Here is a 57,671-nt window from a genome sequence, read left to right on the forward strand (position 1 = left end):
TTCATAGAAAAGAAAATAGTCTTCAGGAATAAGTCCTATCTTTGCGATTACACTTTTTTTAACTACCATACATGCGCCGCCAACATAGTCACAATTAATCACCTTATCAGAAAGAATCTCGGAATTTTTACCTTTATATAATTCCGTTGCGCGTCCAAAATTCATATTAACAATAGACCCAGCAGATTGAATAACATCTGGCTGATCAAAGTCACATATTTTGGGGCCTGCAATTCCGACTTCGTTGTTATTTTCCATAATAGCAATTAACTCATCTAAAAAAGTAGTAGCAACTTTTACATCATTGTTTAAAATGCAAAAATAATCACTATTATTTTCCATACCAAAACGAATGCCTATATTATTTCCAAAAGCATATCCGCCATTAATTGTTGATTTCAAAACCACTTCATTATCGATTACATTGGATTCAATTTTTGATAACGAATTATCTGTGGAATTATTATCAACTATGATTATTTGGTAATTATCATATGTAATCTTACGTAACTCTACCAGACAATTAATTGTATCTTCTGCATTATTATAATTTAACAAAATGATGCTAACTTTAGGACTCATACTAAATTTCCTATCTAATGTCTAATGACAATCTTTTTTGCTCGCTGAATCATTTCTAATAATATTGGAGCTTTAAACAATACTAATATTCCAAAATAAACTATAAATCCTATTCCTATTTCAATTATAAGATGTACTATCGAAAACGATATCTTATTACTTAAAGTAAATACTATTACAAACATGATTGCTCCAGCAATCAAATATCGATGTACTCCGTTAAATAATTTTATCACTGAAAAATCTTTATTTACATAATAGAGTTGAATTGCAGTTACAACTAGTTCAGCAATTATAGTAGAAATCGCCGCTCCAATAGGTCCTAAATAAATTATTAGTGGTATGTTTAAAATAAGATTAAAAATCCCACCCGCAACAACTGAATATGTGTATTCTCTAGTATGATTAGTAGGCAATAGATACTGATTCCCGGTTATGCTAGCCCAAGCAATTATTGGAATTACTAATGATTCAACAAATAATATACCACCTACAGCTGAAAATTCCTTTCCAAAAAATAAAACAGAGAATTCTTGTGATACTGCAGCAATCCCAAACATTAAAGGTAATGCTATAAAGGAAATATAGTCAAAACTTTTTGTAAGCAACCGATTAATCTGTTCTCGATCTCCTTTAATAAAACTATTTGCAACGCGGGGCATAACAACAGTTGCTAGCGCTGTTAGCAAAGCTATTAATAATTTAATAATTTTATCTGAACTGTCAAAAAAACCTGCACTCTCAACTGAACCAAAAATTTTCAACATCGGTTTATTCAGCAATGCATAAACGTTTATAGCAGCTTGGGGAATAAACAATGCTATTGACGGAGATAAATGTCTTAAGGGATTTAATTCTTTAAAAGGAACCATCATAACTTGTTTACGTAAATACGGCCACAATGTAATATTCCCAATTATTACTGATAAGGAATTAATTAGAATATAAATTAATAAATCATTTTTTGTTTTGACAAATGTAAAAATACAAACCAATGAAATTGTTTTTACCAATATATTTCGTGTCACTGTCACTTTGAAATTTTCCATCCCCATAAAAAACCAAGAGATGTCAAACATGACAGCTAGAACTGAGATACCCTGAGCTAAATAATACAATTGATATTCTTTAGAGAATGATACAAATATCAAAAAAGCAATTGTGGCAACTGTTACAGATAATATGAGTAAATACTCTATTTCCCAAAAGGCCTTGCTGACTTTTTTCTTATCACCACGTTTATAAGCTATTTCTCGATTTCCATAAAGATTAATACCAAGAGTTCCTAACAATATAAAATATTGAGTTATTGAGTATGTAAAAGTATTAATTCCCACGCCTGTAGGACCTACAGTTCTTGAAATGTATGGAATTGTTACAAGTGGTATTAATAATACAAACACTTGATAAATCATATTGTATAGATAATTGAAGATCAAAAGTGATTCCTCACATTCCTAATATAAATACATAAAAGCAATGCAATTAATTGCATTGCTTTATCTTTTTTATTGCCCGTTTTGCTTGTAGTTATTCTCAACGGCTTCTTTTTCACTCTTCCACCAGTCTTCATGAGCAGTATACCAAGCTATTGTATCTTTCATGCCATCTTCAAAATTAGTGAATTCTGGCTTCCAACCCAATTCTTCACGTAATTTAGTTGAATCAATGGCATAACGTAAATCGTGTCCAGGTCGATCTTTAACAACATCATATGCATCACTTGGTTGACCCATTTGTTCTAAGATTAACTCTAAAACATCTTTATTATTCTTTTCACCATCAGCACCTATTAAATAAGTTTCGCCAATCTTACCTTTGTTAAGGATGGTCCAAACAGCGCTTGAATGGTCATTAGTGTGAATCCAGTCACGAACATTCTTACCAGAACCATAAAGTTTTGGTCGAATACCACTGAGAATATTAGTGATTTGACGAGGAATGAATTTTTCAATGTGTTGGTAAGGTCCATAGTTATTTGAACAATTAGAAATCGTTGCTTCTAGTCCAAATGATCTAACCCACGCTCTAACTAGTAGGTCAGAACTTGCTTTTGAAGATGAGTATGGACTACTTGGATTGTAGCGAGTTTCTGGAGTGAATTTCTCACCAGCTCCTTCACCATGTCCTGGTAGATCTTCTCTTAATGGGAGGTCTCCATACACTTCGTCTGTTGAAACATGGTGGAAACGCACTTCATATTTACGGCATGCTTCAATCAAAGTGTAAGTTCCAATAATATTTGTTTGAATAAATGGGAATGGATTTTTTAAAGAATTGTCGTTATGGCTTTCAGCAGCATAATGAACAACCGCATCAGCTTGGCTAACTAGTTTATCAACTAATTGTGCGTCTGCAATATCACCAACCACAAGCTCTACTTGGCCTTCTGGCAATCCTGCAAGATTTTCTCTATTTCCAGCATAAGTTAATTTATCTAATACTGTAATATGAACTTCTGGATGATTGTTAGCTACGTAGTGAACAAAGTTAGATCCAATGAATCCTGCTCCACCAGTAACAATAATATTTTTATAAGCCATATTTTCTCTCCTATATTTCCCCATAAACAAATGGGTTGTCTTTTTCAAACTCTGTAAGTGTTGGTTGTTTAGCATCTTTTTCAGATGTAATAGCCTTATCAAGATCAATTGGCCAATTAATGTCTAATTCAGGTGTCTTAAATGAAATTCCACCGTCTGCTTCACCATCATAATAATTATCACACTTATAAAGGAAATTAACATTATCAGTCAAAGTAACAAATCCATGTGCAAATCCCTTAGGAACAAGCAATTGGCGGTGATTACTTTCAGAGAGGATATAACCTTCCCATTGTTTATATGTTGGTGAACCTTTACGTACATCAACAATCACGTCAAGAACAGCACCTGTAACTACACGGATTAGTTTTGTTTGAGCAGCTTTTCCACGTTGAAAATGTAATCCACGTAAAACTCCAGCTTGTGTTGATAGAGAGTGATTATCTTGGACAAAATCGAAGTCAATTCCAGCAGCTTTAAAATCTTCATCTGAATACGATTCTGTAAAGAATCCGCGATGATCACCAAATACAGCTGGTTCAACAATTTTTACATCTTGTAATTTTGTAGTTGTAACTTTCAATTTTCCCACGTTAATTCACCTAGTCCTTTTCAACTAATCTTAATAAATATTGTCCGTAATCGTTCTTCTTTAGTGGTTGTGCTAATCGTATTACATCGTCTTTAGTGATGTAATTCATGCGATATGCAATTTCTTCTAGACATGCCACTTTTAAGTTTTGATTCTTTTGAATGGTTGCAATGAAGCTACTTGCTTCTTGTAATGAATCATGTGTACCAGTATCAAGCCATGCAAAACCACGACGCATGATTTCAACATCAAGTTCACCTTTATCTAGATAAGCTTGGTTCAAATCAGAGATTTCTAATTCACCTCGAGGTGAAGGCTTGATACTTTTAGCAATATCCACAACTTGATTGTCATAGAAATAAAGACCTGTTACCGCATAATTGCTAGTTGGATGTTCTGGCTTTTCAACAATTGTTTTAGCACGCATGTTTTCATCAAAATCAACTACACCAAAACGTTCGGGATCATTAACATGATACCCAAATACTGTAGCACCTTTGGGTTTAGTAGCAGCTCTTTGTAACATTTCTGAAAGGCCACTTCCATAAAAGATATTATCTCCAAGAACCAAGCAGACAGAATCATCTCCAATGAATTCTTCACCAATAATAAAGGCTTCAGCTAGTCCGTTAGGTTCATCTTGTACTTCATATGAAAGATTAAGACCTAGATCGCTACCGTCACCAAATAATTGTTCAAAACGTGAAATATCTGTAGGAGTTGAAATAATCAATATATCTTGAATTCCTGCCAACATCAAAACTGACATTGGATAATAAATCATCGGTTTGTCATAGATGGGAATCAATTGTTTTGAAATTGCCTTAGTAATTGGATATAGTCTTGTACCTGAACCACCTGCTAAAATAATACCTTTCATAATTAAACAACTCCTAAATCTGTATTTTATGTAATTAAGTATAAGTTACCCCAAAATTATAGACAAGCCCATCTAAAGCTATCTTTAATTTTTTCTTCTGTATTGTAGTAATTCTTTCACTAAATTAATTCTATCCTTAAACATTATAAACTTACTACGCTTTTTCATTCCAGTAACATTACCTCCATGTCTAACATATTTCATAAGAGGCTCGCTAATAGTAGTAATCTTTAATTTTTCAATTTTTGCCACATCGAATATCCATTGATCATGCATCGGAATAGAATCGGGAAATGGTATAACTAATTTTGCCAATTTTAATGATATAGCCATCATAGCACCAGTATATCCATTACTAATAATATTCCCTATCAAGCTTTGATCTAACTTATTCTTATTATAGTGATTCCAAGAGTTATCAATTATCTTTAAATCACCATCCACAACAATCCCATCATGGATAACCAAATCAGCATTTTTATTAAACTCATTCATAACTTGTGTGATTTTATTTTCTAACCAAATATCATCTTGATCGGAAAAAAACAAATATTCACCGTTGGCTTTTTTTATAGCTTTTTCAAAGCTTTTAATTGGTCCAATATTTGTTTCATTGACAATTACAGAAATACTAATACTACTTTTATTTTTAATAGACTCAAGAATTTCTACAGTTTCATCAATTGATTTATCATCAACTATAATAACTTCATCATTTTCGTCTAATTGATTTAAAATTGATTCTAGTTGTCGCGTAATAGTTTTTGATCCATTATATGTAGCAATACAAACTGAAATCATTAAAACTTATCTCCGTCTCACTTCAAAATATTTTTTTAAAGTTTTTTTCCAAAACTTTCTATTTTTAACTAATAAGAACTGTTTACCAGCTCTCATGAAAAGTGTATTAATAAATTTAGATAATTGATCTGTATTGTAATTTGTATAATAAAGAACTTCTGAATTCAAAATACTCTCATATCTAGTTATGCTCATGGAATTAATATCTTGAACTGATAATTCATGATTAATTTTTTCAGAAGATATTATGTATTGAGACTCTTTTTCCCTATTTAAGCGCCAAAATATCCAATGATCTAAGAAATCTAATTTAAATTCTTCATTAAATCCACCAATACTAGATAGTATTCTCACTGATAGTGCACTTCCAGAATTAATAGCCATTATTGGTAATGATACATCTCCCACATTTGGGACCCTTTTATGTCTTAATGAAATGTATTTATCCGCCATTAATGGAGAAATGATATTTTCATTACTAATAATTCGTGGCAAGATAGCTTTAACATCTTTACTAGCAGTTGAAATTACTTCTTCTAAGAATGACTCTGTTAATACAGTATCATGATCAAGTAACAGTAACCATTCCGAATCATTTTTCTGTGCATATTTTAATGCCATATTGTAAGGCAATGATAAACCTTCATTACTAATAGATTGTATATTTACAATATTATTACCTTCAAGCACAGGTGCAACTTTTTCATTATCATATATAAATAAATTGATTTTTTCTTCATTGGAATACCGCATTAATATTTCATAACTCGGCGTTCTACGAAAATCTTTCTTATACGTCACAATAATTACAGTTACTTTTTTCATTAAAAACCTCATTTAAAGTAAACAACAAATAGGTTGGCATTCTTAATTTGTTTTATCTCATCGTATATTTCAGCGATTTGTTTTTTTGTGGTTTGCCCTTCATGTACATTTAAAACATGAATAATACCATTTTTAATATTAATCTCAATAGAGTTATCTACGAAACTAATCCCTGAAATTTTATCTTTACCAAAAGTATACAATTCATCTAAAGAATAATTTTTAATTTTTTCTTCATCTAAACTGGTTTCTGCATCACTAAACTTATTAACATCAACACTAATATTCATTTTATTTATTACTTCTAATACTTCTGGAATATAATCTGGTTCTTTTTCAAAATAAGATATTGCAACATCTAAATTTTCAATGTTTTCCATTACAATCGAACTTCTAAGAATTTTCATAAATGAATTTTTAAGTTGATTTTTGTCTCTAACGAGGTAAACATTACTGTCAGAGAAAGTATTGACAATAAGCTTATGATCATAAATTCTAGGATCATAGTAAGCTTTAATAAAAGCACTTATAATACTTAAAATAAATGCTATAAAAATGGCAAAAACATACAACATTTTATTGCTTTGTACAGTGTTTTCAACTACTTTTGATCCGTAGTCAATAATTTTTGCTTCACCGCCCTGTAAAACATCTAAACTATCATTTGCCACTAATTCAGCTATATATTTACTGATTTTAGATGCATTTTTTTCAGTAGTTGAAGTCGCAGTTATTTCAATAACTGCTGTCCCATTAGGGTTATTTATACTGTAATTCAAAAATTGATCTGAATTGATATGAATATCTTGTTTCATATTTTTAGATATATATTTATTGAATTTTTCCGATCCCAAAATTTCTTTTTCTGTATTTACATACACTTGTAAAGCAGGACCATCCACTGAATCTCCGTTACTATCAGGCATTATTATCACTTTTGATGTCACATCAAAAGTAGACATTCCAACTTTTTTTTGATTATGGAGATAAGTTAATCCTCCTAAAATAAATACTAAAGCAACGAATGTTGTAACAAATACCCACCAAGCCTTACTAAGACCTTTAAATAAACTTTTTATTGTATGAGAATGTATTGATAAATTCATTGACTCTCCTCCAGATTTTTATACGGTATTTTTTTTACAATAAACTCCATGATATAAATTAGTACAAATAAATAAAAAATTCTCTGTGGATCAACCAGGGAAAGTGTAGCTATCGTCATCAATAAATATAAAATAATAACTAACATAATATCTCGATTTTTGCTTATAATAAGTGCGGTTATTACTTTATATGCGAACCATAATAAACCAATAATTCCAAGGATTCCAAAAACCACAACAATTCCCATTGCTCCTACATCTTCAACAAAATACTTGCCATTACTCATGTAGACATAACTGTTATTGGGTCCGTGAAGTAGCTGATCATATTTTTTTGCATCTGGAAACCCAATGCCAAACCAATTATTATAGAAAATTTTACCAAAATAATATTTAATTTCATTTAATCGGATATCAAAACTAAGTTTTCTCTCACCGGATGTAAATAGATTAATAATAACAGGAACAACTATCGTACTTAAAACTAATGAGACTGACAATATACCATACATTAATGCTGGAAATCTCTTCTTTAAAAGTGTTAAAAAAAAGAAAACAATAATAACAAAATCTAATATCATATACATTCTAGTACCGGAAACAAAAACTATGTATAGAAAGTCTATTATAATACACAAAAAATTTATTAGCTGATGTTTATTTTTAAAATATATCTGTTTTATTACAGTTAATAGTAAAGCAAAAGAAATAAAGTCAGCCGGTCCCGCTATTCTAATAAGATGTAACATTGGCCCAAAACTATCAAAAATTGGGTTCAAACCATATATTCCAAAATCTAAAAATATAATATTTCTTTTTTCTAAAATAGCTTGAATTATTAAAATCACTGAATATATAGCACCAATAAAACTAAATGAACTCAAAATAAACTTAAAGTCTTTATTGCTATCAAAAAATAACACCAAAAGGAAATATAAAACTATCATTATATATATATAACTGTTCTTAATTGTAGTTAGAATACTTTGGTCATAGTAGAGAACTGATCCCCACATTGTAATTATATATATTACAATCCAACCAAAAATCATTATTAAAAAATGATATTTCCTTATTTGATTAGCCTTATTAAAATTAAAAATAAGATTAAATAATAATAAGCAGGTTATAAGAAAAATAGTTAATGTTTTATAGACATAAGAATTTATTAAAAAAAGAGATGAAGTAGTAGTCATCATCGAAAAAAATGATACTTGTAATATAACTATAAATAAAATAGCTATTCTATTAAATTTTGCCAATACTTACTCCTTTCTTTATTCACTTCAATTAATAATACTAAAAAAGGACGCTAAATTGAAATTTATCTTAAATAAATCATAAAAAAAAGAAATATCATAACATAATGATATTTCTTTTTTATTAGCTATATAGTGGTAGATTGATCAAACACAACATCAGCATTATCACCATTACCAGTAACACCCGATGAATAACGTATAAGATACTTATAATTGTGACCTTTCATATCTTTTGTAATTGGAATATTCAGGCTAAATCCACTATTTTTAGAATTATAAATAAATGGATAAGCATCTTCAACATCCTTACGCTCTATACGATTAATTTTAAATCTTTTGTATTCTCTTCCCGTTGCAGTATCTAACATAATAATATAACTATATGGTTTATTCTTACTTCTATTATCCGCTTGCCAGCCTTGAATATGAATGTTTTTATTTGTAACTGTTAAACTATCTAAGCTCGAAGCTTTTGTTGCTAAATCTGGAGTTGTAAGTGTCTTGCCATAAATATAATCAGTAGAGTTACCATTACCATTCACATCATCAGTATAACGTGACATTAAGACATATTTTTTCCCATACATGTTCTTATCAAGTTTTAAATTTGTCTCGAATCCAGATTTATCTGCATTAATAATGTTAGGGTAGGCATTAGCCACATCATCTCGGTTTTTTCGTTCTATCTTATATCGCTTAACTTCAGTTTTAGTTTCAGCATCCAAAAGGAATAGATAACTATATGGTTTTTTATAGCTCTCACTTGAAGCATGCCAACCGTATACATAGATATCTTTCCCAGTAACAGTTGAAGTAAATAAATCACCGTAGTTTCCTTGTTCCCAATCAGGCACATTAGCAATATTATCAAAGATAACATCAGTCGTATTCCAATCTCCGTTAGGATCTGAAGTATATCTTAGAAGAAATTTGTATGAATGTCCTCGCATAGAATTATCTACCGGTACATCTAAACTAAAACCACCATTCCCAGAATTGTATATTCCTGGGTAAGCTTTTTGAACATCAGGTCGTTTTGTTCTATTAATTTTAAATCGCTTAACTTCTTTTCCAGTTTTTTGATCAAGCATAATAGCAAAACTATATTTTTTACCTTGACTGTTATTATCTATTTGCCAACCATCTAGATGTATTTTTTTGTTTGTAACAGTAAAGTTGTCCATGCTAGATGCCTTTGTTTCGGCTTGCGGCGTACTGATTATGTTGTCAAATGTATAGTCGATATTACCTACATTTCCATTTGGATCTGATGAATAGCGAGACATTATAATATATTTCTTGCCATACATGCTTTTGTCCATTTCAAAGCTTGTTTCAAAGCCTGAATTTATGGACCCATCTATACCGTAAAACGCTTTTTGGACATCACTTCTTTGAGTACGATTTATTTTAATACGTTTTACTTCTTGATGAGTATTAGCATCTAATAGGAATAAGTAACTATATGGCTTTTTAGATGCACTATTTGAAACATGCCACCCTCTAGCCTTAATCTCCGTTTGTGAAGTCGAATTTGAATCTAAACTTCCGTTAGTAGGCACAGAAAATGTTGATTTTGAATATGTATAGTCTGACGTATCATTATCCCCTTTAGGATCTGATGAATAACGAGAAATAACTGAATAATTCTTACCATACATGTCATCAGTCAATTTAAAAGTTGCTTCAAATCCAGAATATTCAGAATTTGGAATATCGGGATATGCATTATATACGTCTTTTCTTTGAGTACGATTAATCTTAACCCTTTGGACTTCTCGTCCTGTACTATTATCTATTAAAATAATAAAACTATATGGTTTATTGGTGCTTGCTTGTGCCGTGTGCCAACCACTAAATTTAATCGTATCTCCTGTAAATATTGAACTATCCAGCGATCCATTAGAAGCGTTAATTGCCACATCATCATACTTAGTCAACCCATAAGTTTCAATAATGCTGTTCAATATTTCTGGATAATTCGGTGCTGTAGCATAACCATCTTGATGTAGTAATTTAGTTACAGTCTTATAATCTGTAACACCTAATAAATTACTATATCTTGGATTAGACACCAAGAAATTACCGTGATCATCAATACTTTCATTATTACTTGGATATTTTCTAAATTCCGCATTAATAGTGATCCATTCACCATTAATATATTCTTGAGTAGGCATAACAACATATTGTCCATTATATCTTCCCTTAATACCAAATAAGTTATGCGCTTTTACAGCTAACCCTGATTGTCCCCAAGCACTCTCAACAATTGCTTGCGCAATTGTTACTGATGGAAGAACTTTATACTTTTTCCAACCCTCTACTGCACCTGATGATACACTATTAATAAAAGCACTCGTATTAGCTCTTGGAATGATTGATGCTGTTCTAGCCATTAATGTTTGAATTTTTGCATCATAAAATCCTGGCCCCATACTACTATCCGTGGAAACTTTTTGATCACTATCTGCTTTTTCATCTGTTTTTGTGTCATCTATATTGGAAATCTCATCACCTGAAATATCCCCAGTTGTTTCGTTTACATTTGTATCTTTATTATTTCCTTGGTTTGTTACATCATCGGTTTTTTCAACTATATTTTCGTCCGCATTTGTATTGTTATCTTTTTTATCTGCCATTACAGTATTGGCTTTCGTTGCCAATAATACTGACTGTGTATTAAGTAATGATGCACTCAATATTCCAGTAAGCATCAAACTGTTCTTTAATTTATTTTTCATTTACTTTGACTCCCCTTGAGATAATTCCAAATTGAATACTATCATATTCGTTTCTTTCAATAATTGATTTAATCTATTCTTAACAAAAATAAAAAGAACTCTAAATATTTAGAGTTCTTTTTATATATTAGCCACATTATCAAAAACAACATCAGCGTTATCACCATTTCCAGTAACATCTGTAGAATATCTTACGAGTAGTTTAAAAGAATGTCCTCTCATTTCATCTGTAATAGGAATATCTAAATTAAAACCACTATTTAACGAATTATATAATTCAGGATAAGCAGCTTGCACATCAGGTCTTTGTACACGACTTATTTTAAATCTGCTATACTCTCTACCTGTTGCAGTATCAAGCAATATGACATAACTATAAGGCTTATTTATACTATTATTATCAGCCTGCCATCCATCCAAATGAATGTTATTTTTAGTAATTTCAAGATGATCTAAACTAGCCTCATTTGTTTTAGGAGCTTTAATTGTTAGTTGCTTAGAAGATATATAATCTATATTATCTCCATTACCATCTGGAGTTGAGGAATATCTTGACATAACAACGACATTTTTCCCATACATCGTATTATCAATTTTAAAATCATTTTCAAACCCTGATTGTTCAGAATTTATTATGTTTGGGTAGGCACTACCCACGTCAATTCTTTGAGTCCTATTTATTTTAACTCGCTTAATTTCTGAATATGTATTTGCATCAAGTAAAAATAAATAGCTATAAGGATGACTCTTACTATCACTACTTGCGTGCCATCCTCTAGCATGAATCGCATTATTATTTATATACAATTCATTTAAATCACCATAATTACCTGTCTCCCAATTAGGAATATTTACTGCACTGCCAAATGTCACATCCGCATTATCTCCGTTCCCACTAATATCCGACGAATAGCGAACCAAGAATTTATAAGTGTGGCCTCTCATTTCATCAATAATAGGAATATCTAATTTAAATCCACTGTTTAATGAATTATAAATTTCAGGATAAGCAGCCTGCACATCAGGCCTTTGTTCGCGATTAATCTTAAATCGCTTATATTCTCTACCGGATGCAGTATCAAGCAATATAACATAGCTATATGGCTTATTTAAAGACTTATTATCAGCTTGCCAACCATCGATGTGAATATTTGTCTTTGTAGATATTAAATGATCTAGACTCGAAGCCTTAGTTGGAGTTTCAGGAGTTTCTATTACTTTGTCAAATATGTAATCAACAACATCTGTATTCCCATTTGGATCTGAAGAATATCTCGACATCAATACATATTTTTTATCATACATATTCTCTTCTAGTTTAAAGCTATTATCAAAGCCAGAATTCAAAGAATTAAAAACATCTTTATATCCATTATAAACATCATTTCGTTGCGTTCGACTTATTTTGGATCTCTTCACTTCTGCGTGCGTTTTAGCATCGAGTAAAAATAGATAGCTATACGGTTTATTTCTAGAATCATTACTTATATGCCACCCTCCAACACTAAGTGAGTTTTTATTGGACTTAATTTCATCCAAACTTCCAATGTTTTTTTGAGTTGGCATAGTTAAAATATTTCTATATGTATAATCAATGTTGTTTATATTCCCATTAGGGTCTGACGAATATCTCGACATCAAGATATATTTTTTGCCATACATATCTTTTGTTATTTCAAAATCATTATCAAAACCTGATTGCCCAGAATTACTAATATTAGGAAATGCAGATTGAACATCATCTCTTTGAGTACGACTTATTTTTATTCTCTTAACTTCAGTATGTGTTTTGGCATCTAATAGAAATAAAAAACTATATGGTCGTCCTTCAGACTCTTGAGAAGCATGCCATCCATTAACATGAAGATTACCATTAATAATATCACCTTTATTAAGATCACCTCTATTTGCCGGCATTTCATTATAATAATGCTTAACTAATTCAAGAAACTGAGACATATCATATCCATACTTAGCAAAGTATGCGTCAGGATCTGTATGATCAGTTCCACCTAAATATTGAGTTACGTTATGATGTGACCATATTGTTCCTTTACCACCATTAGCTTGTGCCAATGAAGGAGTTAAATCATATTTCTTTAGCAAATACGCTGTGTACCAAGCTGAGTAGTTAGTCGTTTTAACAAAGTCATTATAATTTCTTGCTGTTACCATTTCAAATTGCGTGAAATAATTATTTCCCACTGGTCCGCATCCCCATGCCCCATAATCGGTATCATGGATATTTAGAATTGATCCGGCATCAATAAAAGTATGAACAAATGCAGATTTCCACCCTCCATTAATTTGGTAATCAGCTTCACTACGTGCTGAGTAATTATTAGGATTGGCTGTGTAATGAACAACGACTCCTGTAGGTCGATTGTCATCAGTTCCATAATTAAACATTTCGAATTGATGCAAGTCGTATGTAATATTCGGTGGTGTATAATCATGAGTCAGTATATAGTTATTTACATCCGGATATTTTTTAGAATCAGCCTTTTGAGACCTTTTCTTATCACTCTTTTTGATTGGCATACCTATATCATCGGTATTAGTACCTTTATCTTCTTTGGGTGTAGCATTTTTAATTTCTTTTTCACTTAATCCTGATTTCATTTCAGATGGTGTTAACGTATTTTTATTTAAGATGGAATTCGCAGTAACATCTTTAGCACCTAAAATCAGTAAAATTATTGTACTAAGAACAATTCCAAATTTCCCAATATTTTTTTTAATCATTATTTCCCCCAAGTAAAACATTCGACATACAATATTTATATTCTATTAAATAAAATGATCAATTACTATCCTATTATTAATTTTTTCTCTCTAAATAAAATTCAAATCTATCACTTACATATTGTGTTCTTACATATTCTATCGGCTGATCATTATCTAAAAACGTCAACTGACGTAGACGCAATATTGCAGAATTACGTTTAATATCTAATAAGCCCGCAATTCGTTCAGAGGCTAAAGTTGCTGAAACAGTTTGATTAGCACTTCCCAATGTCATATCAGCTTTATGTTCTAGTGCGTCATAAAATGAAGTAGTAATATCTTCTTTACTCAAATTTTCCACTAAAGAAGCCGGAATAGATGTTGTTTCAAAACAAATAGGTTGCATATCTGCGTAACGAATACGTTCCATTCGAATTATTTGTTCACCACTTCTTAATTGTAAATTTTCTATTTCACTAAGAGTTGGATCAGTAAGATGATAACTAATGGTTTTACTAGATGGACTACGTCCTTGTTGTTTCATGATTTCGGTAAAACTTGTTGTTCCCGTCATCTTCTCTTGAACTTTACTATTAGCCACGAAAGTTCCAGAGCCAACTTTTCTCTGTAATATACCTTCATCAACTAATGTTTGAATTGCTTGGCGTAATGTCATTCGACTTACATGGAAATTCAAAGAAAGTGTACGTTCAGACGGTATGCGCTCACCAACTTTCCACTTTCCCGATTCAATGTCTTTTTTTATTTGATTGTGTATTTGTATATATACCGGTATATCCATTTAATTCTTCCCCGTCGTTAATTTATCAACAATATATTCTATAGACCAATTATAACATTAATTAATAGTCTCATTTTTTGAACAAAAAAAATAGGACCTAAGTCCTAAGCAATGTATTGGGCTAGCTGGATTCGAACCAGCGCATGACAGGATCAAAACCTGTTGCCTTACCGCTTGGCCATAGCCCAATGTTAATGGAGGGAAGAGGATTCGAACCTCCGAACCCGAAGGAGTGGATTTACAGTCCACCGCGTTTAGCCAGACTTCGCTATCCCTCCAGAACATTAAATATATTACCGAAAATCATCAGTGATTGCAACAGTTTCTAACGAAATAAATAAAAAAATCGGCAAAAGCCGATTTTTACTTCAATATATTATGTATTTTTTTACCAAAATGTTCTACTAAAGCAATCCCAGACTCTTCTGTATCATTATTATTAGTCATAATAGCCACATTATAATCATTCCCATCAGACGCTTCTATATGTCCAATACTATTAATAATCCATGTCTGTCTATTTTTCGAACCTTGATTAGGGTCATATGAAGAGTCAACATTAAGCCAGCCATTTTTCACATATACATTATTCGATTCACTTCCTTTAGAAATCCCCCAATTTTGTTCATCTTCAACATTATTCATTAAATTCTGAAGATATTCTTGTGACTGTGAATTTAAATAAGAATTATCTTTATTGAAAACAGCATCTAGCACTTTAATTTGATCGTTAGCTGGAATCGTAGTTAGTCCCCAATAAGTCGAATTAATAACCGAATTAGTCATATCTAATGAATTAAAGACGGATTTTAAGGCCGACTTTGAACCAAGTCCTTCAGTTAACAACCAAGTGGCTGCATTATTATCTGATTGTTCCATCATCAAGGCCATATTATTCTTGGCAGTGTCAGATAATTCATTCGGACTACCATATGTATGTAGTATTTGAACTGCAATACTTACTTTAACCACACTTGCCGTTGGATAAACTGCAGTTTCATTATTTGTTACTGTAATAGTTTTACCTTTGTATTTTACCGAAATATTAATATTAGTTGATTTGTACTTCTTCACTTCACTATTGAGAACTTTGTTAAGTTTTTCTAATTTATTCGCATCCACATCACTTTTAGCAAAAATATTACTACCTTGATTAGTTTTCCCATGAGAAAGCTTAATCGTTCCTAATAAAAACACCACTAATATAGATAATAAAATTAAAAATCTCGTTTTCTTCTTCATACTGAATCATCCTCATGATATAAATTCAGCATAGTTAGATCATAAATAATTAACATTTTATAAACTATGCTTACATTAATAGTAAGCATAGTAATTCAAACTTAAATTTAACTTAAATAAAAAAGACCATCCATGATGGTCTTTTTTATTAATTTACACCTTGCATTAACGGTTTAATTTTTGGAGTTAATACTTTTCTTATTTAGATACCACTTTAGAAGCTATGTTAATAATTATATTATAAATCATACAAATTATTGAAATTCCTGTCATTACAAGCGTCCACATTATAATTTCATCCATCGTAGAATTTTGAATGAAATATAAAGTCATACACTCAACTAACAATATTGGAATTAATGCAAAAATTGCCAAATGTAAGTACCCAGATATCTTCCCACCATTATTACGGTACCATGAAGTTGGTGCAAATAATCGTGTCCATTTTTGATTATTCAGCATTTGTATAACCAAATCTTTTTTAATGAAAATTATTTTTTCACAAATCCATCCAAGTATAACTTCAACTGCCAAAAAAATGGCAATAAAGAATCCAATCACCCATAATACGATATTAACCATTGTATTATTTGTTTTGGCTCCCTTAGGTGAAAATAAATTTAATAATACAACTCCAATTCCTATAGAAGGAATCATCTTAACAAAAGCACTGATCGTTTCATCTCTATATCCGACTTTTATATATTCAGTCCCTCTTTGTTCAAGAATATTATTTTGACTGTCTATAAAAAGCCCATTTTCATAATTATTTATACTCCCTATAGGTTGAAAATTACGTACTGATTTAATCGTTCTATATGCCATATTAAATTCTCCTCAAAAAAATCATTCCCATAACTTTCATTACAGAAATGATTATTTTTTATGATAGTTTCTTAGTTAAATATTTTTACGTTTATTAATACTTCCTAACATTCCTAGAACACTTAGCAATAACCCCATAATTGAAATTGCAATAGAGTTTTTAGTATCACCCGTTTGAGGAAGTGTTTCTTTACTATTATTTTCTTTTTTATCAACATCATTAGTTTGGTTACTACTTGAGCCTGGATTACTATTTTCATTTGAGCCATTGTCTGAATTTCCATTTGAATTTGACCCGTTATTATCACCAGGTGTATTCGTATTTCCACCGTCTTCTGGTTTTTCAACCAGAGCAGCAATTGCATCATTCAATGCTTTTGTTGCAGCGTCAACTTGAGCTTGTGTTGCATTCTTGTCATTGTATACAGATTGAGCTTTTGATAGTGCGTCATTTAAAGCATTAACTGAGTCATCTGTATATTTATCACTATTATTTAGTGAGTCATTGGCATTGTTAATAGCTGACTCTAAATTATCTTTATTAACATCAACTGGAGTATCAGGTTTTTCAACTAAAGCAGCAATTGCGTCACTTAATGCTTTTGTTGCAGCGTCAACTTGAGCTTGCGTTGCATTCTTGTCATTGTTAACAGATTGAGCTGCGGCCATAGCAGCTTTTAAATTAGCAATAGAGTCATCTGTATATTCAGAAGATTTGTCAATGTAGCTTTGTCCGTCAGAAATAGCTTTAACTAAAGCTGTTTTATCTACTTGATTTGGTGTTACTTTAACTAGAGCAGCAATTGCATTATTGATAGCAGTTGTAGCAGCATCAACATCTGATTGTGTAGCTCCGTCATTTGCGTTAATTGAACGACCGTTTGAAATAGCACTCTTTAAATTAGCGATTGAGTCAGCAGTATATTCAGACTCTTTGTCAATGTAACTTTGTCCGTCAGAAATAGCTTTAACTAAAGCTGTTTTATCTACTTGACCTGCAGGTGTAAGTGTTTCATATTTACCAGTATCTGTAACATATGATGTATTAACCCATACGCTGTCACCAGATGGATCAATATCAAATGATTTTGATGAACCGGCAGTTACATACTGTTCAGGAACTTGTCCAAAACCGAATGATTGAATTGACCCAGGATATGCAGCTAGTGATAGTGACATCCAGTAATTTCCAGTTCCACCATTCAAACTTTGAGCTTGACGTGCTACCTGTGTACCAGCTTTGTAGATATAGCCAGTTGAGTCTTGTAAGTCTATCTTCAAAGTACCGTATTGAGCGTAGCCTGTAACGGTTTCTGCTACTACTTTATCAATGTTTTGTTCAACTGGTTTTGCTACTGTTGTGTTTTGTGCTTGCTCGTTTGTAACAGAGTCAGCCAAAACCGGAGAAACTGTACTTAAAACTGTTGTTGAAATTAAACCCGTGGCTAAAATTAATTTACCTTTGTTTGATTTAACACGCTTTTTTGCGTGTCTTGGCGTATATTTTGTCATTTTCTTCCTCCAAAGAATTTTCCCAATATAAAAAGTCACTATTTTATCAAAAATAATGACTTTTTATTCGCATATGATAGGCTTTTTAACTCTTCTGAAGTGAACGAATTATAATTATCATATTGTATATTTAACGAAGTATTGGTAATATAGACACATAAAAGTACACTTTTTTGATAAAATAATGATAAATTTTGACTAAATATCGATAAGACTGAAATTTTTTAGTGAATTTGAGATTTGATCATCTGTTATCCCTATATATCTTTTAGTTATCGATTCATCTGAATGCTGAAACATAATCATCAATGCTCCTATATCCTTAGTCTTTTTATAATAATGATAACCAAATGTTTTTCGCAGTGTGTGCGTCCCAATATCGCTACGTCCCAAGGCATCCGCAGCTTTTTGGAATAATTTATAGATATAATTCACGGACAATTTGTCTCCTCTTTGACTAATAAATAAATAATCGTCCATCTTCAAGTTTGTCATCTCCACATATTGACTAACTTGGTCTCTAACCTGTATCAAATACAAAGACCGTGTTTTTCCGGTCTTTTTCTCTGTTATATAAGAAATGTCCTTATCTAGTACATCTCGTACACGTATTTCTAATATATCGCTCATCCTTAGTCCGGTATTAATTCCGAAAAAAAAATAAACTGATTTCTCACATTATGTTTGGTCATCCCCAAATAATCGTAGAACTCTTTGATTTCTTCAACCGTCCTTAACGGTTGTACATTATAATTCATATACTTTCCTCCAATAAAAAAGCTATCTAAAGTATAACCTTAGATAGCTTTCTTTATTAATTTACACCTTGCATTAATGGTTTAATTTTTGGAGTTAGTAAGGCCAAGATAATAGCAAAGACAATTACCAGACTACCTATAATACCGAAGTATAGGTAAGGGCTCATTTCGTAGAAACGAACGATTTGAGCATTGATAGCTTGTCCAGCAGCATCTGCCAAGAACCATAAACTTAGCATTTGTGAAGCATAAGCTTTTGGTGCTAATTTAGTTGTAACTGACAATCCAACTGGCGAAATTAGTAATTCACCAACCATAACGATTGCCCAACTAAGAACTAACCATAATGGACTGATTTTACCAGATCCTGATAGTGGAATAGCTAACACAAGGAAAGATACCCCTGTAAAGATCAATCCTAACCAGAATTTAGTTGGTGAACTTGGCTGTTTAGTTCCTAGTTTAGTCCACATCCATGCGAAGAATGGTGTATATAATACGATAAAGAATGGGTTAAGCATTTGGAATTGTGGAACTTGAAGTTGCATACCCATAAAATTCAAGTCAGTATGTTCAGCAACAACTAGAGCCAAGATTGATGAACCTTGTTCTTCAATTGACCAGAAAACAACAGCAGCTAAGAATAATAGTATATAAGCACGAACACGTGATTTTTCAACTTTTGTAACCTTAGCGCTCTTCAACATTAAGATGAAGTAAATAATTGGAATAGTAACACCTAGAATACTGATAATTAAAATAATATTTTCAACATTTAGAACTCCAGCAACTGCCATAATTCCTAATAATACAATAAGTGCACCTAATCCTAATAGGACCATTTTAATAACACTTGAACGTTCTTCTTTTGTAATAGGATTTGGAACGTGAAGACTTTCTTCTGTAAGAGTTCTCTTACCATCCCAAGCATAGTAAACTAATCCGAAGAACATTCCAATTGCAGCAAGTGAGAAACCAACATGATAATTGTATTGTGATTGTGCATAACCAACTACAAGTGGTGCTAGTAATGAACCAAAGTTAACACCTAAAACAAAAATACTGAATCCAGCATCACGACGTGTATCCTCTGGAGAATATAGTCCACCAACCATTGAAGATGCAGCTGGTTTTAACATACCTGTACCAACAGTAATGAAGCCGATTGATATAAATAGTGCGGCAGCACCGAATGGTAATGACAGGATAATGTGACCTATCATAATTAAGAAACCACCCCAAAACATTGAACGACGTGTACCAAATACACGATCACTAAGATATCCACCAAGAACACTACTCATCATAACTAGCGCTCCGTAGATTGACATAATTGAAGCAGCAGTTACTTTAGGAAAATTCAATCCACCGTTTGCTACTGTGTCAAACATGTACAACATAAGTATGGCACGCATACCATAGTAACTAAATCTTTCCCAGAATTCTGTAAAGAATAATGTCCTTAGACCTTTGGGTTGACCGAAGAAGCCTTTGTCATTTTTTGATTCCATATTAATACCCCTATCAGTTAAATTAAAACTTTTTTAATAATTGTTTACTATAATAATATGAATCCTTTATCATGTCAAAGATTTTTATATTAAAATTTGCTAATTTATAAAAAATTAAAACTCTATTACTATCGAAAAAATCCCAAACTACATTTAATAGTCTGGGATTTTTCATTTTATATAGGCAATACTTTATATATTAAAGCTGCAGAAACTGCACCCGCAATTGGTGCAACAATTGGAATCCAACTATAACTCCAGTTGGATGCTCCTTTATTTTTCATAGGTAAAATAGCATGCATAATTCTTGGACCCAAATCACGAGCAGGATTCAGTGCATATCCTGTTGTTCCACCTAGTGATACAACAATAGAAAAAATCAACATACCAATCATTACTGCTTTGAAGCTTCCAAATTCATTATGACCAGTCATTGCTAAGAATAAGAACATCAATGCAAATGTACCAACAAATTCACTTATAAAGTTACCAAATGAATTTCTAATAGCAGGAACTGTTGAAAAAGATGTAAGTATTTCAGTTGAATCTTCTGTTTCGTCCCAATGAGGCAAGAATTGTAGCCATACTAAGAAAGCTCCAAACATAGCTCCTAATAACTGGGCAATAGCATAAGGAAGAAACATTGCAAGATCTAGCTCACCTGATACAACTAGTCCTAATGAAACTGCGGGGTTTAATACACCCAAACTCATAAAGTTAGCAGCATACACACCAAAGGTTACGGCTAGCCCCCAACCTACAGCAATCGTCATCCAGCCATCATTAAATGACTTTGATTTTTTAAGTAGAACACCTGCAATAACACCATTACCTAATAATATCATTACTGCTGTTCCGATAAACTCACCTAGTAGTTGAGTCCAAAAAGAATTATCCATTATAGTTCTCCTAATAAAATAGCTTTATAAATTAACACAACAGTTAATATTCTACCATTGATTAACCGACGGAAACACTAATTTATAAGAATTGTTAACTTTAGGAGTTAGACATATTTTTCTTATATCCTTGTTTTTTTAAAAAAAATTAGTATATTCATAGTTATTATGGAAAATATTAAAAATAGACTACTAGCTTTTTCTGATGGTATCATTGCCATCATCATTACTATTATGGTACTAGATTTACCACTCATAACGCACAACACCTGGGATAACGCAAAAGAGGCTATTCTTTCAATTATCATTTACTTCATTAGTTTTATTTTTGTGGCTAATTCCTGGTACAAACATGCTTTAATCTTTGAACAAGTCGATAAACTCGATTCCAAAAGCATCTCATTTAATTTCATCTACTTGATGATTCTTTCATTGATGCCTTATGCCACTAAATTAATGACCAGTGATTTAAACAAATATACTGTTCTGTTTTACGGTTTGTTATATCTACTAACATCTGGAATATACCGAGCAATGGCGCGTTACATTTTGCATCAAAAATATGATGACAAAGCTTCGATGCGTAAGATTTATGAAAAAATATATGCCTATAATGATGCTGCCTTTATGGGTGGCTCGATAATTGGTATTATTTTGGGATTCTTCTTCCCAGTTTTTTCATTGATTATATTCTTAGGAGTTCCTATCATCGAGTTCTTTCATCGTCATGCTGACCGTAGCGATCTTGATGGAATTGAAAATATCTCAGCTGAGGATAAGACTGAGGTCTCACAACTTAACATGTCTCAATGGCGTGATTTCCGTAAAAAATGGCGTGAAACTCAACGTAATTTGAATTTACAACATGAGCGTAATAAGTTATCTCCCGAAGAATTAAAAAAATTACAAGAAGCTTCTGATACATTGTTAAAAAAATATAATTTACCACCAATGGAAAGAGCCCCAAGGTTTATCAAGTCCGATAATAGAATCCTCACATCTAAGATGACTAAAAAGCAGTGGCATAGCTTCGAAAAAGAATGGCGTGCCAAACAAAAATCATTAGGAATTCCTTTAAGTTGGAATACCAAATTAACTGATGAACAGATTCAACAGTTGCGCAATGAATATAGTAAATTACTAAGTAAATATACGACAGAAATAAAAAAAGATGCCTAGTCAGGCATCTTTTTTTATTTGTAATCTTCTGGATAATTCTTAATTTGTACTTTGATATTTTCAGAAATAACACCACCGCGCCTAGCAATATCTAACTGTTCTTTCATGTAATCAACTGCCATAAAATCAGAAGAATGTAACCAGATATTTTCAACATCCCACTGATGCTCAATAAAATCATCTACAAAGGTTTTCCCTTGTGGCGTATTCCAACCCAAACTATTATCCAAGGAAATATGAGTAACTTGATCTTTATGCTTTAAAAATACTTCCTCTAGTTCAGGAACTGTATTTACTAATTCCCAACCTTCTGGAACATTTCGTAAATCATCCAAAAATAATTTCATTTATTCTTACCTCAAACAAATATTACCATATAGAACATATTTGTTCATATAATAAAAAGACGACTTGAGATTTATCTCACGTCGTCTTTTTATTATGCCGGTTGCAGGAGTCGAACCTGTGACCCTCGGTTTACGATACCGATGCTCTACCAACTGAGCTAAACCGGCAGAAGTAAATACTTCTATTTGAAGTATTTATCTAAAAATTTACTTACTTTATTTTCATATAACTTAGGATTTTTTGCAAATGATTTCGCATGACTTACGCCTTTTGTAACCCATATTTGCTTAGGGCCTTGTGTTGCTTTGTAGTTTCGATAAACCATCTCAGTAGGAACAAACTTATCATTTCCACCATGTATAAAGAACATTGGTAAATGATTACGTTTCAATTGCTCTACACTACTTGCTTCATATGGATCATATCCAGCCTTAATTTGTGTTACCCAGCTTAGTGTTTTTACTAGTGGAAACGGCGGAATATGATATAAGTTGCCAGCTTCATAAGATAATTCATCTTTTAATGAAGTATATCCACAGTCTTCAACAATAGCTTTGACTTGTGACGGTAAATTCATACCGCTAGCCATCATCACGGTTGAGCCACCCATACTAACTCCATAGAGAGCGATTTGCGAGTCTTGGCCATCTTGTTTGATGACCTTCTTAATCCACTTCACATAATCATCTTTATCAAGCCAACCGTAACCAATGATATTACCTTCACTCTCTCCGTGAGCTCTATCATCCGGAGCTAAAACATTGTAGCCCAAATCATGAAACATCTTAATTTGGCGAGCTAGATCTTCTTTTTTGCCCATATATCCATGAGCTACTACAATTGTCTTCTTTGTTTTTTCTTTAGCTGGAACATAAGAAGCAACTAATTTAAGATTATCGGTTGCTGATGTTTGATTCCAAACAACTTTATTCTCTTTAAGCCATTTTTTTGCTTCAGTGTCTGCTTTAGTAACTTTCTCAGTTTCTAAAAACGACTTATCCCCAGGTACAAATGCAAGTTGATAAAAATACAAACTTGCCGCTGTCAAAATGGCAACGATTATAAGAACAATTGAACTTACCCAAACGATCAGTTTCTTTTTTTTGTTCATGACATTACACATCCCAATTCAAAGTATTAAAAAAGCCAGCTTAAAGCTGGCTTTTTTACTCCGGTTGTCAGACTCGAACTGACGACAACCTGATTAACAGTCAGGTGCTCTACCAACTGAGCTAAACCGGAATATAACTTGACGACTAATAAATAATATCTTGTTTAAAAAATCTAGTCAAGTTATTTCTAAGCTATTTTGTTATTTTTGTTACTCCACCCATATATGGTACTAAGGCTTCTGGAATAGTAACTGAACCATCTTCGTTTTGATAATTTTCTAAGATTGCAGCTACGGTTCTTCCCACGGCTAATCCCGATCCATTAAGTGTATGTAGTAGGTTAACCTTACCATCGGCATTGCGGTAACGGATTTGAGCTCGACGAGCTTGGAAATCGATACAATCTGAACAACTTGATATTTCACGATACATATCTTGAGCTGGTAACCATACCTCTAAGTCATAAGTCTTAGCTGCTGAGAAACTAGCATCTCCACTTGCCAAAACAATTCTATGATATGGCAAGTTTAATTTCTCAAGAATGCTTTCAGCATTTCTTGTCATAGCTTCTAATTCATCAAATGATGTTTCTGGAGTTGTGAATTTCACCATTTCAACTTTGTTAAATTGGTGCATTCTAATTAATCCACGCGTATCACGGCCTGCACTTCCTGCTTCTGAACGGAAACTTGGACTAAGTGCTGTGAATTTTTGGGGAAGATCTGCTTCTTCTAAAATTTCACCACGATAGAAGTTTGTTAAAGGTACTTCAGCTGTAGGAATTAATGTTAGTGGATCTTCTTCATTAATAACTGTATATACATCTTCGGTAAACTTAGGAAATTGCGAAGTACCAAACATTGATTCACCATTGACCATGTATGGTGTAATCATTTCTTGATAACCTTCTTGAGCATGTTGATCCAACATGAAGTTATATACAGCTCGTTCTAAACGTGCTCCTAATCCAACATAATAAACAAATCGGCTACCAGAAACTTTAGCCGCTCTTTCAAAGTCTAAAATCCCTAAATCTTCACCTATTTCAAAATGTGCCTTTGGTTTGAAATCAAACTTACGAACTTCTCCCCATTTTTTCACTTCTTCATTAAAGCTTTCATCAGGTCCTACGGGAACTGAGTCATCAGGGAAATTAGGTAAACGAACTAAGATATAGTTCATTTTCTCATCAATTTTGTTTAATTGATTATCTAGTTCTTTAATTTGCGATGATACTTCTTGCATAGCTTTTATTTGTTCAGTTGCATCTTCTTTGTTTCTCTTAGCTACTGCGATTTCTTGTGAAACATCATTTCGTTTTGCCTTTAGGTTTTCTGTTTCCACCAAAATTTCACGACGCTTAACATCTAAACTGACAACTTCATCAATTTCTTCTGCTTTTACTCCTCGTGATGATAATTTATCTTTAGCCCAATCAGGGTCTTTTCTAATTTGTTTAATATCTAACATAATTTTCTCCTTTAGTTTATCAAAATAAAAAACGCCTCTGTTATTAAATAACAGGGACGTTTGCACGCGGTACCACCCAGATTCAGACATCATAAATAATATCTGCTCTCAAAATAGATGATATCGATATCTCATCGTTGGTGATTAACCAAATTTAGAATGCTGGAATACGGTATTTACTGACTCACACCAACCGTCAGCTCTCTGCAATTACCTATGGGCATCCTTGTTAATTTATATAATAATCAATTTTTATATTTATTTCAACTTATCAACTAAAGTTTTTTGATTAGTCCAAATTTCATGTATTAAACTATATAATTCGCCATATTGTCCATCAATTCCATCATTAATCCACTGGAATTTGTATGCATTCTTATTAATTCCTTCAGGAATTAATTTTTCGCTTTCAGCTATTACAAGATCTGCTTCTTCGATATTTTCATTAATATCAACAAACGGAATTGACTCAATCATTTGCATCAAGTCACTATGAATCAAGAAGAATCGTTCCATACCTATAAAAACCTGTACGCGGTTTTCTTCACGATTCAAGATTACTCGACGACTAATCAAACTATACAAACCATCAGCAATATTGACTGCATCGTTTACAAAACTTTGATATTCATCTCTAGAAACAACATGTTGAACAGTATCGAGCGTCATATGACGTAATTCAGGATAATCTAGTTGTTCCATTGATAATTGATAATTTAGATAAAACTCCGACAATCCCATGTAATTACCTTTGAAGGCAATACTAGCAACTGTTGCAGCTGTAAAATTATTTTTAAACTGTTGCATTGCATTGTCGCTATATCTCATAGATTTTTGTAAATCTAATGGGAATGCACTAATAACTTCATCAACGAACTTAGTTACTTCTGGATTCGATTGTTCAAATAAGTTAGTGATTTCTTGAATAGCCGCATCACCTTGTGGCATAAACGTTGGCATACAAGTAATGTACAAGTAATAATGTGCTGACTCTAACAACTCTTGTTCAGATGTCATTTCAACATTCATAGCAGTTTTATGTGCTTCACGATAATACTTAACGACATTCGGATAAGGATAGCGTAACAACATTATTGATAAATCTTGATTAGTAATAATATTACCTTGATACATATTGTTAGTATTTACTGCCACAAAAGTAGCATAAAATTCTAAAGTTGTCTTATCAGGCAATGGAATATTGAATTCATTCAAGGCAAATTCAACAAAGTTTAAACATTCTTCTCTCGGAATTTTAGCAAAAGGCCATTCATAGCCACGAGTCGCATTCCATATTAGCCCTGTTAAACCAAGACGAATCATTTTTTCATCACCAATTATTTTAATTGGCTCATAAGTTAAGCGAAGATTAAACTTCTTCATAATAGTACGTATCGGTTTAAGATGACGAAGAACTGTCGCTTTACTACTGTTCTCACGTTCATAAAACTTCTCAAAAGACTGACATTCATCATTAATAATGCAGTCCATAATGAATTTGTACGGATGAGAATTCTTAACTAAGTAGAAATGATAACGGTCTGGATCAACATTAAATATCTCTGAAGTAGTAGGATTCTTCTTATCTAAAATCTCTTCCATATCAGAAAGAATACCTAAGTATGTATTATAAATACTACCATAACTGCGTTTAAGCACAGAGGCAACTTGTCGCAAGTTTATTTCATCAATATCAAAATCAAGAGCATGATAAGTAGCTAATCTATCTGAATCAGCCATTTCTCGGACCTTAATTTGTGTAATTTTAACGAATAAATTGAGTTTTTCTGCGTCTGAAGAAGTTAAAAATAAATCATTTGACTTTTCCAATAGATTCCTCCTAGGACTTATCAATTATTTATTAATATATTTTACTTTTTTAAACATCAATTTACAACTCAATATCGTCTAATTTAACAAACTTTGTCTTATATTTGATTTTGTAGTAACTATAAAAGCCGATAAACAATGGAATACTCATATAACTTATTGTCAAATTAAACCAATTAAAATTAACTAAAGAGTTAATATCTTGGCCAAAAATAACTACTATTCCTAAGACAATCGCTAAAATTGGTCCAAACGGATAAAGTGGTGCTTTATATTTTAAAACATTTAAATCCTTTTTTTGAATAATAAAGGCTTTTCTGAATCTATAATGAGACCAAGCAATTCCAAGCCACGCGATGAAGCCCGTCAATCCACTAGCCGCCACTAATAATTGGTAAACATTCTTTCCAAAAATACTTTCTAAAAGAATTAAGAATCCAAATAATCCGGTAGCCATCAATGCAAAAATAGGAATTCCACGTTTACTTGTTTTGGCAAAAATCTTGGGAGCAAAGTTAGTTTCTCCCATTGACCATAGCATTCTAGTAGCAGCGTACATCCCAGAATTAGCCGCTGATAATACTGCAATTAAAATAACCGCATTAATAACATCGGCAGCCCCAGTTAGCCCAACTTTTTCAAAAACTAAGGTAAATGGACTAATCGCAATATCATGAACACCTGAGCCTAATAACTTAGGTGATGTATAAGGAATCAACGCCCCAATTACAAACATTGCTACTACGTAGAATAGAAGAATTCTCCAAAATACTTGTTTGATAGCCTTAGGAATACTTTTTTCAGGAGTTTCAGATTCACCAGCAGTAATTCCGATTAATTCCGTACCCTGAAATGAGAATCCAGCAACAACAAACACACTTAACATTGCAGGAATCCCACCAACAAATGGTGCATCTTTATAATGGAAATTACTTAAACCAACACTTGGCTTACCGTTAAAACCAAAGAATATCATCAATCCGCCTAATACTAAGAAAGCAAGAACAGTGATGACTTTGATCATAGACATCCAATATTCAGATTCCGCAAAAGTTTTAACAGAAATAATATTTATTAAAAAAATAACGACTAAGAAAAACAAACTAATTAACCATCCAGGAAGTGTTGGTACCCAGAATTGTATGACAAGCGCAGCAGTTGAAAGATCAACTGCCAAAGTAATCGCCCAATTAAACCAATAGTTCCAACCCAAAGCAAAACCAACAGCAGGATCAATGAACTTATTCGCATAAGTTGAAAAAGATCCTGACACTGGCATATATGTAGCCATTTCACCAAGACTGGTCATTAAAAAATAAACCATAATTCCGATTGCAGTATATGCAACCATTGCTCCACCAGGTCCTGCAGTAGAAACAGCCGATCCACTGGCAACAAACAATCCAGTCCCAATACTTCCACCCAAGGCAATCATTGATAAATGTCTTGTCTTTAGAGACCTTTTAACTTCTGTACCCTCACTCATTTTCGTTACCTACTTATAAAGTATTACAAATAGTTAAAATAACCAAAAAACTCTTTGCTATAGCATTACGCATATAACAAAGAGTTAAAGTTTACACTCATTCAGTTATAATAGCGCCCCGCATTTCTGCGACAGTACATTACCTATTAAGTAATATCCCAACAGTCATTTTTCATAGAAAATTCCCATTTCGGCAAATCATCCTTTCAATAAAAATCAACGTTGCCATGACAACTACTTTCATTTACTAATAATCAATGCACCTCTATTTGTTAAAATCATTGTATGTTATTCACTGATTAATTTCAACGATTGATCGGTTTTAAATAATATTTTTGTATGGGTAAATTCAACATACTCATATCAACATCATATTTATATTCAAAACCATTATTTGTAAATATTTTTTGTGAAGCAATATTAGACTCATTAGTAGCCGCCCAAAGCTCTGTAATCCCAACTGTTTTAGCGTAATCAGATACTAGTTTAATTGCCATAGTTCCAATTCCTTGATTTCTATACTTTTGAACTATTGCGATTCCTAATTCTTTAGTATTAATTAAAGACTCATCTAGACCTCTACTGTTAATTAAAATAATTCCTAAAAATGTTCCCTTATTATCAGTAAGTTTTTTATGTAAAGAATCATTAATTAATTGTTCAAAAAAATCGCGTGCTTGTTGGTTTGATAATTCTCCAATGCCTGCTTGTTCTATTTCTGAATCCTTCAACAATTCTGAGAAATCTTGAAAATCATCTTCAGTTAATGGCTCTAATTTCACTTTAATCATCTTTCATTACTCCATTACGACTAATTACCTAGTTCATGTTAGCTTTAAAATTTGAATTAAGCAATAAATCCCAAAGTTCATTCTTATATTGACTTTCTTACATGCCAATATTATTATCACCTTAAATTCTGGAGGGTCAATTATGACTGTACAATTAAAAATTAATCACTTAACTAAAAAATTCAAAGATGTTACGGCACTAGACGATATAAACTTAGAACTTCATAGTGGCGAAGTTCTTGGCTACATTGGACCCAATGGTGCAGGTAAATCTACGACTATTAGATCTATTTTAGGAATTCTTCGTCCAAGTATGGGTAGTGTGGAGATTTTTGGAATGGACGCGTTTAAACACGCATCAAAAATTCACGAGAAATTATCTTATGTCCCCGGTGATGTCTACCTTTGGCCGAATCTTACTGGAGGACAAACTATTGACCTTCTATTAAAAATGAACAATCAACAACATACAAATAAAACTGACAAATTAATTAAGGACTTCGGATTAGATATCACTAAAAAAAATAAAACATATTCAAAAGGTAATAGACAAAAAGTCGCACTTATTGCAGCTTTTTCAACTGAAGCTGAAATTTATATTTTTGACGAGCCTACTTCTGGTCTCGATCCTTTAAATGAAGAAGTCTTTCAAAATCATTTATTAAAACTAAAACAACAAGGCAAAAGTATTCTGTTATCTAGTCATATTTTAAGCGAAGTAGAAAAAGTTGCTGATCGTATTGCGATTATCAAAGACGGACAAATTGTTGAAACAGGAACATTAGAAGATATGCAATATCTCACTTCAACTCTTGTTGAAGCTACAACAAAAGATGAACCCATTGATCTTAAGAACTTGTCTGGAGTAAATAATTTAGTAATCGAAAAAAATCATGTTAGTTTTCAAATTGATGCTAAAAACCTTAATTCTGTAATTAGTTACTTAACCACCTTAGAGATAATCAAACTTAAAACTACTAAACCAACTTTGGAACAAATATTTTTACAATACTACAAAGTTAGTGGTGATAAATAATGTTGAGTATATTTAAAAAAACAGGTTATTTAACTAAAACTTATCTTCTTAAAGATTGGCTACTATTAATAGGAACATTTCTTTCTATTGTTTTTTTAGTGCTTGGTGTAGCCACGATTTTCCCAACTATTTATGATAGTGAATCTTCAAGAATTGCCATGATTGAAACTTTAAAACAACCTGCTATGAAGGCTATTATTGGTGTTTATCACGGAGATAATTCTATTGGTAGTTTTTTCAGCTCTGTCATGCTCCATTGGACCGCTATTTTAGGTATCATCTTTGCCATTATCATAGCTATTAAAAATACGCGCAATCAAGAAGAATCTAATCTTAGCGAATTGTTATTATCTAAAAGTATCGGTAGACTTGCCTTACCTATGGCTAGTTTTTTAGAACTTTTTATACTTTTTTCTGCCATTTTTATTACTAATTTTATTGGACTAAATCTATTAAATATCGATGGTTTAAGCACAGAATCAGCTTTTCTCTTCTCTATTAGTACAAGCTTAATCGCACTATTATTCGGTACAATTACAATCTTCTTTGCCCAACTTGCTAATTCTTCAAGTGGCGTTAATATCATGTCTTATGTTTTATTTCTACTATCTTATATAGTGGTGATTTTAGGAACACAGGCAAAAGATAATAAACTGTTATGGTATTCTCCTTTAGGATGGTTATCTAACCTTTCATTAACTGATAAAAACTACTATCTTCCTATTATATTAATGATTGTCTCTACAATTATTTTAATTTCCTTAAGCTTATTCTTACAATTACATAGAGATATTAATTCTGGACTATTGCCTAGTTCAAAAGGTAAAGATCATGCATCTAAATTACTGGCTGGATTTTCTTCTCTCAACTTCAAAAATCAAACAACTTCTATGAGTATTTGGATAATTGTGATTTTTATAGCGGGGTTAACTTACGGTTCCATCTTCAAAGATATTAACAAGATAGTCGCTGATAATCCTTATTTAACACAAATAATTGCGGCGCAAAAAAATATGATGATTACTAATTTTTCTTTTATGATTCTAGGGATTTTTGCCATTATTTCTTTAATTCCCGGATTAATTCATATATACAAAATTAAGAATGATGAAACAAAAGGATATTTAGAAATAGTTCATAGTAAACGCGTATCCCGTACTAAAATTTTCATTACTTATACCGGAATTGGGTTATTAGATACCGTATTAACTTTTATATCTGGCACCTTAGGTTTATATATTGCACAATATCAATCTCTCAATAATCCAATTTCTTTGAATCACTTCGTCAATGCTTCGAGTTCATTCTTATCGATTATAATATTCGTCATTTCATTAGGAATAATCCTCGTCACTTTCGTTCCTAAACTAACCAATCTCATTTGGATAGTTCTTTACTACGGATTCTTTGTTATTTATTTTGGAAAACTATTCAATATGCCTAATTGGGCAATTGATATCTCGCTATTTGGCCTCATAAATAAGAATTGGACATCCCCATTAGAAACCACCTATATCATTACTTTTGTAATTAGTACTGTTATCTTAATAATACTAAGTCTTCAAAAATACAAAAAGCGAGATTTGGTATATTAGTGCTTTTTATTAGCTAAATTATCTACTTATAAGTATTATAAATAGTAAACAATGAAGGGTTGTGAAAATATGAGTTATTTATTTCATAATGAACCAGTAGAAGCACCAGGAAATCGTCCTGAGATAGGAGAATTGTTCCCTGATTTTTCTGTTCTGAATAAGGATGGACAAACAGTTACACTTAAAGAACTAATCTCTGATAAACCTCTCCTACTCAGTGTTGTTCCAAATATTGATACTCGAGTATGTAGCCTTCAGACTCGTCATTTTAATCAAGAAGTAGATGGTCATACAGAAGTAAACTTCATCACTATTTCAACTAACACTTCTGATCAACAAGCTAATTGGTGTGCTGCTGAAAATGTTAAAAATATGGAAATGCTATCTGATATTAATCATGATTTTGGAAACAAAACAGGTCTTTATGTTCCCGCTTTAGGAATAGACTTACGTTCAGTATGGGTGGTTAATACTAAAGGAATTATTACTTATCGTGAAATTCTTGAGAACCAATCAAATGAACCTAATTACAATATGGTGTTAGATCACTTAAACGAAATGTATAACAAATAAAAAAAGATTCAATGTCTAAAGACATTGAATCTTTTTTATTTAAACTTGTGTGAATTTCTTTTTGCTAAGTTCATATTGAATATCACATCTTTTGGATACTTCTTTTTCATGAGTAACAAGTATCACACATTTGTCTTGTTCATGTGCAAGTTCTTGAAATAGTGTGATTATTTCTTGGGTATTAGTTTCATCTAAATTTCCTGTAGGTTCATCAGCAACTACAATTGGTGCATCGCAACACATCGCTCTTACAATTGCTACCCGTTGTTGTTGTCCACCTGAGAGTTTCAAGACATTCTTTACTGCTAGAGTTTCGTCAATCCCTACCTTTGCTAGAGTTCTCATCGCCTTATCTCTCATGTTTTCACTTTCTGAATGAGTGATTTTCATAGCAGTTACTACATTATCTACGGCTGACATATAAGGTAATAGATTATATGATTGAAAAACTATTGATACATATTGATTACGATATTTAGAAAGACTAATTTGCTTAAGAGAAGTATCGTTATATAATATTTCTCCTTTACTTGGCCTATCTAGACCGGCAAGCATTGTCAACAGTGTCGTTTTACCTGAACCAGAACTTCCAATTATTCCGTAAAGTTTTCCTGATTCAAAATCTAGATTAACGTCTTTATATAATGCACCTTCTTGATTGTCATACCAATAACTCACATCTTTTGTTGATAGCATAAACACTACCTCCTTATTAACCGATTAATATTTTTCGTGGTTCTAATCTCAAGATATTCATTGATGCTAATAATACAGCGAAAGCTATAATAGTGAATCCAAAGGCGCCTAATTGTAATAATGTTACTGCACTAATTTGCAATTTCATCTCTGGTTGATTTTGTTTATTAGTACCATTATTAGCAGTTTGTCCTGGTTGACCGTTAGGTTGTCCACTAGGTTTCTCACCAGAATTAGATGATGGCCCAGTTGTTGGAGCTCCACCCATTCTTCCTGGTTGGTCTGTCGAGCTAGTTGTAGTAGATGTAATTTGTGACATCATTTGTTTACTTAACGCTTGTCCAGCAAATTTACCAGTTGCTCCCGCTAAGGTTAAACTTACGATCAACAACATTAACATTTCAACTAATAATTGACCAACTATCTTAATGCGACTCTCACCTAATGAAAGCAATACACCCATTTCATAGCGTCTTTCACGAACCATTAAAATAATGATTAACGCTAAGATAATTGTTCCAGCAATTGCTACTAACCAGACAATCTTATTAGCAAAGCTTTCCATTTGTTTCATTGATTTTTTAAGTTGTTGATAAGTACTATCATCAGCAACCAAACTGAATTTGTTTGTATTAATATCTTTCTTAGCTGTTTTAATAAACGCTGATTTTTGTGTTGGACTATTCAAACTATAAGTAGCACTATCAACTTTGCCTGATTGTCCTTTAAATGTATTAGCTAAATCGTAAGCTGTATAGATAGTATTAGATGGATCACTTTGTCCTGGTCCCATCATTTGGCTAGTACTTGTTGAACTAGCTTTATAGATACCTACTATAGTCAACTCATACGAATTTGTATCTGATGTAGTGTCTTTAACAGTTATAGTATCTCCGACTTCTAAGTCGTTTTCTTTAGCTAATTCATTTTCGATAACTACATTTTTAGTCCCAACATCATCACTGTTTAAGGCGCGACCACTCTTAATTGTGCTCTTATTATTCTTAAACTCTGTGATTGTGGACATATCATTAACACCGTTAACTGTAATATCACCGGTTGTAGAATCATCATCCGATTCTCCTTGTGGTCCACCACCACCCATCATTACGCTTGATCCTGATGAAGTAGAGATAGAGTCAAAAGAATCAGCATCTACACTGGTAGAAACACTTACATTGTAGCTTTTTACCTGTGATAATTTAGCAATCTTTTTAACTGTTTTTAACGATACTGACTCCATATTCAAACTAGGTCTTTCGCCAGAAGAACTAGCTTGCTTTCTCATCTTAGAAAAAGCTTTTTGTCGATCAGCAGCAAGTGTAACGCTTGCTCCAGCTTCATTTTTTGTATTCTCAACGGTAGCTACCGCACCGTTTCTAATCAATAATCCCGCCATTATGAAAACCATAATAACTGTCATAACAATTATTAACAGTAGGCTTCGTCCTTTTTTAAAGGTAATATTCTGCCATGCTCTTTTTAAAAAATTCATAGTCATATTCTCCTACAATTCATATTCTGCATCAGTGGTGTATAAGCTGTATCGTTCTGCACGATATGCCCATTCTTTATCACCAAAATTACTAATTCTCACTTTGAATACTGCTTCATTGTTGTAGGTCTCTACAATATCTGATGCATGACCATCTTGTGAATTTAAGTAACCAAAGTTTATTAATCTATTTGTACTACTTAAATATCTGTAACTACCAATACGATCAGTAAAGTCTTCAGATCCTAGATCTTTACCATAGCTAGTCACTTCTTCAATCGTGTGATCAGCTTCATTAATTTTATATTCGACACCTTCCGAATACTTGCCTGATGTTGAATCATCACCATTAGTTACTGAGTAGTTATTGTTATAAAGCATAATATTCACATTATCTTTATCACTATCTGTATTTGTACCTGGGACAATTATTGCAGCATGTTGTCCACCGGTTATTGTTGTACCACTCTTAGGAACTAATAAATATTTTGGATAATTAGAAGGCCAATCTGTTTTACCTGAATATATCCACTTAATTCCATTAGTCTTATAATCAATCTTCATAATCATGTCTTGATGACGACTAGATATAATTATTGAATCATCAGAAGTGTCATATTCAATTGAGTTTTGATGGAACCAATCGATTTTGCCATCAGATCTAGTCGTTGAGTCATAATCTTTATACATTTCAGTTGGTAAGATTTTTTTCAAATCAATAACTTTAACAATCTTTCCTGTCTTATAGGAAACTTCAACCATTGTATCTTCAATATATTTAGAGCCATCTGACACAGTCAACAACAAGTTCTTATTAGGTAATTCAATAACATCATGATGAACAATAGTTGTTTCGTCATCACTTGAGGATGTTTCATTAGTACTTGTATCCCCATTGAAGTTGTATTCTTTATAAATTCGACCCATGTAATCAGTCTCATTCAAATTGTTATATACTTTTTCACTATTATTTTCTTTATTCATAAGTAATATGTGTCCATTACTCAATTGTTTGAAAATATGTTGGGCATAATCAGTTGAGTACCAACGTATCTCACCATCAGCATCTATACCAAAAGGTTGTTTAGATGAACGAATAATCATCGTCAAGTTACTATCACCTATATCCATTTTTGTCTTATCGTTTTTAGTAACAGTCATCTTCAACTTACTTAATTTCTCAGGTAAGGCTTGTGTTTGAACTTCGATGGTCTTAGTTGTTTCATTACCATCTTTATCTGTGGCAGTAATCTTAACTTTATTAGCGTAGTCAGCATAAAGTCCTAAGATTGATATACTGTGTTGAGTCTTATATTCATCTGTTTCATTAACAATAGATGTTTTGTCCGTCTTACCGACTACTTCAACTTTTATTTTAGTAGCAGTATCTGTTTTGAATATAGCTAACGCAGATAATGGAGAAGTCTTGAATGGATTGACCTTTATATACATGTTCTCCCATGTGTAGTCATCACTTAACTCCAGTTTTTTATATTCATTAACAAGATTACTTTGACTTTTTTGTCTAGTTGTTATTAAATTACTATCAATATTCTCGATTATTTCTTTATCAGTATATACGCCTACAGTCTTTGCGTTGACCCACACGGCTGATACGGCGATAACAAAAAAAGCTAATACCGAAATAATTATTGCTATAATACGTTTTTTCCTCTTCTTCATAATTACTACCTCGTTTCGTATAATAAACACATAGTAATTTTCGTACCTTAAATTAAACTTAAGCAGGATAAAAAAATGAAAAAACAAATAAAAATACTAATAATAGAAGATAATGAAGACATTTCAGACAACTTAGTTTCATTTGTCAGCCCTTTTGCTGAGACTGAACAAGCTTTTGATGGAACTTTGGGATTATTAGAAGCACAAAGAAATATTTACGATTTAATTATTTTAGATATTATGTTGCCAGGTCAAAGTGGTTATGATGTCTTAAAGAAACTTCGTGAAGATAAGATTTCTATTCCTATTTTGATGTTAACCGCAAAAGATCAATTAAATGATAAGGTTCACGGATTTGAATTGGGCGCAGATGATTATTTAACTAAACCGTTTCATGGCGAAGAGTTAGTCATGCGAATCAAAGCTCTTCTCAAACGTGGTGGTTCATTAAATGATGACTCAATGTTAACTTTTGAAAATATTTCTATTAATATTTCCAGTCGCGAAGTTACTATTGATGAACAAGTTGTTGACTTGAATGGTAAAGAATTTGACTTATTGGTTTACCTCATTCAAAATAACAATACAATTCTGACTAAAGAACAAATTTTCGAACGTATTTGGGATTTTGACTCTGATACTTCTATTACAGTTATTGAAGTATATATGAGTAATCTCCGTAAGAAACTTCATAAGTATATTGATAAAGACTTAATTAAGACTATTAGAAATGTTGGTTATATCTTTCAAGGAGAGAAATGAAAACTACTAAAACTATTAAAAAGCAGCAAACAAAGGTCTACATTCAAACAATCATTGGTTTTGCTATCCTGTTTTTAACTTTGGGATTGATTATCTTTACTTTGTTTAGAAATATCACTTTGTCTGGAGTTGATGACTCTATCGATAAGCAAGTACAATCGATAAAAAGACAAGCAAAAACTGACAATTCTATCCAATTACAAATTCAAATGAATATTCCTGGCCAAGATTTCCAAGCATTAAAAGACCTTAAACCTTCAGAGACAACTGGCAATAAATTCCCTAATGCTCCATTTAAAACCGATATATTGATTTACGACAAAGACGGGAAAATTCTTAACGAAGACACCTTAGGTGATCGTTATGATAATTTTAAAAATATTAAACTAAAGAAGAAAAATGTTGGAATCACAAGAACCGTTACTATCAATAACATGACTTTCCGTTCTCACTTAATCAAGTTTAATGGCAAAACTCCTAACCCTCGATATGCCGGTAATTATGTATACATCTTCCAAAATATGGATACCGAAAAAGATGCTCTTCAAAACTTTACTAAAGTATTAATTACTTCTTTTGTAGCTTTTTGGTTATTATCTTTAGTTCTAGCATATGTATTGACTCGTCAAAATATGAAGCCGGTATTAAAATCTTGGAAACAACAAACCGACTTTGTTAATGATGCTGCTCATGAATTGCGAACTCCATTATCAATTATTCAAAGTAAATTAGAGATACTCTTAACTAAGCCTAATGACACAATATTAGATCAAGCTGAATCAATTTCGGTGTCCCTAACTGAGATTAATCGACTCACTTCGTTAACTGACGAACTTCTAACATTGGCTCGAAGTGATACAAATAATAATCTAATGAATTTTGAAAAAGTTATTCCAAAAGATCGATTAAATCCTACTATTGAAACATTCAGTGAAGTTGCTGAATCTCAAGGTAAAAAATTAGTATCAAACTTAACAGTAACTACTCCTGTTATGGCTGATGCTAAGAAATTAACTCAGTTAATAGTAATTCTGTTAGACAACTCGCTAAAATATACCGATAAAGGAACAAAAATCCAGATTCAAGATTATCAGTTAAACAACAAATATTATTTAACAGTTACAAATGATGGTCCATCAATTGATGATGCTGATAAGAAATCGATTTTTGATCGATTCTATCGAATTCATAAAGACCGTTCACGTCAAACCGGTGGTAATGGACTAGGATTAGCCATCGCTAAAGAGATTGTAACCAACCACAAAGGGAAAATTACAGTCTCCGATAACCAACCAACTGGTGTTATCTTCAAAATTGAATTACCAATTAATGGAAAATAAAAAAAGACCTCTTTCGAGGTCTTTTTTATTTAACTGGTTGTCGCCTGATAATTAGCCAAGAACCTAAATGTAACATTATAGTTATCACTAGTATCATTGTAATTAATGCCCAGATATTTCTATTCTCTGCTCCTGTAATTACACTAATGAAAGTTAACAATTGTTGCTGGACATCATGACTTAATCTCTCAACAATATAAGATACTAATGCCGGTGTAAACATTAATATAGTTCCAATTATTAATAAATATTCTTTTTTTACTCTTTTAATAATTAAGCCAATCAATATTCCAAATGAGAAACCAATCATTATTAGAACAAAGTCAAACACTAATACCCCTAATGAATATTGAGATAAATGAAACGCTGCACTTGTGACTTCAATATTCTTAATCCAGCTAATTTGGCGAATCCCAATAGATAGAAACAAGTTAATAACTATCATAGATATCGAAATAATGACTGTAGTAATTATATAAGCCACAAAAATCGTTTTACGACTAGTTCCAAATTGAATAGACGAATTAAACCCTGAAGTTACTAAAACAATCCCAATAGCTATTCCATAAAAAAATGAAGGAATTGATGGATCTACACTTGTAGAAACAGAATTATTACTAGTTATAAAATTAGTAAACACTGGTATTAGTACAGTAAAAGTTAAAAAAATTGCATAAAAATTCCCCATACTAAAATAAGTTCTTCTCAAACGTTCCTTGATGTTAGGTAGTAGTTTCATCATTAGTTAGTCCTCCCTACAAAATATTCTTGTAAATTCATCCGACGAATATTTATTCCATCAGGGGCATCTGAAATTGATGGAAAATTCTTTGCATAAATGCGTTTCATTCCAATAACTTTGCTCTCATAATAAACATCTAAATCTTTAGTGAAATTATCAATAATAGATCCACTACCTTCAATAATTGCACATGAATTTAATAATTCATCTAAATCAACGTCATCAATCACCATTCCATCTTTAATGATGATGATATGTTCAAATAATTTTTCCATTTCTTCAATAATGTGCGTCGCTACCACAAAAGTTCGAGGCTGTTCTTGATATGTTTCAATTAAAAATTCATAGAACAAATCACGATGATTGGCATCTAATCCTAAAATTGGTTCGTCTAAGAATATGAATTTTGCCGGTATACAAAGAGCTATAATTAATTTTGTTATCGAGCTATAGCCTGTAGACAATTTACCAAATTTCGAATTGATATCAACATCAAACTTCTCTATCATTTCAATGGCTAATTTCCAATTAAATGAACCATAGTAGGATTCTGCAGTTTTAAAAATTCGTTTTATCTTAGCATCATGATTAAATAAACTTTTTTCGCTACTTAAATATATCTGTGATAATGCTTTTTCATTTTCTGTAACAACTTCCCCATTTAGTGTGATTTCTCCATTAGTTGGGAATTCTCGGTTACTAATTAAATTCATTAATGTTGATTTACCAGCACCATTACGACCTAATAAACCATAAATCTTGTTTTCTTCAAAAGTTAAATTGATGTTCTTCAACACATGTTTTTTGCCATATGACTTATTAATATCAATTATCTGGATTTTACTCATTCTCATAGCCTTTCTTAATCAAATTTTGTAGTTCATTAAGATTAATATTCAATTCTTGAGCGCGTTTAACAGTATCCAATACATAATCTGTATAGAAATTAGTTTGACGATTCTCAAGAATTTCAGTCTGAGAATCTTGCGTAACAAACATCCCCAATCCACGCTTCTTTTCGATTAAATTTTTATTTACTAAGATATTCATACCTTTAAGAACCGTAGCTGGATTAATACGGTAATCTTTTGAGACTTCAGTTGTAGAAGGTATTTGATCTCCCGGTTTATAAATACCTTGCAAAATTGCATCCTCTATTTGTTGTGCTATTTGTAGATATAGTGGTTTCTCTTCATCGAATTTAAAATACAATATATTAATCCTTTCAAAGTAAATTAATCTTAACCGGCCAGTTGTAGGTTAGTTACTTGTGTAACTAACTATATAACCAGTCCGATTTTTTGTCAATTAAAAAAAGCATATTCTTTCGAATATGCTTTTTTATATATTGTTTATTAATGCTATTAATGCCACGGCAATAAAGACCATAAGTACATTAATTGCCACTTGATAGATAATATTAATTCTTAATTTCATGACTATGAAAAAAAACATCAACATCGATAAAACTACCATAACAACTTTGTAACCTGCTAAAACATTCAATAATGCAGTTCCAATTGTCATAATGAAGAATGCCAATGTTAAATAGACAATCCATTTCATGCTCAAAACTTCTTGAGTAAATAATGTCCAAATAATAAAAGATAGGCCAATCAAAATTATAATACTTCCAAAAATCATACTATCTCCTTCGATGTTTCACAAATGTAAAGAAGTGTAGAATCATAGATAATAAGACAAAGAAAATAATTGTAAAACTAGCATAGTTTAGCCAGAAACTATTAATAGTTATAAGATTACCAAGTAATTGTTGGATTCCCATTGTCAATAATGCCATAACCGCAATCATAAAAAATAATTGAATATATCTCTTCACAGTTGAATCATCCTTTCGCTTCTTAGTTGAAATTTTCTTACCATATTTAGCACATAGTTTCTTCTTACTTCCAGGTAATTCTTTCATCCCAAAAGTGCCTGGCAAGACAATTTCACCTGTCTTAATAACACCCGCAGCTGACATAACCCGATCGATAGTCTTAAGACTATTATCGGTAACACCAGTTACAAAGTTCTCAAATGTTGATACATAACAACTCGTTAAACTTAAGTAATGTTTGTTCTTAAATTGCCCTGGAATTGTATCACCGTTTTCTTTGAAATATACAAACTTAGGTCGCATGCAATCAAAGAAATTCTTTAACACTCCGGATAATTCACGCCAGTATGTAGGGGCTGCAAATACCCATACATCAGCTTCCATTAACTTCTCGCTCAATTCATCTAATACTGGATTATCCTCACCACGTTTTCTTGGGGTTATGTGATAATCTTCTAAATAAATAGTCTCTTGTTCGCAACTATCGTCAACATTTTTCATTACTTCTGCTAACAATTGAGCATTAATACCTGCTTCTTGATGAGCAGCTAAAACTCCTAATATTTTCATATACTCATCTCCTTACTTATACAGTATAACTTTAAAACATTTTTGTTTCTATTTTCTTTTTTATAGTTAAAATAAACATAAGAATATATATAGGAGAAAAAATTATGGAAATTAAACTTTCAACAGATTTAAAATCACCTATTTATCAAGACGCTTTAAATATCCGCTACAAAGTATTTGTAGATGAACAAGATGTTCCGGAAAACATGGAAATCGATGAATATGAAGATATATCAACTTATTTTGTTGGATATATCGATGATCAACCTGTCGTTACCGCTCGCTGTTTTCCCACTGATGATAATGGCTGGCACGTACAACGAGTTGCAACGTATAAAGAATATCGAAAACGCGGTTTAGCAAAAGAATTATTAGAATATATTGAGCAAGTTGCTAAGCAAGAAGATTACGATTATTTGATTTTAGGTGCTCAAGATCAGGCTCAAGGCTTTTATCTAAAACTAGGTTATCAAGTTATTGGTGATCAATATATGGACGCCGGCATAGAACATCATGATATGAAAAAATCACTCTAGACGTTTTGAGTAGTAATAATTATTCGAAAGTAGTATTTTACTTGTGAGGTGAATAATTATGAAAAATACATTTATTGTTGGCGCCAACGGCGCAGTTGGCCGATTATTGGTTGCCCAAATGAAAGAAAAAAACATGTCTTTCACAGCTGGAGTCCGCAAGCAAGAACAAGTAGACACCCTTCAAACTGATGGAATTAATGCAAAATTAATTGATTTAACAGGTTCCGTTGACGATTTAGTAAAAGCTTTTTCAGGAGCAGATAGTATTATCTTCTCTGCTGGTTCTGGAGGTAAAACTGGTGATGATATGACTCTTGAAATCGACCTAGATGGCGCTGTCAAAACTATGGAGGCCGCTCAAATTGCCGGTGTTAAACGTTATGTTATGGTAAGTTCGATCTATGCAGATAAGCGTGAGACAGTTGATGCTTCACCAATTCGTCCTTATATGATTGCTAAATTCTACGCTGATCGAGAATTGCGCCGTTCAACGCTAGACTATACGATTTTACATCCCGGATATCTAACTAATGATGAACCAACTGGAAAAATATTAGTAGATGATACTTCAGATAATATCAAGATTTCTCGTAGTGATGTGGCTGCTTCATTAATTCATTTATTAAATAATGATAAATCAATCAGAAAAGACTACACTATCGTAAACGGTGATAAGCCAATCGAAACAGCATTTTAAAAAATTGCAAAATAAAAAACACTGACCTTTGTCAGTGTTTTTTTGATTCTTCAAGCTCTTTATCTACGTTTACATTTTAACTTAACTTCCCCAGAACTTTACCTGGCTTGATAGAATAATTCCCCCTGAACTATTTTCCCCAAAATAGTTCATCTAATAACTAGTGCATCACATGCATTATCTAGCTAACGAGATAAGTATAACGAAATTATCTTCATATTTATTATCAAAAATAGCCTTTATAATGGCAAAAAATGATATTTATTTGTTTAATCCCTTATAAATTAAAGAATTTTCATCAATTATTTGTTAAGCTAATAATATATACCCGATATATTTAAAGGATTGTAATATGTACAGAAGTAAATTTTTAGACCCTTGGGATGAAAGATGTTTCGAGTTATTAGTATACCTAAATAATAATTCTCGCAGCACTTCTAAAGAAGACTGTATTTCGTATCTAAATGTTTCCCCAAAAACTCTTGCTAAAATGTGTGATTCATTAACTTCTATAGCTAATGAAACAGGTTTTTTTGTAATGGAAAACACACAAAACCGTTTAAAAATTATAATGACTGAAAATAGTAATGCCTCTCGTGTATTCTTCCATCTCTTATCACATTCCATCAAGTATAAGCTTATAGATGAGCTATTTAATCAGAACGAATTGCAAACAATTAAATTAGAGAGTGAACTAGGTATTAGTCACGCCACATTGTATCGAAAACTTGATGATCTAAAGGAAATACTTGCTACATTTAATTTAAAAATTCACAAAAAAGAACTACAAGGTTCCGAATTACAAATTCGCCACTTTTTTTTAGATTTCTGCATGAACACAATTCCTTATGATTATTTGTTAAACGAGTTAAAAGATAGTCAAATAGTAGCAGCAGTTGATCTGTTCAAACAAACACTTGAAGTTAATTTAGACACTGAAGCCGAATTAAAATTCATCGTTTATTTAACTATTATGCGCAAGCGATATCACCAAGGAAAAATTGATGAGCAAAAACTAACAGATGAATATCCTTTCTTTGAAAATGACTACGATAAAACTCACAAAAAACATTTCTTAGCTATGTTTTCTAATTATGAATTAAAGGATTCTGTTGATACGTTTTTCACTAGTTTATCAAATCTTTTCAAAGTTAACTTTTCTAATTGGGAATCAGAATTATTCATACTTTTTGCAATGGGAAATAATATTTTCCCACTTAACTCAGCGGTCTTTAATAATGTGATTAAAATACAATCACAATCTGATTCTATTGTTGAAACGATCGTTAATGCTATGCTTGATAAATTGCACGAAACCAATCTGCTTGAAGACGGAAATTTCATTTTACAGAATTATGTTAGAAGTTTGTTGAATACAATTTGCTGGAACCATGAAATATATCGTGGCGGAATTTATATGTATACAGAATTGAAGTTCGACAGATTCATTAGTCTCAATAAATTCGATGTAATTAGAGAATATGTCGTTAATTTCCTACCTAATTCTTTCCCACAATTCAAAAAAGACGATTTACAAAACAAAAGATTCTTAGTTAACTTAGTATTAATATGCTTATATTCTGCTAATCACAGTAATCAGTCTTATAAGATAGGTGTTTCTATAAAAGGTGATCTTATGTATCGCATGTTGATTGAAAAACATATTATCAACCGCGTTAATTCTTTAGGTTACGTAAATGCTGAAGTATTGGATAAAAACAAAAAATACGATTTAGTAATTAGTAATGTTAATTTATTAGAGCTTGAAGATATATATCAAGACTTCTATTTACTTAATCATCAATTCACTCCATTAGACTTCAATACACTAGAATTATTTATTGAAAAAAAAGCAGGGATAAAAAAAGACGCAACTATATAGTTGCGTCTTTTTTTATTTAACGGGAAGAACTGCACCTTTCCACTTCTTTAAAATCCACTTTTGAGTGCTATCTTTTTTAAGTTCTCTAACTAACAACTCAATATTTTTTTTATTCTTATCACTTTTATTAACTGCTACAACGTTACTGTATGGAGAATCCGTTGATTCAATAGCTACTGCGGATTTAGGATCAATCTTTGCTTGTACTGCGAAGTTTGAATTAATTGCTATTAAATCTCCTTCGTCATTTTTATATAATTCCGGTAGAATTTTAGGATCAAAACTATACTTGAATTTGAGGTTCTTAGGATTATCTTTTATATCTTTAAAATCAGCTGTTTCAATATTTGTTCCAGGTTTCAAAGTCAAAATGCCATTTTGTTCTAATATTGATAATACTCGACCCCAATCAGCTCGACTACTAGAAACTAATACCGTAGCACCGTTTTTTACATCACTGATTTTTTTGACTCTCTTACTATACAATCCTAAAGGTTCCAAATGAATCTTGCCTGCACTGACTAGATCATACCCATTATCCTTATTGGATTTATTCATATAAGGAATATGTTGATAATAGTTAGCATCCAACTCTTCAGCGTCAAGTGCCGCATTCGGAAGTACATAGTCATTAAAAACTTTGATTTCTAAGTCTATTCCTTCTTTTTTCAATGCTGGCTTAATATGCCTTAGTATCTCAGCATGGGGAATTGATGAAGCTCCTACTGTTAATCTGTTTTTAGGTTTTTGCGAAGTACATCCTGTCAGTAAAACAATCAGAAGCAATAGAAAAGATAACTTATTTAGTTTTTTTATCATATCTATCCTCCTATCTGTGATCGACTTTTTTGACAACGAAATCACCTATAAATTGAAAAGCAAAAACAATAACTAAGATAATTAATGTTGCTACCAAAGTAACTGTATTTTGTCCGGCTTCAAATCCATCTTGATAAGCTAAGTTGCCTAGTCCACCGGCCCCAATTACACCAGCCATTGCGGTGTAACCAATGATAGAAATTGCTGTTACTGTTAATCCTGAAACCAGTGCAGGTAAGCTTTCGGGTAACAATACTCGCCAAATAATTTGTTTGTTTGTAGCTCCTAATGAACGTGCCATTTCAAGTGCTCCAGTATCAACTTCATTAAATCCTAACTCAACTAACCTAGCATAGAATGGTGCGGCAGCTAACACTAATGCTGGCAATGCCGCTTTAGGGCCAATGATTGTTCCAACTAAAACTTTAGTAAATGGTATAAGTAAAACGATTAAGACAATAAACGGAATTGAACGAAAGACGTTCACAAAAAATGAAATAACAGCTCTAAATATCTTGATTGACAATCTTGTAGAGGATTTTGTTTGATATAAAACTAACCCTAATAAAAAGCCAATTATTGCAACTAATATTACCGTCCCAATTGTTAGAATTATTGTTTCGGTAGTTGATATTCTAATATTTAGCCAATCTATTTGTGACCATTGAAAGTAAGATTGTATTCCTGCATTCATTTATATCACCTCCACTTGTACTTGTTTTGTATTTAGATTCTTTATTATTTGCTCTTGCAAATCTTCTGTTGCCTGAATTTGCACGATTAAATATCCCATTACACCTTCAATAGTAGGTTGTAATTGTCCTCCCAAAATACTGAATTGAGCTTTCGGATATTCACGACTAATCTCTGAAATAACAGCTTGTCGTACCGTTTCACGAACAAAAGTTAGTTTTAGAATTGCTGAATCACTTGTCGCATTTTGTTTGATTTCTTTTAGCACTTCTTGTGCATCTATATCATTTTGTAATTGTGATTCTGAAATAATTGATTTAGTAATTGCTGAATTAGGGTGTTCGAATATTTGTGTTACTGATCCAGTTTCTACAATTTTTCCTGATTCCATTACCGCGATTTGTTGGCAAATACGACGAACAGCTTCCATTTCATGTGTAACCATTACAATAGTTATCTTCATTTCACGATTAATTTTTGCTAATAATTTCAATATCGAGGATGTTGCTTCAGGATCTAGCGCACTAGTTGCTTCATCACATAATAATATTTTAGGATTTCTGATTAAGGCTCTAGCTATGGCCACACGTTGTTTTTGTCCACCAGATAATTGGTTAGGATACTTATTATCGTGATCATTTAAGCCGACGATTTCTAATATTTCTAGAGCCCTTTTTTGACGTTGTTCTTTAGGAACTCCAATCAATTTCAAAGGCAGTGCAACATTTTCTAATACAGTCTTTGATGCCAGTAAATTGAATTGTTGAAATACCATACCGATTTGTTGTTGAGCTAATCTCAAATCGGTCTTGTTGATATTAACAATAGATTGCCCATCAATCTTAATATCACCTGATGTTGGAGTTTCTAAACCATTGAATAATCGAATCAAAGTACTCTTACCTGCACCTGAATAACCGATAATTCCGTAGATAACCCCTTCTGGTATTTCTAATGAAACATCATGAAGTACTGAGAATTCTTGATTCTTGTTAACAAATGTTTTGTTAACATTTTGCACTGTGATCATAATTCATCCTCTTTTCTAGAACAAAAAAAATCCTTCCTCTCAAAATTGAGAGAAAGGACGTCTAATAACGTGTTACCACCTTCATTTGTAATAACCTCACGACTATTACCTTGCAAAGTACCTGTTGATACTCGTTTGCTGTAACGGGCAACACCCGCATTTGACTAAAGCATTCGCCAAATGAACGTTACAAGACCATATTCGACTACTCTTCATGCTATCTCTTTTCACCAAACGAGACTCTCTTTTAACACTACTAACTAACCTACTCATCTTTTGTTTTTATATTTATTGTTTGTAATCATATTCATTTTTTTGCTTGTTGTCAACCAATTAGTCATTTATAAAATTTTTTATTTCTGAAAATGAACTAAAAGCATACAACATTTCTCTATGTTCTTTCGTCAAAAAACCTTGCTCCACCATGCGATCATACATTTCAATTAACGGTTCATAATATCCATCTTGATTGAATAAAATACATGGATTATTATTTTGGCCTACTCGATTCCATGAGTATGCTTCTGATATTTCTTCAATGGTTCCCGGACCACCTGGAAGAGCCAAACAATAATCAGATAGCTCAAGCATTTTTTTCTTTCGTTCATCCATATCTTCAACTATTTCTAAAGATGTTAATCCCTCATGAGCTTGCTCATCCTCAACTAAAAATCCTGGAATTACACCAAATACTTGTCTGCCATTAGCTAACATAGTATCCGCAATTATTCCCATCAATCCGCGGTTCCCACCGCCATAAACCAAGTCATATCCATTTGTACACATCCATTGCGCTAATTCTTCAGCTTTTTGTGCATATTTGTTATCAAAACCCGTTGAGGCTCCACAATAAACCGCGATTCTTGTCATCTTAATCCATCCTTAAATATGGTGTAATTGAATTATTAATTAATTTTGAAATCATTTCTGTATTATCACCATCAAAACTATCTCTTGATAGAAATAATTGATGTAAAAAGCCAATAAGTCCCCAACAAATATAGCTCATAACGTATTCGCCTGTCTCTTCGTTCTCAAATGGCAGAACTTCTTTACCACGTTTGATTGTTAATTTAAGCAGTTGTGTCATTAATCCTGAATTAGGATTACGACATAAGACACCAAGTGCCATCATGTTTTCAAATACATATCCTAGAACATGTTGGAAGTATTCATTACTGTTAACTTGTCCTGTATAAGTATCAACTAACTCAGAAAATTCATTCACATATTGCTTTTCTGTTTTATCTTGCAAATCATAGATATCATCATAATGAACGTAAAAAGTCCGACGATTCAAATCAGCTTTTTGCGTTAATTCAGTAACTGTTATCTCACTAATCGGTTTCACAGCTAATAATGATATAAATGATTTTTCAATACTTGCAAGTGTTTTTATACTTCTCTTATCCATAACCATCCCCCACAATGCTTTATGCATAATTATACTCCATCTGTGAATTAATGCACACTTTTTCAACTAATGACCATTGCACCTAGATGTATAAAGCTTAGAATATGCCACATACATGGAGGTATATTATGTTTTTAGCAATAAAAGAATTAAAACATAGTAAGTTAAAATTCAGCTTACTAACTACTATTATTTTTTTAGTTACATTTTTGGTTTTATTTATTACTGGTCTAGCTAATGGCTTAGCTAATGAAGGAAAATCAGCCATTAGTACTACAGATATTCAGAGTTTCGTTCTACAAAAAAATTCAAACAATAGAATTAGTAGATCAAATCTAACAAATGATGATATCAAAAAAATTAATAATGATAATCTTGTACCACTAACTATTAATCAACGAACAATCCAAAAAAATGGTGATAAGAATAACAAAGTAGATATATCATTTTTTACTATTGATTTTGACAGTTTCTTAAAACCTGAAATTAACAAAGGTAATAACATTACTAATTCAACTAAAAAACAAGTTGTTGTTAGTCAAAAACTAGCTGATGACGGCTATAAAATTGGCGATGATATTATTGATACCAATACAAAATCTAAGTTTGAAATTGCTGGGTTTACTGATGACAAATCATACTCACATACACCAGTTGTTTATCTTAATTCTACTGAAGGTGAATCAATTTCTCAGCAACCTGGAACGATAAATACTTTGGTTAGCAAAAAAAATATCAATGATGTCAAAGGTTACACCGTTGTAGATAAAGCTACTATTATCCAAAACATCCCTGGTTATTCTGAAGAACAAGGTTCTCTTTTGATGATGATTAGCTTCCTATATGCTATTTCTATTGTAGTTTTAGGAGTCTTCTTTTATATCATTACTTTAGAAAAAACTCCGCAATTAGGAACTCTAAAAGCAATCGGGGCTTCTACTCGCTATCTAGCTAACAACTTACTTTCACAAGTAGTTGTTATAACTGGCTTATCACTTATTATTTCTAACATTTTCATTCTTGGTATGAAAATGATTCTTCCAGCCTCAATGCCATTTAGCTTGGACTTACCAATTCTATTACTAACTGATTCATTATTTATAATCATTGCTGTTGTCAGCACAATAATCTCGCTAATTAAAATTAGCAAAGTCGATCCTGTTTCAGCTATTGGAGGTAACTAATTATGAATGCTTTGGAATTAAAAAATATAACTAAAACCTATTCAGATGGTAACGAACAAATAGAAGTCTTAAAAGATATTAACTTAACTGTTAAACCCGGTGAGTTTGTTGCAATTGTTGGCCCAAGTGGTGCCGGAAAAAGTACTTTCTTAACAATGGCCGGTGCATTACTACAACCTACCGAAGGATCTATCAAGCTTTCAAATCAAGAAATAACTTCTATGAACAACAAAGATTTAACAAATATAAGATTAGAAAAAATTGGTTTCATCTTTCAAAATTCGGAATTAATTCCTTACTTAACTGCACAAGATCAATTGAATATTGTTTCAAAGATGAACCATGTTGCCGACTATAAAAAACGTAATCAAAATTTGTTAGCAGAAGTCGGACTTAATGATCAACTAAATAAGTATCCTAGCCAATTATCAGGTGGACAAAAACAACGAGTTGCTATTGCCCGTTCTTTAGTAAATGATCCAGTACTTATTTTGGCCGATGAACCTACTGCTAGCCTTGATTCAAAACGTGGTCGACAAGTCGTTCAAATGCTACAAACAATTAGCCATGAACAAAACAAATCTGTTGTAATGGTAACTCATGATGAACGTGTCTTAGATCTAGTTGACAAAATATATCAAATAGAAGATGGAGCATTATCTGCAAATTAAGTTAAAAAAACTTTTTATTTTCAGAAAAAAATCCATTTAATTAACGTTGAACTATTCTCAAACAAGTACTTAACCTTTATAATGGAATCTGCATGTTGTTTGAAAATAAGAGGTTATGAATTTGGCTGTTATCATAAAAAAGATTGCTAGCGATAAGACACTTTGGATTGCGTTTATTGCTGCGGTCATAACAAGTTTTTTAAGTTCACCACATATTGTTTCAGATATTAACTGGCATACTATTGCATCATTGTTATCAATGATGCTCCTAGTTCAAGTGTATGAATACCTAGATTTTCTAGAATTCATAGCTGCCGGTCTCACAAAACGCGCAAAAACCGTTCGCCAATTGATGATGGCAATTGTTTGTTTAACTTTCTTTGGTGCATCACTTTTAACCAATGACATCGCTATTCTAACAATGATTCCGTTATTTCATAAGTTGGCTAAACACTTAAAATTAAGTCCCGTAATGCCGGTTATTCTGATTGCTGTTTCAGCAAATCTTGGAAGTATTCTTACTCCCTTTGGTAACCCTCATAACTTATATGTACAAACTCACTACAACCTTAGTGCAGGGCAATTCTTTTCCATGTCACTACCAATTTCAGTTATTAGTTTCTTAGTTTTGATGTTATTAACACTTACATTTCCAAAACAAGCAATACAACCTCGCCAACTTAAGACAATTGTTCTTAATAAACCCGCTTTAACAGTAACTGTTCTTATAACGATGATCTTCTTCTTGAGTATTTTCTCAATTGTTCCTATTTGGTTGCCACTAATCGCTGCCTTAATTTGGACAATCATCTTGAATTATCATATTACTGAAACAGTCGATTACTCATTACTATTAATCTTTATGAGTTTTGCTGTTGCCGTTGGTAATGCCGGAAGAATTCCTGCTGTCGTTGATTTATTCAAATTCCTCGAACAAGGGAAATTCAGTACTTATCTAACAAGTATTATTACTAGTCAGTTCATGAGTAACGTACCATCAAGTATCTTAGTTTCTCAATTTACGCATGAATATGTTGCTGTCTTCTTAGGGACAAACATTGGTGGTCTAGGAACTGTTATTGCCTCAATGGCGAACCTGTTAACATTTAAGCAATACAATTTCTTCTTCAAAGTGAAACCGTTAAGATTCTTAATGATTTTCTTCTTAGTAGATGTATTATTATTACTATTATTTGGTACTATTGGATTCTTCTTACTTTATCTATACTAAAAAAGACGATTAAGTCATTAACTTAATCGTCTTTTTTTATGCTTCAAATTTGTGTTAGTCTGTTTTTTTATTCCATGTAGCTCAGAATACTATTTTTAAAGAGTATAAGTGAATCTCAAATTATAAGCTGATTATCCCCATAACCTGACTTATTTTCACAAAGAATAATATCGACCTCCTATTGATGAGTCTAAGTTCGAAACCTTAAATTTAACTTAAAAACATCTCTTGTACTTAATATTTTTATTAGATATGATGTAATAACAACAAACATTAAAGGAGTCCCCATGACAAAGAATATTTATCTTGCTGGTCCATTTTTCGACGAGAAAAACGAACAAAGAAATCGTGCGCAAAAAGCTTTTGACGCATTATCAAAAAACCCAACTGTTGGTGATATCTACTTACCAATGAACAACCAAGAAGCTGACGCTCCTGAATTAAGTCTAGCTTGGAGTAAAGAAGTATACCAACGTGATATTAATGCCATGGAAAACGCTGATGCTATTGTTGCTATTCATGATTTCGAAGGTCATGGAATGGACGAAGGTACAGCTTTTGAAATCGGTTGGGCAATTGATAAAAAATATATCGTATTATTTCAAGAAAACAAATTCCCCGTCAACGTTATGATCTTACAAGGCGCTAACTACTTCACCGATTCATTTGAAGAACTAAGTACCATCGATTTTGATAATGAAGAACAAAAACCTTATAGCGGTGAAATTATATAAAAAAGACATCCGATTGGATGTCTTTTTTAATATTCAGATTTGAACTCTGTAATGAATTCTTCCATGAATTTGTGACGTATTTGCGCTAAGCGTCGACCTTCAGTGGTATTCATCTGATCTTTTAGTAATAATAGCTTTTCGTAAAAATGATTAATCACACTGCTTGATTTTCGATATTCGTCATGATTAAGTTCAGTACGTGGTTTATCGTTAGGATTATACATCTCACCGCCCTTACTGCCACCATAATAAAATGCGCGACCAATTCCAATAGCTCCGATGGCATCTAGTCGATCAGCATCCTGTACAATCTGTCCTTCAATTGGTAAATCAATTTTTTGCTCTAGGTTTTTTGAATAAGACATATTATCAATAATGAAAAAAACTTGTTCAATCTCAACATCTTTTATTCTTTGTGTTTGCAGGAATTCACGTAAATTTTTACGAGCTTGTTGAACATCATCTACGATTTTTTCATCAATGACATCATGTACATTAGCAGCAATCAAAGTAACTTCCATATTTGCATTTGGCTCTGTTGTTAGAATCTTTTCAGCTAACTTAACAACTCGATTAATATGATCAATAGAATGTCCTGTTTGATCACTATTTAGTATCTCATTACGATATTTAATTATTTGTTTATTCATTAGGTCGCTCTCTTTAGTTATTAATCTTTCATATATAGCATAACAGATTATTGCAAACAAAAAGACGTGACTAACTCACGTCTTTTTTGTATTCAGTATTTTACAAGTTACCATTTGGTCCTGCGTCTAGTGACCACTGAACAACTCCTGCATAAGAATTGTCATCTACAAATCTTTGATCATTTGATACTTCTAAAGCGGGACCTTTATCCATTGGCCAACTGAAGTTCAAATCTCCATTATTTGCAATATTATTCGTATATACAGTCTGTGGTTGTCCAGGTAACAACACTAATTGATTAGAGAACAAACCTGGATATTTATTCAATAGTTGTTCATCTTGATTTAATAATAATCTTGATTTCAAAACATCCCCTGTTGAGTTTGTTAATCCATTACCGATTAATTGACTAGTTAATGTCCAATTGAAGTTCTTGTCATTATATGAGTCGAAAATCTTAACAGAGAAATCATCAGGTGATTGTCTTGTATATGTAGTTACTGAATCAGGAACATCTTGTTGTCCGAAGTTTGCATTATCAGTTGCCGATTCAAATCTCAATTCACCAGGATTTATATAAATATCCGGATTATTAGTTGTACCAATAACATGGTATTGACCATCCTGTCCCGATACAGATTCAAGAGTGTCTGTTCCTGTCGATAAGGTCTTACCTCTATCTTCTTTAGAAGTAGATACTTCATACTTAACACTAATTGGTGTTCTTACAGGAATATTCTGTTCTCCAAGAACTTTAGGCATTAGATTATACGAGAATTTCCCGTCTTTCCAAGCAGAATCAGCTACAGGAATAGTCACCTTGTTTTTTCCAGGAACCTTAGCTTCAACTTTTGTTGAACCACTAACTAATTGAGTTGATTCTGGCAATGTTGCTTTAATAGTTGCTAACATCATTGTTGCATCTACTTTGGGTGTGAACACAGATTCAAGTTTTACGTTTTCCCCTGGATTAATAGTTAAAGTTTCCAGACTGCTATTTGAATCTGTAGAAAGTATCTTTCTACCATTGAATGTTGGTAAGTCTAAAACAGTATATTGATAATCCACTGTTTCTGTTCTACCAAAATCATCAGTGAAGGTTAACTTAGTAGTATGTTGACCTGTCTTTGACGAATATGTGTTAGGTAATGCAATATTTGCATGTTCTTCATTACCTGGGTCTGTAACTTCAACTGCTGTACTATCTGCAGTTGATGTCATTAAATTATCAGTAATTTTGACTGATAATTTTTTAGCATTCTCATCCATCTCTGTAAAATCGATTGGAGCTGTTATACTTTCGCCTAATCCATAAACTCTTTTAGCAGATGGATCTAGTTCAACAGATAGTGCTTCGTCATTTTTGATAAATGTTGTAGTAACAGGACTTAGTAAGGTGTTATCTTTTTGGTAACCCGAGAATGTTACTTCATTTCTCTTAATGCCACCGGGAGATGTAATTAGTGTGTCATTATTATGAGAAACCACAGCAGTTGATGTTACATCTTCTTGAGTAAAGATATTCACAACTCGATTAAATCTCTCACCTACTTTATCAATATCGTTGTCTTCCCATGTGTTCATGCTGACAACTCTATTTTCAAATGGACCTGGCAAGAAAGTATCTTGCGTTGTTCCATTACTTGTTACTTTTTCCCAGTTTTGACCACCGTCATATTTTTCAGTATTGAATGTTAATTCGGTATCCCAAGGAGAAATATAGGCATTCCAAGTGGGGAATGAATCTAAGGCTGGATTAGCATCTTCTTGTCCAGCTTTAGGGTGAGCATTTTTATTTGAATCCCATGTTATTTGTTTATATCCATAGAAGTTAACTTTAAAATCTAGTTTCTTATTCTCATTAGGTGGAGCCATTCCTTTTGTTAACAATTGGTTTGGACTTTTATCAATATCCGGATAACCATTTTTAGAGAGCTTGCTAACGTCAATCTTTGCAACTAACTTAACATCTAGTGCACTTTTACCTGAACCAAGGATAGATTTAATTATATCCGTTAGCCATTCTACAAGTTTAAAAAAACTAGCACCTTTTCTCATTGTAAAGTAAAGATGACCATCTGTTGGATTGTCATATGAAAAGAATCCAGGATCCAGTTTGTATGGACTTGCTGAACCTACATATAGATAAGAATTATTGTAATCGATAGAATCTACAACGTCCTTAGCAGTAATTCGATTAGGCAAAGTAATTCTAGCAGCAAAGTTCAATCCGTCTTTAGCTTTTGCTAAAGCTTCTAATCCAGCGAATCCTAATGTTGGTACAACACTATCTTTCCATACGAAATCAGCGTTTCCGCCTTTCCATGGATCGCTCATACTTCCCGGGTAATAAAGAACATCTAAACTAGGCTTTTCAGATGTATCTTGCTCAACACTTATCCCGTCAGAAGCAGCAACAATCGAAGTTGAAAAGATACTCGCAACTAAGAAAAATGCAAATGATAAGCTAATTATTGATTTTAATTTTTTTTGTCTCAACCGTGTTACCCCCTTTTTGCGCGTTTCAACTTAACGATTAAGTACGCAACAACACTAATTAATAGAATTATTATTATAAATAAAGCAATGTATTTCCAATCGAAATTGAATCTTGAAATATTGGATTCGTCATTGATTTTTTCGGCTTGTTTGTCCGATATAGTGAAATTCTTTGATAACTTATAAGTATCATCATCATTTTTGACAACTAACTTAAGTACATATTCCCCAGATTTCAAATACTTCTCAACCGACTTTGTTGTATAAACCATCTTAGAATTTGGCGCCATCTTCAGATCTTTAGAACTATCTGACAAAAACAATTCGTTATTTGATTTCTTATATATCTTGGCAGTTATATCTAAACCTGATTCAATTTTGTTACTTTCATTGTTCAATACGTAATCAAATGATGGATAATGATGATTTGATTTGGCCTTAACATCTGTAAGTGTGAAGTTAGACTTAGGTGTATTTTCATTATTTCTTAAAACAACAGCAATGTTATAAGCAAATGTATTAGTTATCTGTGCAGATTCATCAATATTCTTGTCTGCGTCTTTAACGTATACATGTAATCCACCTAATAAAATCCCCTCAAATTCTTTTTCGGGCATCTTAACTTTAACTGTAACGTCTTTGCTACTTTCAGCTGGTATCTTAACTTCTTGTGTTCTATTGTCGACGATGCTTTCAAAAGTTTTGTCTAATTTATTAGTCTTCTTGAATTGTCCATAATCTATAGCACCAGAATTACTTGAAGTACTTTGATTTGCTTCTACAACAAATGTCTCTTCTTTTGATGATTTGTTATGAATAGCCAAAGTAACACTTGCTTCTTCTTGTGGCTTAAGTAGTAAGTCAAAATAAGTAGTTATGTTCTTATCTCTTTGTTGGTCATTAATTATTGGAGTTACAGAAAAACCACTATTTTTGTTATCAGCATGACTAATATTACTTGGAATTAATAATATTAAAAATGCTAACGGTATGAAATATTTTAGTTTGTTTAATTTCAAATTAAGTATCCCCCCAAAGAATATGTGCTATTTACTTGGTCCTGCATTTAATTCCCACACTAAGTTAGCTTGATAGTGGCCTTGATAAGCAGAAGTTGGTATTTGTAATTGAATACCTTCGCTCTTAAACATATTATCATCATAGAAGTTAGCTAACCAGTGCCCAATACCTTTATTTTCAGATGCTTTTAAAATCTGAGTAGGTGTAGTTCCAACTTCAACTTGTTCGCTACTAAAAACTGGAGCGTCAATAGCTGCATTATTTTCAGTTGGTACTATTGAAGGTTTGTTAAAGAACAGTCTGAAATTCTTATTTAACTTGTCTTGATTGTAGAATCCTTCAGTCTTTACTGTTAAATCCCAACCATTATATGTTCCTGTAGAATCTTTAATATGAATATGTGGCTTATCAGAAGTATCTTTCGCTAAAGTTTTGTCTCCAGATGTGTGTG

At 32.1% G+C, this 57,671-nt stretch carries 53 protein-coding genes, 4 tRNA genes, 1 pseudogene, 1 riboswitch and 1 other annotated feature (2 of these 60 only partly in view); of the genes and pseudogenes, 13 read left to right on the plus strand and 45 right to left on the minus strand.

Annotated elements, in window-relative coordinates; all coding sequences use genetic code 11:
• The 20 genes and pseudogenes from RD055328_RS05600 to RD055328_RS05695 form a co-directional block, all read right to left on the minus strand.
• Window positions 1-582 carry the 5' portion of a glycosyltransferase family 2 protein gene (locus RD055328_RS05600; RefSeq protein WP_244087814.1) on the minus strand. The gene continues 309 nt to the left of window position 1, outside the view, so 582 of the gene's 891 nt are visible here — the first part of the coding sequence; the start codon lies at window positions 580-582; the stop codon falls past the left edge of the window.
• A gap of 14 nt (window positions 583-596) precedes the next feature.
• Complete coding sequence (locus RD055328_RS05605) at window positions 597-2,021, minus strand: oligosaccharide flippase family protein (RefSeq protein ID WP_244087815.1); 1,425 nt, start codon at window positions 2,019-2,021, stop codon at window positions 597-599.
• A gap of 69 nt (window positions 2,022-2,090) precedes the next feature.
• Complete coding sequence (gene rfbB, locus RD055328_RS05610; RefSeq protein WP_244087816.1) at window positions 2,091-3,125, minus strand: dTDP-glucose 4,6-dehydratase; 1,035 nt, start codon at window positions 3,123-3,125, stop codon at window positions 2,091-2,093.
• A gap of 10 nt (window positions 3,126-3,135) precedes the next feature.
• Window positions 3,136-3,708 (minus strand): dTDP-4-dehydrorhamnose 3,5-epimerase, encoded by a 573-nt coding sequence (gene rfbC / locus RD055328_RS05615; protein WP_244088151.1) that lies wholly within the window; start codon window positions 3,706-3,708, stop codon window positions 3,136-3,138.
• Between the two features lie 19 nt (window positions 3,709-3,727).
• Complete coding sequence (gene rfbA, locus RD055328_RS05620; RefSeq protein ID WP_244087817.1) at window positions 3,728-4,597, minus strand: glucose-1-phosphate thymidylyltransferase RfbA; 870 nt, start codon at window positions 4,595-4,597, stop codon at window positions 3,728-3,730.
• An 84-nt stretch (window positions 4,598-4,681) separates the two neighbouring features.
• Window positions 4,682-5,398: a glycosyltransferase family 2 protein gene (locus RD055328_RS05625; RefSeq protein WP_244087818.1), complete on the minus strand. Its 717-nt coding sequence runs from the start codon at window positions 5,396-5,398 to the stop codon at window positions 4,682-4,684.
• A gap of 6 nt (window positions 5,399-5,404) precedes the next feature.
• Window positions 5,405-6,223, minus strand: coding sequence for a glycosyl transferase family 2 (locus tag RD055328_RS05630; protein WP_244087819.1), 819 nt, complete (start codon window positions 6,221-6,223; stop codon window positions 5,405-5,407).
• An 8-nt stretch (window positions 6,224-6,231) separates the two neighbouring features.
• The gene (locus RD055328_RS05635) at window positions 6,232-7,329 is read right to left on the minus strand and encodes a hypothetical protein (RefSeq protein WP_244087820.1); all 1,098 of its coding nucleotides are present in this window, start codon (window positions 7,327-7,329) and stop codon (window positions 6,232-6,234) included.
• Entirely contained in the window at window positions 7,326-8,591 is a 1,266-nt protein-coding gene (locus RD055328_RS05640; protein WP_244087821.1) for an O-antigen ligase family protein, read from the minus strand. The genes RD055328_RS05635 and RD055328_RS05640 overlap by 4 nt, the downstream gene beginning before the upstream one ends.
• A 125-nt stretch (window positions 8,592-8,716) precedes the next feature.
• Entirely contained in the window at window positions 8,717-11,335 is a 2,619-nt protein-coding gene (locus RD055328_RS05645) for a glycoside hydrolase family 73 protein (protein WP_244087822.1), read from the minus strand.
• Window positions 11,336-11,455: 120 nt separating this feature from the next.
• Window positions 11,456-14,080 (minus strand): N-acetylmuramoyl-L-alanine amidase family protein, encoded by a 2,625-nt coding sequence (locus RD055328_RS05650; protein ID WP_244087823.1) that lies wholly within the window; start codon window positions 14,078-14,080, stop codon window positions 11,456-11,458.
• Between the two features lie 76 nt (window positions 14,081-14,156).
• Window positions 14,157-14,864: a GntR family transcriptional regulator gene (locus RD055328_RS05655; RefSeq protein WP_244087824.1), complete on the minus strand. Its 708-nt coding sequence runs from the start codon at window positions 14,862-14,864 to the stop codon at window positions 14,157-14,159.
• A 116-nt stretch (window positions 14,865-14,980) separates the two neighbouring features.
• Window positions 14,981-15,052, minus strand: a tRNA-Gln gene (locus tag RD055328_RS05660).
• Between the two features lie 7 nt (window positions 15,053-15,059).
• Window positions 15,060-15,142: transfer RNA gene (locus tag RD055328_RS05665), tRNA-Tyr, on the minus strand.
• Between the two features lie 85 nt (window positions 15,143-15,227).
• Window positions 15,228-16,106 carry a serine hydrolase gene (locus tag RD055328_RS05670; RefSeq protein WP_244087825.1) on the minus strand — a complete coding sequence of 293 codons (879 nt, stop codon included), beginning with the start codon at window positions 16,104-16,106 and terminating at the stop codon, window positions 15,228-15,230.
• 198 nt (window positions 16,107-16,304) lie between these two features.
• Window positions 16,305-16,931: a hypothetical protein gene (locus RD055328_RS05675; RefSeq protein WP_244087826.1), complete on the minus strand. Its 627-nt coding sequence runs from the start codon at window positions 16,929-16,931 to the stop codon at window positions 16,305-16,307.
• Between the two features lie 75 nt (window positions 16,932-17,006).
• A complete protein-coding gene (locus tag RD055328_RS05680; protein ID WP_244087827.1) occupies window positions 17,007-18,443 on the minus strand; it encodes an LPXTG cell wall anchor domain-containing protein in 1,437 nt (478 codons plus the stop codon).
• Window positions 18,444-18,641: 198 nt separating this feature from the next.
• Window positions 18,642-19,201 (minus strand): annotated as a pseudogene (locus tag RD055328_RS05685) (tyrosine-type recombinase/integrase).
• Window positions 19,202-19,257: 56 nt separating this feature from the next.
• Window positions 19,258-20,712 (minus strand): peptide MFS transporter, encoded by a 1,455-nt coding sequence (locus RD055328_RS05690; RefSeq protein ID WP_244087828.1) that lies wholly within the window; start codon window positions 20,710-20,712, stop codon window positions 19,258-19,260.
• Window positions 20,713-20,888: 176 nt separating this feature from the next.
• The gene (locus tag RD055328_RS05695) at window positions 20,889-21,611 is read right to left on the minus strand and encodes an MIP/aquaporin family protein (RefSeq protein ID WP_244087829.1); all 723 of its coding nucleotides are present in this window, start codon (window positions 21,609-21,611) and stop codon (window positions 20,889-20,891) included.
• Between the two features lie 168 nt (window positions 21,612-21,779).
• Here RD055328_RS05695 and RD055328_RS05700 point away from each other — a divergent pair, with 168 nt between their 5' ends.
• Window positions 21,780-22,790 carry a TMEM175 family protein gene (locus RD055328_RS05700; RefSeq protein ID WP_244087830.1) on the plus strand — a complete coding sequence of 337 codons (1,011 nt, stop codon included), beginning with the start codon at window positions 21,780-21,782 and terminating at the stop codon, window positions 22,788-22,790.
• Window positions 22,791-22,804: 14 nt separating this feature from the next.
• Here RD055328_RS05700 and RD055328_RS05705 read toward each other — a convergent pair whose 3' ends face one another.
• The 8 genes from RD055328_RS05705 to RD055328_RS05740 all read right to left on the minus strand — a co-directional run bounded on the left by RD055328_RS05705 (window position 22,805) and on the right by RD055328_RS05740 (window position 29,827).
• Window positions 22,805-23,137: a cyclic-phosphate processing receiver domain-containing protein gene (locus RD055328_RS05705; protein ID WP_244087831.1), complete on the minus strand. Its 333-nt coding sequence runs from the start codon at window positions 23,135-23,137 to the stop codon at window positions 22,805-22,807.
• A gap of 95 nt (window positions 23,138-23,232) precedes the next feature.
• Window positions 23,233-23,305: transfer RNA gene (locus tag RD055328_RS05710), tRNA-Thr, on the minus strand.
• 14 nt (window positions 23,306-23,319) lie between these two features.
• The gene (locus RD055328_RS05715) at window positions 23,320-24,249 is read right to left on the minus strand and encodes an alpha/beta hydrolase (protein WP_244087832.1); all 930 of its coding nucleotides are present in this window, start codon (window positions 24,247-24,249) and stop codon (window positions 23,320-23,322) included.
• Between the two features lie 58 nt (window positions 24,250-24,307).
• A tRNA-Asn gene (locus RD055328_RS05720) sits at window positions 24,308-24,380 on the minus strand.
• A gap of 62 nt (window positions 24,381-24,442) precedes the next feature.
• Window positions 24,443-25,720 (minus strand): serine--tRNA ligase, encoded by a 1,278-nt coding sequence (gene serS, locus RD055328_RS05725; RefSeq protein WP_244087833.1) that lies wholly within the window; start codon window positions 25,718-25,720, stop codon window positions 24,443-24,445.
• A 258-nt stretch (window positions 25,721-25,978) separates the two neighbouring features.
• The gene (locus RD055328_RS05730; protein WP_244087834.1) at window positions 25,979-27,550 is read right to left on the minus strand and encodes a helix-turn-helix domain-containing protein; all 1,572 of its coding nucleotides are present in this window, start codon (window positions 27,548-27,550) and stop codon (window positions 25,979-25,981) included.
• 61 nt (window positions 27,551-27,611) lie between these two features.
• Window positions 27,612-29,036 (minus strand): amino acid permease, encoded by a 1,425-nt coding sequence (locus tag RD055328_RS05735; protein WP_244087835.1) that lies wholly within the window; start codon window positions 29,034-29,036, stop codon window positions 27,612-27,614.
• 103 nt (window positions 29,037-29,139) lie between these two features.
• Window positions 29,140-29,312, minus strand: a riboswitch (Lysine riboswitch).
• Window positions 29,313-29,341: 29 nt separating this feature from the next.
• Window positions 29,342-29,827: a GNAT family N-acetyltransferase gene (locus tag RD055328_RS05740; protein ID WP_244087836.1), complete on the minus strand. Its 486-nt coding sequence runs from the start codon at window positions 29,825-29,827 to the stop codon at window positions 29,342-29,344.
• 142 nt (window positions 29,828-29,969) lie between these two features.
• Here RD055328_RS05740 and RD055328_RS05745 point away from each other — a divergent pair, with 142 nt between their 5' ends.
• The 3 genes from RD055328_RS05745 to RD055328_RS05755 all read left to right on the plus strand — a co-directional run bounded on the left by RD055328_RS05745 (window position 29,970) and on the right by RD055328_RS05755 (window position 33,031).
• The gene (locus RD055328_RS05745; protein ID WP_244087837.1) at window positions 29,970-30,863 is read left to right on the plus strand and encodes an ABC transporter ATP-binding protein; all 894 of its coding nucleotides are present in this window, start codon (window positions 29,970-29,972) and stop codon (window positions 30,861-30,863) included.
• Complete coding sequence (locus RD055328_RS05750; protein WP_244087838.1) at window positions 30,863-32,458, plus strand: ABC transporter permease; 1,596 nt, start codon at window positions 30,863-30,865, stop codon at window positions 32,456-32,458. Before RD055328_RS05745 ends, RD055328_RS05750 begins: the two co-directional genes overlap by 1 nt.
• A gap of 69 nt (window positions 32,459-32,527) precedes the next feature.
• Window positions 32,528-33,031, plus strand: a complete 504-nt coding sequence (locus RD055328_RS05755) for a peroxiredoxin (RefSeq protein WP_244087839.1) — start codon at window positions 32,528-32,530, stop codon at window positions 33,029-33,031.
• Window positions 33,032-33,070: 39 nt separating this feature from the next.
• Here the strand turns inward: RD055328_RS05755 and RD055328_RS05760 are convergent, their stop codons facing one another.
• From RD055328_RS05760 to RD055328_RS05770, 3 genes are read right to left on the minus strand one after another with little or no spacing between them, the layout of a single operon-like run.
• Window positions 33,071-33,727 (minus strand): ABC transporter ATP-binding protein, encoded by a 657-nt coding sequence (locus RD055328_RS05760; RefSeq protein ID WP_244087840.1) that lies wholly within the window; start codon window positions 33,725-33,727, stop codon window positions 33,071-33,073.
• 16 nt (window positions 33,728-33,743) lie between these two features.
• Window positions 33,744-35,222, minus strand: coding sequence for an ABC transporter permease (locus tag RD055328_RS05765; protein WP_244087841.1), 1,479 nt, complete (start codon window positions 35,220-35,222; stop codon window positions 33,744-33,746).
• 12 nt (window positions 35,223-35,234) lie between these two features.
• Window positions 35,235-36,905, minus strand: coding sequence for an aryl-sulfate sulfotransferase (locus tag RD055328_RS05770; protein ID WP_244087842.1), 1,671 nt, complete (start codon window positions 36,903-36,905; stop codon window positions 35,235-35,237).
• 75 nt (window positions 36,906-36,980) lie between these two features.
• Here RD055328_RS05770 and RD055328_RS05775 point away from each other — a divergent pair, with 75 nt between their 5' ends.
• Together RD055328_RS05775 and RD055328_RS05780 are read left to right on the plus strand one after the other, a co-directional pair.
• Complete coding sequence (locus RD055328_RS05775) at window positions 36,981-37,667, plus strand: response regulator transcription factor (protein WP_244087843.1); 687 nt, start codon at window positions 36,981-36,983, stop codon at window positions 37,665-37,667.
• Window positions 37,664-39,007, plus strand: coding sequence for a cell wall metabolism sensor histidine kinase WalK (locus tag RD055328_RS05780; RefSeq protein ID WP_244087844.1), 1,344 nt, complete (start codon window positions 37,664-37,666; stop codon window positions 39,005-39,007). The genes RD055328_RS05775 and RD055328_RS05780 overlap by 4 nt, the downstream gene beginning before the upstream one ends.
• 25 nt (window positions 39,008-39,032) lie before the next feature.
• Here the strand turns inward: RD055328_RS05780 and RD055328_RS05785 are convergent, their stop codons facing one another.
• The 5 genes from RD055328_RS05785 to RD055328_RS05805 all read right to left on the minus strand — a co-directional run bounded on the left by RD055328_RS05785 (window position 39,033) and on the right by RD055328_RS05805 (window position 42,159).
• Window positions 39,033-39,749 carry a hypothetical protein gene (locus RD055328_RS05785; protein WP_244087845.1) on the minus strand — a complete coding sequence of 239 codons (717 nt, stop codon included), beginning with the start codon at window positions 39,747-39,749 and terminating at the stop codon, window positions 39,033-39,035.
• On the minus strand, window positions 39,749-40,597 hold the full coding sequence (locus RD055328_RS05790) for an ATP-binding cassette domain-containing protein (protein WP_244087846.1): 849 nt from the start codon (window positions 40,595-40,597) through the stop codon (window positions 39,749-39,751). Before RD055328_RS05790 ends, RD055328_RS05785 begins: the two co-directional genes overlap by 1 nt.
• Window positions 40,590-40,961, minus strand: coding sequence for a GntR family transcriptional regulator (locus tag RD055328_RS05795; RefSeq protein WP_244087847.1), 372 nt, complete (start codon window positions 40,959-40,961; stop codon window positions 40,590-40,592). The genes RD055328_RS05790 and RD055328_RS05795 overlap by 8 nt, the downstream gene beginning before the upstream one ends.
• A 129-nt stretch (window positions 40,962-41,090) precedes the next feature.
• Window positions 41,091-41,393: a hypothetical protein gene (locus tag RD055328_RS05800; protein ID WP_244087848.1), complete on the minus strand. Its 303-nt coding sequence runs from the start codon at window positions 41,391-41,393 to the stop codon at window positions 41,091-41,093.
• Between the two features lies 1 nt (window position 41,394).
• Window positions 41,395-42,159: an NAD(P)H-dependent oxidoreductase gene (locus RD055328_RS05805; protein ID WP_244087849.1), complete on the minus strand. Its 765-nt coding sequence runs from the start codon at window positions 42,157-42,159 to the stop codon at window positions 41,395-41,397.
• 104 nt (window positions 42,160-42,263) lie between these two features.
• On the opposite strand from RD055328_RS05805, the gene RD055328_RS05810 reads away from it, so the two are divergent.
• The 3 genes from RD055328_RS05810 to RD055328_RS05820 all read left to right on the plus strand — a co-directional run bounded on the left by RD055328_RS05810 (window position 42,264) and on the right by RD055328_RS05820 (window position 45,274).
• Window positions 42,264-42,695, plus strand: a complete 432-nt coding sequence (locus RD055328_RS05810; protein ID WP_244087850.1) for a GNAT family N-acetyltransferase — start codon at window positions 42,264-42,266, stop codon at window positions 42,693-42,695.
• 58 nt (window positions 42,696-42,753) lie between these two features.
• A complete protein-coding gene (locus RD055328_RS05815; protein ID WP_244087851.1) occupies window positions 42,754-43,392 on the plus strand; it encodes an SDR family oxidoreductase in 639 nt (212 codons plus the stop codon).
• 352 nt (window positions 43,393-43,744) lie between these two features.
• The gene (locus RD055328_RS05820; RefSeq protein ID WP_244087852.1) at window positions 43,745-45,274 is read left to right on the plus strand and encodes a helix-turn-helix domain-containing protein; all 1,530 of its coding nucleotides are present in this window, start codon (window positions 43,745-43,747) and stop codon (window positions 45,272-45,274) included.
• Window positions 45,275-45,286: 12 nt separating this feature from the next.
• Here the strand turns inward: RD055328_RS05820 and RD055328_RS05825 are convergent, their stop codons facing one another.
• The 5 genes from RD055328_RS05825 to RD055328_RS05845 form a co-directional block, all read right to left on the minus strand.
• A complete protein-coding gene (locus RD055328_RS05825; RefSeq protein WP_244087853.1) occupies window positions 45,287-46,093 on the minus strand; it encodes a MetQ/NlpA family ABC transporter substrate-binding protein in 807 nt (268 codons plus the stop codon).
• Between the two features lie 10 nt (window positions 46,094-46,103).
• Window positions 46,104-46,787, minus strand: a complete 684-nt coding sequence (locus RD055328_RS05830) for a methionine ABC transporter permease (protein WP_244087854.1) — start codon at window positions 46,785-46,787, stop codon at window positions 46,104-46,106.
• Window positions 46,788-47,816 (minus strand): methionine ABC transporter ATP-binding protein, encoded by a 1,029-nt coding sequence (locus RD055328_RS05835; protein ID WP_244087855.1) that lies wholly within the window; start codon window positions 47,814-47,816, stop codon window positions 46,788-46,790.
• 50 nt (window positions 47,817-47,866) lie between these two features.
• Window positions 47,867-48,102 (minus strand) — a binding site (T-box leader).
• A 47-nt stretch (window positions 48,103-48,149) separates the two neighbouring features.
• Complete coding sequence (locus tag RD055328_RS05840) at window positions 48,150-48,686, minus strand: TIGR00730 family Rossman fold protein (protein WP_244087856.1); 537 nt, start codon at window positions 48,684-48,686, stop codon at window positions 48,150-48,152.
• A gap of 1 nt (window position 48,687) precedes the next feature.
• The gene (locus tag RD055328_RS05845; RefSeq protein WP_244087857.1) at window positions 48,688-49,257 is read right to left on the minus strand and encodes a TetR/AcrR family transcriptional regulator; all 570 of its coding nucleotides are present in this window, start codon (window positions 49,255-49,257) and stop codon (window positions 48,688-48,690) included.
• 101 nt (window positions 49,258-49,358) lie between these two features.
• On the opposite strand from RD055328_RS05845, the gene RD055328_RS05850 reads away from it, so the two are divergent.
• The 4 genes from RD055328_RS05850 (at window position 49,359) to RD055328_RS05865 (ending at window position 53,050) form a co-directional block, all read left to right on the plus strand.
• On the plus strand, window positions 49,359-50,414 hold the full coding sequence (locus tag RD055328_RS05850) for an ABC transporter permease (protein ID WP_244087858.1): 1,056 nt from the start codon (window positions 49,359-49,361) through the stop codon (window positions 50,412-50,414).
• Window positions 50,415-50,416: 2 nt separating this feature from the next.
• Window positions 50,417-51,085 (plus strand): ABC transporter ATP-binding protein, encoded by a 669-nt coding sequence (locus tag RD055328_RS05855; RefSeq protein ID WP_244087859.1) that lies wholly within the window; start codon window positions 50,417-50,419, stop codon window positions 51,083-51,085.
• A gap of 121 nt (window positions 51,086-51,206) precedes the next feature.
• Window positions 51,207-52,316, plus strand: coding sequence for an SLC13 family permease (locus RD055328_RS05860; RefSeq protein WP_375708067.1), 1,110 nt, complete (start codon window positions 51,207-51,209; stop codon window positions 52,314-52,316).
• A 287-nt stretch (window positions 52,317-52,603) separates the two neighbouring features.
• Entirely contained in the window at window positions 52,604-53,050 is a 447-nt protein-coding gene (locus RD055328_RS05865; RefSeq protein WP_244087861.1) for a nucleoside 2-deoxyribosyltransferase, read from the plus strand.
• A 26-nt stretch (window positions 53,051-53,076) separates the two neighbouring features.
• On the opposite strand, the gene RD055328_RS05870 is transcribed toward RD055328_RS05865, so the two are convergent.
• From RD055328_RS05870 to RD055328_RS05885, 4 genes are all read right to left on the minus strand, one after another.
• Entirely contained in the window at window positions 53,077-53,700 is a 624-nt protein-coding gene (locus RD055328_RS05870; protein WP_244087862.1) for an HD domain-containing protein, read from the minus strand.
• 100 nt (window positions 53,701-53,800) lie between these two features.
• Window positions 53,801-56,200 (minus strand): hypothetical protein, encoded by a 2,400-nt coding sequence (locus RD055328_RS05875; RefSeq protein ID WP_244087863.1) that lies wholly within the window; start codon window positions 56,198-56,200, stop codon window positions 53,801-53,803.
• 5 nt (window positions 56,201-56,205) lie between these two features.
• Entirely contained in the window at window positions 56,206-57,219 is a 1,014-nt protein-coding gene (locus RD055328_RS05880) for a DUF916 and DUF3324 domain-containing protein (protein ID WP_244087864.1), read from the minus strand.
• A gap of 27 nt (window positions 57,220-57,246) precedes the next feature.
• Window positions 57,247-57,671, minus strand: the 3' portion of a protein-coding gene (locus RD055328_RS05885) for a WxL domain-containing protein (RefSeq protein ID WP_244087865.1). 181 nt of this gene lie beyond the right edge of the window; 425 of the gene's 606 nt are visible here — the last part of the coding sequence; its start codon lies beyond the right edge, outside the window — the gene reads right to left on this strand; its stop codon occupies window positions 57,247-57,249.

Source organism: Companilactobacillus sp. RD055328, assembly GCF_022835675.1.
Lineage (GTDB): Bacteria > Bacillota > Bacilli > Lactobacillales > Lactobacillaceae > BQUT01.

Excerpts from the sequence above, each read along its gene's own strand:
- RD055328_RS05745 (WP_244087837.1), top strand. The coding sequence starts at position 29,970 with ATGACTGTACAATTAAAAATTAATCACTTAACTAAAAAATTCAAAGAT.
- RD055328_RS05645 (WP_244087822.1), bottom strand. The coding sequence starts at position 11,335 with ATGAAAAATAAATTAAAGAACAGTTTGATGCTTACTGGAATATTGAGT.
- RD055328_RS05655 (WP_244087824.1), bottom strand. The coding sequence starts at position 14,864 with ATGGATATACCGGTATATATACAAATACACAATCAAATAAAAAAAGAC.
- RD055328_RS05850 (WP_244087858.1), top strand. The coding sequence starts at position 49,359 with ATGTTTTTAGCAATAAAAGAATTAAAACATAGTAAGTTAAAATTCAGC.
- RD055328_RS05670 (WP_244087825.1), bottom strand. The coding sequence starts at position 16,106 with ATGAAGAAGAAAACGAGATTTTTAATTTTATTATCTATATTAGTGGTG.
- RD055328_RS05800 (WP_244087848.1), bottom strand. The coding sequence starts at position 41,393 with ATGATTTTTGGAAGTATTATAATTTTGATTGGCCTATCTTTTATTATT.
- RD055328_RS05700 (WP_244087830.1), top strand. The coding sequence starts at position 21,780 with ATGGAAAATATTAAAAATAGACTACTAGCTTTTTCTGATGGTATCATT.
- RD055328_RS05715 (WP_244087832.1), bottom strand. The coding sequence starts at position 24,249 with ATGAACAAAAAAAAGAAACTGATCGTTTGGGTAAGTTCAATTGTTCTT.
- RD055328_RS05735 (WP_244087835.1), bottom strand. The coding sequence starts at position 29,036 with ATGAGTGAGGGTACAGAAGTTAAAAGGTCTCTAAAGACAAGACATTTA.
- RD055328_RS05785 (WP_244087845.1), bottom strand. The coding sequence starts at position 39,749 with ATGATGAAACTACTACCTAACATCAAGGAACGTTTGAGAAGAACTTAT.
- RD055328_RS05770 (WP_244087842.1), bottom strand. The coding sequence starts at position 36,905 with ATGAAGAAGAGGAAAAAACGTATTATAGCAATAATTATTTCGGTATTA.
- RD055328_RS05870 (WP_244087862.1), bottom strand. The coding sequence starts at position 53,700 with ATGAATAAACAAATAATTAAATATCGTAATGAGATACTAAATAGTGAT.
- RD055328_RS05650 (WP_244087823.1), bottom strand. The coding sequence starts at position 14,080 with ATGATTAAAAAAAATATTGGGAAATTTGGAATTGTTCTTAGTACAATA.
- RD055328_RS05805 (WP_244087849.1), bottom strand. The coding sequence starts at position 42,159 with ATGAAAATATTAGGAGTTTTAGCTGCTCATCAAGAAGCAGGTATTAAT.
- RD055328_RS05830 (WP_244087854.1), bottom strand. The coding sequence starts at position 46,787 with ATGAATGCAGGAATACAATCTTACTTTCAATGGTCACAAATAGATTGG.
- RD055328_RS05635 (WP_244087820.1), bottom strand. The coding sequence starts at position 7,329 with ATGAATTTATCAATACATTCTCATACAATAAAAAGTTTATTTAAAGGT.
- RD055328_RS05815 (WP_244087851.1), top strand. The coding sequence starts at position 42,754 with ATGAAAAATACATTTATTGTTGGCGCCAACGGCGCAGTTGGCCGATTA.
- RD055328_RS05760 (WP_244087840.1), bottom strand. The coding sequence starts at position 33,727 with ATGCTATCAACAAAAGATGTGAGTTATTGGTATGACAATCAAGAAGGT.
- RD055328_RS05825 (WP_244087853.1), bottom strand. The coding sequence starts at position 46,093 with ATGATAAAAAAACTAAATAAGTTATCTTTTCTATTGCTTCTGATTGTT.
- RD055328_RS05820 (WP_244087852.1), top strand. The coding sequence starts at position 43,745 with ATGTACAGAAGTAAATTTTTAGACCCTTGGGATGAAAGATGTTTCGAG.
- RD055328_RS05855 (WP_244087859.1), top strand. The coding sequence starts at position 50,417 with ATGAATGCTTTGGAATTAAAAAATATAACTAAAACCTATTCAGATGGT.
- RD055328_RS05835 (WP_244087855.1), bottom strand. The coding sequence starts at position 47,816 with ATGATCACAGTGCAAAATGTTAACAAAACATTTGTTAACAAGAATCAA.
- RD055328_RS05775 (WP_244087843.1), top strand. The coding sequence starts at position 36,981 with ATGAAAAAACAAATAAAAATACTAATAATAGAAGATAATGAAGACATT.
- RD055328_RS05740 (WP_244087836.1), bottom strand. The coding sequence starts at position 29,827 with ATGATTAAAGTGAAATTAGAGCCATTAACTGAAGATGATTTTCAAGAT.
- RD055328_RS05865 (WP_244087861.1), top strand. The coding sequence starts at position 52,604 with ATGACAAAGAATATTTATCTTGCTGGTCCATTTTTCGACGAGAAAAAC.
- RD055328_RS05695 (WP_244087829.1), bottom strand. The coding sequence starts at position 21,611 with ATGGATAATTCTTTTTGGACTCAACTACTAGGTGAGTTTATCGGAACA.
- rfbB (WP_244087816.1), bottom strand. The coding sequence starts at position 3,125 with ATGGCTTATAAAAATATTATTGTTACTGGTGGAGCAGGATTCATTGGA.
- RD055328_RS05765 (WP_244087841.1), bottom strand. The coding sequence starts at position 35,222 with ATGAATTTTTTAAAAAGAGCATGGCAGAATATTACCTTTAAAAAAGGA.
- RD055328_RS05750 (WP_244087838.1), top strand. The coding sequence starts at position 30,863 with ATGTTGAGTATATTTAAAAAAACAGGTTATTTAACTAAAACTTATCTT.
- RD055328_RS05675 (WP_244087826.1), bottom strand. The coding sequence starts at position 16,931 with ATGGCATATAGAACGATTAAATCAGTACGTAATTTTCAACCTATAGGG.
- RD055328_RS05845 (WP_244087857.1), bottom strand. The coding sequence starts at position 49,257 with ATGCATAAAGCATTGTGGGGGATGGTTATGGATAAGAGAAGTATAAAA.
- serS (WP_244087833.1), bottom strand. The coding sequence starts at position 25,720 with ATGTTAGATATTAAACAAATTAGAAAAGACCCTGATTGGGCTAAAGAT.
- RD055328_RS05840 (WP_244087856.1), bottom strand. The coding sequence starts at position 48,686 with ATGACAAGAATCGCGGTTTATTGTGGAGCCTCAACGGGTTTTGATAAC.
- RD055328_RS05705 (WP_244087831.1), bottom strand. The coding sequence starts at position 23,137 with ATGAAATTATTTTTGGATGATTTACGAAATGTTCCAGAAGGTTGGGAA.
- RD055328_RS05690 (WP_244087828.1), bottom strand. The coding sequence starts at position 20,712 with ATGGAATCAAAAAATGACAAAGGCTTCTTCGGTCAACCCAAAGGTCTA.
- RD055328_RS05755 (WP_244087839.1), top strand. The coding sequence starts at position 32,528 with ATGAGTTATTTATTTCATAATGAACCAGTAGAAGCACCAGGAAATCGT.
- RD055328_RS05625 (WP_244087818.1), bottom strand. The coding sequence starts at position 5,398 with ATGATTTCAGTTTGTATTGCTACATATAATGGATCAAAAACTATTACG.
- RD055328_RS05780 (WP_244087844.1), top strand. The coding sequence starts at position 37,664 with ATGAAAACTACTAAAACTATTAAAAAGCAGCAAACAAAGGTCTACATT.
- RD055328_RS05630 (WP_244087819.1), bottom strand. The coding sequence starts at position 6,223 with ATGAAAAAAGTAACTGTAATTATTGTGACGTATAAGAAAGATTTTCGT.
- RD055328_RS05810 (WP_244087850.1), top strand. The coding sequence starts at position 42,264 with ATGGAAATTAAACTTTCAACAGATTTAAAATCACCTATTTATCAAGAC.
- RD055328_RS05680 (WP_244087827.1), bottom strand. The coding sequence starts at position 18,443 with ATGACAAAATATACGCCAAGACACGCAAAAAAGCGTGTTAAATCAAAC.
- RD055328_RS05790 (WP_244087846.1), bottom strand. The coding sequence starts at position 40,597 with ATGAGTAAAATCCAGATAATTGATATTAATAAGTCATATGGCAAAAAA.
- rfbA (WP_244087817.1), bottom strand. The coding sequence starts at position 4,597 with ATGAAAGGTATTATTTTAGCAGGTGGTTCAGGTACAAGACTATATCCA.